General features: G+C 71.4%; 52 protein-coding genes and 2 pseudogenes (1 of these 54 running past the window's edge). 5 read left to right on the top strand and 49 right to left on the bottom strand.

All coding sequences use genetic code 11. From position 1 onward, the window contains the following. The 43 genes from metK to ACXJKA_RS07855 form a co-directional block, all read right to left on the bottom strand. Positions 1-773, bottom strand: partial view of a methionine adenosyltransferase gene (metK, locus tag ACXJKA_RS08065; RefSeq protein ID WP_456824672.1) — the 5' portion only. Its footprint begins 430 nt before the window's first position; only the first 773 of its 1,203 coding nucleotides appear in the window; it begins with the start codon at positions 771-773; its stop codon lies beyond the left edge, outside the window. Between the two features lie 43 nt (positions 774-816). Beyond that, positions 817-2,013 carry a bifunctional phosphopantothenoylcysteine decarboxylase/phosphopantothenate--cysteine ligase CoaBC gene (coaBC, locus tag ACXJKA_RS08060; RefSeq protein WP_456824671.1) on the bottom strand — a complete coding sequence of 399 codons (1,197 nt, stop codon included), beginning with the start codon at positions 2,011-2,013 and terminating at the stop codon, positions 817-819. A gap of 10 nt (positions 2,014-2,023) precedes the next feature. Continuing rightward, positions 2,024-2,287, bottom strand: a complete 264-nt coding sequence (gene rpoZ / locus ACXJKA_RS08055; RefSeq protein WP_028046344.1) for a DNA-directed RNA polymerase subunit omega — start codon at positions 2,285-2,287, stop codon at positions 2,024-2,026. Positions 2,288-2,328: 41 nt separating this feature from the next. Then, a complete protein-coding gene (gene gmk, locus ACXJKA_RS08050; protein ID WP_456824670.1) occupies positions 2,329-2,898 on the bottom strand; it encodes a guanylate kinase in 570 nt (189 codons plus the stop codon). 43 nt (positions 2,899-2,941) lie between these two features. After that, on the bottom strand, positions 2,942-3,253 hold the full coding sequence (gene mihF, locus ACXJKA_RS08045) for an integration host factor, actinobacterial type (RefSeq protein ID WP_370505526.1): 312 nt from the start codon (positions 3,251-3,253) through the stop codon (positions 2,942-2,944). Between the two features lie 145 nt (positions 3,254-3,398). Then, positions 3,399-4,259, bottom strand: a complete 861-nt coding sequence (gene pyrF / locus ACXJKA_RS08040) for an orotidine-5'-phosphate decarboxylase (protein ID WP_456824669.1) — start codon at positions 4,257-4,259, stop codon at positions 3,399-3,401. After that, positions 4,256-7,594 (bottom strand): carbamoyl-phosphate synthase large subunit, encoded by a 3,339-nt coding sequence (gene carB / locus ACXJKA_RS08035; protein ID WP_456824668.1) that lies wholly within the window; start codon positions 7,592-7,594, stop codon positions 4,256-4,258. Before carB ends, pyrF begins: the two co-directional genes overlap by 4 nt. After that, positions 7,594-8,766, bottom strand: coding sequence for a glutamine-hydrolyzing carbamoyl-phosphate synthase small subunit (gene carA / locus ACXJKA_RS08030; protein ID WP_456824667.1), 1,173 nt, complete (start codon positions 8,764-8,766; stop codon positions 7,594-7,596). The genes carB and carA overlap by 1 nt, the downstream gene beginning before the upstream one ends. Then, entirely contained in the window at positions 8,763-9,299 is a 537-nt protein-coding gene (locus tag ACXJKA_RS08025) for a PH-like domain-containing protein (protein WP_456824666.1), read from the bottom strand. The genes carA and ACXJKA_RS08025 overlap by 4 nt, the downstream gene beginning before the upstream one ends. After that, entirely contained in the window at positions 9,296-10,615 is a 1,320-nt protein-coding gene (locus tag ACXJKA_RS08020; RefSeq protein ID WP_456824665.1) for a dihydroorotase, read from the bottom strand. Before ACXJKA_RS08020 ends, ACXJKA_RS08025 begins: the two co-directional genes overlap by 4 nt. Continuing rightward, entirely contained in the window at positions 10,612-11,616 is a 1,005-nt protein-coding gene (locus ACXJKA_RS08015) for an aspartate carbamoyltransferase catalytic subunit (RefSeq protein ID WP_456824664.1), read from the bottom strand. Before ACXJKA_RS08015 ends, ACXJKA_RS08020 begins: the two co-directional genes overlap by 4 nt. Further along, on the bottom strand, positions 11,613-12,203 hold the full coding sequence (gene pyrR, locus ACXJKA_RS08010; protein ID WP_456824663.1) for a bifunctional pyr operon transcriptional regulator/uracil phosphoribosyltransferase PyrR: 591 nt from the start codon (positions 12,201-12,203) through the stop codon (positions 11,613-11,615). The genes ACXJKA_RS08015 and pyrR overlap by 4 nt, the downstream gene beginning before the upstream one ends. A 123-nt stretch (positions 12,204-12,326) precedes the next feature. Then, on the bottom strand, positions 12,327-13,733 hold the full coding sequence (locus ACXJKA_RS08005) for a pyridoxal phosphate-dependent decarboxylase family protein (protein ID WP_456824662.1): 1,407 nt from the start codon (positions 13,731-13,733) through the stop codon (positions 12,327-12,329). Then, complete coding sequence (locus tag ACXJKA_RS08000; RefSeq protein WP_456824661.1) at positions 13,730-15,121, bottom strand: MFS transporter; 1,392 nt, start codon at positions 15,119-15,121, stop codon at positions 13,730-13,732. The genes ACXJKA_RS08005 and ACXJKA_RS08000 overlap by 4 nt, the downstream gene beginning before the upstream one ends. Positions 15,122-15,215: 94 nt before the next feature. Continuing rightward, complete coding sequence (gene nusB / locus ACXJKA_RS07995) at positions 15,216-15,632, bottom strand: transcription antitermination factor NusB (protein WP_456824660.1); 417 nt, start codon at positions 15,630-15,632, stop codon at positions 15,216-15,218. Position 15,633: 1 nt separating this feature from the next. Continuing rightward, positions 15,634-16,197, bottom strand: coding sequence for an elongation factor P (gene efp, locus ACXJKA_RS07990; protein WP_456824659.1), 564 nt, complete (start codon positions 16,195-16,197; stop codon positions 15,634-15,636). 121 nt (positions 16,198-16,318) lie between these two features. Beyond that, entirely contained in the window at positions 16,319-16,759 is a 441-nt protein-coding gene (gene aroQ, locus ACXJKA_RS07985) for a type II 3-dehydroquinate dehydratase (RefSeq protein ID WP_456824658.1), read from the bottom strand. Between the two features lie 49 nt (positions 16,760-16,808). Beyond that, positions 16,809-17,933, bottom strand: a complete 1,125-nt coding sequence (gene aroB, locus ACXJKA_RS07980; RefSeq protein ID WP_456824657.1) for a 3-dehydroquinate synthase — start codon at positions 17,931-17,933, stop codon at positions 16,809-16,811. Beyond that, positions 17,930-18,496 (bottom strand): shikimate kinase, encoded by a 567-nt coding sequence (locus ACXJKA_RS07975; protein ID WP_456824656.1) that lies wholly within the window; start codon positions 18,494-18,496, stop codon positions 17,930-17,932. The genes aroB and ACXJKA_RS07975 overlap by 4 nt, the downstream gene beginning before the upstream one ends. Further along, positions 18,493-19,683 carry a chorismate synthase gene (gene aroC, locus ACXJKA_RS07970; protein ID WP_456824655.1) on the bottom strand — a complete coding sequence of 397 codons (1,191 nt, stop codon included), beginning with the start codon at positions 19,681-19,683 and terminating at the stop codon, positions 18,493-18,495. Before aroC ends, ACXJKA_RS07975 begins: the two co-directional genes overlap by 4 nt. A 76-nt stretch (positions 19,684-19,759) precedes the next feature. Continuing rightward, positions 19,760-20,563 carry a hypothetical protein gene (locus tag ACXJKA_RS07965; RefSeq protein WP_456824654.1) on the bottom strand — a complete coding sequence of 268 codons (804 nt, stop codon included), beginning with the start codon at positions 20,561-20,563 and terminating at the stop codon, positions 19,760-19,762. A 1-nt stretch (position 20,564) separates the two neighbouring features. Further along, entirely contained in the window at positions 20,565-21,263 is a 699-nt protein-coding gene (locus ACXJKA_RS07960; RefSeq protein ID WP_456824653.1) for a PilN domain-containing protein, read from the bottom strand. Next, the gene (gene pilM, locus ACXJKA_RS07955) at positions 21,260-22,324 is read right to left on the bottom strand and encodes a type IV pilus assembly protein PilM (protein WP_456824652.1); all 1,065 of its coding nucleotides are present in this window, start codon (positions 22,322-22,324) and stop codon (positions 21,260-21,262) included. The genes ACXJKA_RS07960 and pilM overlap by 4 nt, the downstream gene beginning before the upstream one ends. A 100-nt stretch (positions 22,325-22,424) precedes the next feature. Next, positions 22,425-23,225, bottom strand: a complete 801-nt coding sequence (locus ACXJKA_RS07950; protein WP_456824651.1) for a prepilin peptidase — start codon at positions 23,223-23,225, stop codon at positions 22,425-22,427. Positions 23,226-23,262: 37 nt separating this feature from the next. Then, on the bottom strand, positions 23,263-24,855 hold the full coding sequence (locus ACXJKA_RS07945; RefSeq protein WP_456824650.1) for a hypothetical protein: 1,593 nt from the start codon (positions 24,853-24,855) through the stop codon (positions 23,263-23,265). Continuing rightward, positions 24,852-25,511 (bottom strand): PilW family protein, encoded by a 660-nt coding sequence (locus ACXJKA_RS07940; protein WP_456824649.1) that lies wholly within the window; start codon positions 25,509-25,511, stop codon positions 24,852-24,854. The genes ACXJKA_RS07945 and ACXJKA_RS07940 overlap by 4 nt, the downstream gene beginning before the upstream one ends. Further along, positions 25,504-27,228, bottom strand: a complete 1,725-nt coding sequence (locus tag ACXJKA_RS07935; RefSeq protein WP_456824648.1) for a type IV pilus modification PilV family protein — start codon at positions 27,226-27,228, stop codon at positions 25,504-25,506. Before ACXJKA_RS07935 ends, ACXJKA_RS07940 begins: the two co-directional genes overlap by 8 nt. A gap of 256 nt (positions 27,229-27,484) precedes the next feature. Next, the gene (locus ACXJKA_RS07930; protein WP_456824647.1) at positions 27,485-29,356 is read right to left on the bottom strand and encodes a pilus assembly PilX family protein; all 1,872 of its coding nucleotides are present in this window, start codon (positions 29,354-29,356) and stop codon (positions 27,485-27,487) included. Positions 29,357-29,445: 89 nt separating this feature from the next. Beyond that, a complete protein-coding gene (locus ACXJKA_RS07925; protein ID WP_456824789.1) occupies positions 29,446-30,216 on the bottom strand; it encodes a PilW family protein in 771 nt (256 codons plus the stop codon). Next, positions 30,216-31,319, bottom strand: a complete 1,104-nt coding sequence (locus ACXJKA_RS07920) for a type IV pilus modification PilV family protein (RefSeq protein ID WP_456824646.1) — start codon at positions 31,317-31,319, stop codon at positions 30,216-30,218. Before ACXJKA_RS07920 ends, ACXJKA_RS07925 begins: the two co-directional genes overlap by 1 nt. A gap of 106 nt (positions 31,320-31,425) precedes the next feature. Further along, on the bottom strand, positions 31,426-31,905 hold the full coding sequence (locus ACXJKA_RS07915) for a type II secretion system protein (RefSeq protein ID WP_456824645.1): 480 nt from the start codon (positions 31,903-31,905) through the stop codon (positions 31,426-31,428). A gap of 314 nt (positions 31,906-32,219) precedes the next feature. Then, complete coding sequence (locus ACXJKA_RS07910; RefSeq protein WP_456824644.1) at positions 32,220-32,669, bottom strand: type II secretion system protein; 450 nt, start codon at positions 32,667-32,669, stop codon at positions 32,220-32,222. Between the two features lie 163 nt (positions 32,670-32,832). Next, the gene (locus ACXJKA_RS07905) at positions 32,833-34,065 is read right to left on the bottom strand and encodes a type II secretion system F family protein (RefSeq protein ID WP_456824643.1); all 1,233 of its coding nucleotides are present in this window, start codon (positions 34,063-34,065) and stop codon (positions 32,833-32,835) included. Continuing rightward, positions 34,065-35,666: a PilT/PilU family type 4a pilus ATPase gene (locus ACXJKA_RS07900; protein ID WP_456824642.1), complete on the bottom strand. Its 1,602-nt coding sequence runs from the start codon at positions 35,664-35,666 to the stop codon at positions 34,065-34,067. Before ACXJKA_RS07900 ends, ACXJKA_RS07905 begins: the two co-directional genes overlap by 1 nt. 116 nt (positions 35,667-35,782) lie before the next feature. Beyond that, positions 35,783-37,459: a GspE/PulE family protein gene (locus tag ACXJKA_RS07895; protein WP_456824641.1), complete on the bottom strand. Its 1,677-nt coding sequence runs from the start codon at positions 37,457-37,459 to the stop codon at positions 35,783-35,785. A 91-nt stretch (positions 37,460-37,550) separates the two neighbouring features. Then, the gene (locus tag ACXJKA_RS07890; protein WP_456824640.1) at positions 37,551-38,369 is read right to left on the bottom strand and encodes a shikimate dehydrogenase; all 819 of its coding nucleotides are present in this window, start codon (positions 38,367-38,369) and stop codon (positions 37,551-37,553) included. After that, complete coding sequence (gene mltG / locus ACXJKA_RS07885; protein WP_456824639.1) at positions 38,366-39,517, bottom strand: endolytic transglycosylase MltG; 1,152 nt, start codon at positions 39,515-39,517, stop codon at positions 38,366-38,368. Before mltG ends, ACXJKA_RS07890 begins: the two co-directional genes overlap by 4 nt. Positions 39,518-39,575: 58 nt before the next feature. Beyond that, a complete protein-coding gene (gene ruvX, locus ACXJKA_RS07880; protein ID WP_456824638.1) occupies positions 39,576-40,076 on the bottom strand; it encodes a Holliday junction resolvase RuvX in 501 nt (166 codons plus the stop codon). A 70-nt stretch (positions 40,077-40,146) separates the two neighbouring features. Then, positions 40,147-42,825, bottom strand: coding sequence for an alanine--tRNA ligase (gene alaS, locus ACXJKA_RS07875; RefSeq protein WP_456824637.1), 2,679 nt, complete (start codon positions 42,823-42,825; stop codon positions 40,147-40,149). Between the two features lie 35 nt (positions 42,826-42,860). After that, positions 42,861-43,223 carry a hypothetical protein gene (locus ACXJKA_RS07870; RefSeq protein ID WP_456824636.1) on the bottom strand — a complete coding sequence of 121 codons (363 nt, stop codon included), beginning with the start codon at positions 43,221-43,223 and terminating at the stop codon, positions 42,861-42,863. Beyond that, on the bottom strand, positions 43,223-43,591 hold the full coding sequence (locus ACXJKA_RS07865; protein WP_456824635.1) for a DUF948 domain-containing protein: 369 nt from the start codon (positions 43,589-43,591) through the stop codon (positions 43,223-43,225). Before ACXJKA_RS07865 ends, ACXJKA_RS07870 begins: the two co-directional genes overlap by 1 nt. 112 nt (positions 43,592-43,703) lie before the next feature. Further along, a complete protein-coding gene (gene rpsD / locus ACXJKA_RS07860; RefSeq protein WP_456824634.1) occupies positions 43,704-44,330 on the bottom strand; it encodes a 30S ribosomal protein S4 in 627 nt (208 codons plus the stop codon). Positions 44,331-44,529: 199 nt separating this feature from the next. Then, the gene (locus ACXJKA_RS07855; RefSeq protein WP_456824633.1) at positions 44,530-45,900 is read right to left on the bottom strand and encodes a replication-associated recombination protein A; all 1,371 of its coding nucleotides are present in this window, start codon (positions 45,898-45,900) and stop codon (positions 44,530-44,532) included. Positions 45,901-45,971: 71 nt separating this feature from the next. Here ACXJKA_RS07855 and ACXJKA_RS07850 point away from each other — a divergent pair, with 71 nt between their 5' ends. Both ACXJKA_RS07850 and ACXJKA_RS07845 read left to right on the top strand, forming a co-directional pair. Further along, complete coding sequence (locus ACXJKA_RS07850) at positions 45,972-48,215, top strand: MMPL family transporter (protein ID WP_456824632.1); 2,244 nt, start codon at positions 45,972-45,974, stop codon at positions 48,213-48,215. A gap of 88 nt (positions 48,216-48,303) precedes the next feature. Further along, positions 48,304-48,660: a hypothetical protein gene (locus ACXJKA_RS07845; RefSeq protein WP_456824631.1), complete on the top strand. Its 357-nt coding sequence runs from the start codon at positions 48,304-48,306 to the stop codon at positions 48,658-48,660. Between the two features lies 1 nt (position 48,661). On the opposite strand, the gene ACXJKA_RS07840 is transcribed toward ACXJKA_RS07845, so the two are convergent. Genes ACXJKA_RS07840 through ACXJKA_RS07825 form a run of 4 tightly spaced genes read right to left on the bottom strand, consistent with a single transcriptional unit; the run spans position 48,662 to position 52,994 of the window. Further along, entirely contained in the window at positions 48,662-49,417 is a 756-nt protein-coding gene (locus ACXJKA_RS07840; RefSeq protein WP_456824630.1) for a GNAT family N-acetyltransferase, read from the bottom strand. Further along, complete coding sequence (gene aspS / locus ACXJKA_RS07835) at positions 49,417-51,186, bottom strand: aspartate--tRNA ligase (protein WP_456824629.1); 1,770 nt, start codon at positions 51,184-51,186, stop codon at positions 49,417-49,419. The genes ACXJKA_RS07840 and aspS overlap by 1 nt, the downstream gene beginning before the upstream one ends. A gap of 53 nt (positions 51,187-51,239) precedes the next feature. Continuing rightward, positions 51,240-51,893, bottom strand: a complete 654-nt coding sequence (locus ACXJKA_RS07830) for a hypothetical protein (protein ID WP_456824628.1) — start codon at positions 51,891-51,893, stop codon at positions 51,240-51,242. A gap of 39 nt (positions 51,894-51,932) precedes the next feature. Continuing rightward, entirely contained in the window at positions 51,933-52,994 is a 1,062-nt protein-coding gene (locus tag ACXJKA_RS07825) for an Rv2578c family radical SAM protein (RefSeq protein ID WP_456824627.1), read from the bottom strand. Positions 52,995-53,008: 14 nt separating this feature from the next. On the opposite strand from ACXJKA_RS07825, the pseudogene ACXJKA_RS07820 reads away from it, so the two are divergent. Then, a pseudogene (locus ACXJKA_RS07820) lies at positions 53,009-53,601 on the top strand (TspO/MBR family protein). Here ACXJKA_RS07820 and hisS read toward each other — a convergent pair. Both hisS and ACXJKA_RS07810 read right to left on the bottom strand, forming a co-directional pair. Next, entirely contained in the window at positions 53,594-54,952 is a 1,359-nt protein-coding gene (gene hisS / locus ACXJKA_RS07815; protein WP_456824626.1) for a histidine--tRNA ligase, read from the bottom strand. The pseudogene ACXJKA_RS07820 and the gene hisS overlap by 8 nt on opposite strands. Before the next feature lie 42 nt (positions 54,953-54,994). Next, positions 54,995-55,699 (bottom strand): MBL fold metallo-hydrolase, encoded by a 705-nt coding sequence (locus tag ACXJKA_RS07810; protein WP_456824625.1) that lies wholly within the window; start codon positions 55,697-55,699, stop codon positions 54,995-54,997. A gap of 160 nt (positions 55,700-55,859) precedes the next feature. Here ACXJKA_RS07810 and ACXJKA_RS07805 point away from each other — a divergent pair, with 160 nt between their 5' ends. Further along, positions 55,860-56,642 (top strand): peptidylprolyl isomerase, encoded by a 783-nt coding sequence (locus ACXJKA_RS07805; protein ID WP_456824624.1) that lies wholly within the window; start codon positions 55,860-55,862, stop codon positions 56,640-56,642. After that, a pseudogene (locus tag ACXJKA_RS07800) lies at positions 56,639-57,671 on the top strand (DUF349 domain-containing protein); the annotation flags it as partial. The gene ACXJKA_RS07805 and the pseudogene ACXJKA_RS07800, both read left to right, overlap by 4 nt.

Raw genomic sequence — 57,671 nt, 5'->3', positions numbered from 1 at the left:
AGGCCCGCGTCGCCCTGGGGACCGCCGACGACGAAGGTGCCCGTCGGGTTGACCAGCAGGCGGTAGTCGGAGATGTCGAGGTCGAGCTGCGCGAGCACCGGTGCGACGACCAGCTCAGAGATCGCGGGCCGCAGGGTGGTCTCCAGCTGCACGTCCGGGTCGTGCTGCGTGGACAGGACGACCGTGTCGAGCCGCACGGCGCGGTCGCCGTCGTACCCGATGGTGACCTGGGTCTTCCCGTCGGGCCGCAGCCCCGGGACGACCTCCTCCTTGCGCACGAGCGTCAGGCGCTCGGCCAGCCGGTGCGCGAGCCAGATGGGCAGCGGGAGCAGCGTGGGGGTGTCGTCGCTGGCGTACCCGAACATCAGGCCCTGGTCGCCGGCGCCCTGCGCGTCGAGCGGGTCGAGGTCGGAGGTGTCCTCGCGGACCTCGATCGCCTTGTCCACGCCCGCCGCGATGTCCGGCGACTGCTGCCCGATCGACACGGAGATGCCGCACGAGTCGCCGTCGAAGCCGATGGCGGACGACGTGTAGCCGATGCCCTTGACCACCTGGCGGACGATCTGCGGGATCTCGACGTACGCGCTGGTGGTGACCTCGCCGGCGACGTGCACCAGGCCCGTGGTCACCATCGTCTCGACGGCCACGCGTGCCTGCGGGTCCTGCTCGAGGATCGCGTCGAGGATAGCGTCGGAGATCTGGTCACAGATCTTGTCCGGGTGCCCCTCGGTCACGGACTCGGACGTGAACAGGCGCAGGTCGGGCTGAGTCATGGCCGACAGCGTAATGGGCGCGCCCCGCGCCAGGTGCTCGATCTCAGCCGCGGGCCACGACGGCGTCCCAGACGGCGTCGGCGACCTGGTCCTTGCTGCCGCTGGCCTCGGCGACGACCGCACCGGTCCCGTCGAGGATCGTGACGTCGTTGGCGTCGCTGCCGAACCCCCGACCGCCACCGACGGCGTTCACCACGAGCAGGTCGGCGCCCTTGCGCAGCGCCTTGGCGCGGCCGTGCTCGAGCACGCTGCCGGTCTCGTCGCCCGTCTCGGCCGCGAAGCCGACCACCACCTGACCGACGCGCAACCGGTCGGCGGCGAGCTCGGCAAGGATGTCGACCGTCTCGACCAGCTCCAGCACCGTGGGTTCGCCGTCGTGCTGCTTCTTGATCTTGGCCTCCGCGCTCGTGCGCGGGCGGTAGTCGGCGACCGCGGCCGCCATGACGACGACGTCGGCGTCCTTGGCGGCGGCCCGGACGGCGTCGCGCAGCTCCGCGCCGGTCTCGGCGCGCACCACGTCGACCCCCACCGGGGCGGGGACGTCGATGTTCGCGGCGACGAGCGTGACCCGGGCGCCCCGGGCGTGCGCCGCGCGGGCCAGTGCCACACCCTGGCGGCCCGAGGACCGGTTGCCGAGGAAGCGGACCGGGTCGAGGGGCTCACGGGTGCCGCCGGCGGAGACCACGACGTGCCGGCCGGTCAGGTCGCGGGGCCGGTCCACCAGCAGGGCCAGGGCCGCGGCCGCGATGTCCTCGGGCTCGGGGAGCCGGCCCGGTCCGGTGTCCGAGCCGGTCAGGCGACCGGCCGCAGGGTCGAGCACGTGCGTTCCGCGAGCCCGCAGCGTCGCCACGTTCGCGACGGTGGCCGGGTGCTCCCACATCTCCGTGTGCATCGCCGGCGCGAGCAGGACGGGGCAGCGGGCGACGAGCAGCGTGGCGGTCAGCAGGTCGTCCGCCTGGCCGGCGGCGGCGCGCGCGAGCAGGTCGGCCGTCGCCGGGGCGACGATCACGAGCTCGGCCTGCTTGCCGACGGCGACGTGCGCCACCTGGTCGACGTCCTCGAACACGTCGGTGGTCACCGGCTGGCCCGAGAGTGCCTCCCACGTCGCACGGCCGACGAACTCGAGCGCCGCCCGCGTGGGCACGACGCGGACCTCGTGGCCCTGCTCACGCAGCAGCCGGAGCAGCAGCACAGCCTTGTAGGCGGCGATCCCGCCCGCGACCCCGAGGACGATGCGCATGGTGGGGCGGTCAGCCCTCCGTGGCCTCGGACGTCAGCAGGCCGGCGTCGATCTCGCGCATGGCGATCGAGAGCGGCTTCTCCTGCGGACGGGTGTCCACCAGCGGGCCGACGTACTCCAGCAGGCCCTCGTTGAGCTGCGAGTAGTAGGCGTTGATCTGACGCGCGCGCTTGGCCGAGTACAGGACGAGCGCGTACTTGGAGTCGGCGCGCTCGAGCAGACGGTCGATGGGCGGGTCGGTGATGCCGGTGGGGGCGGCGACGGTTCCGGACACGGTGATCTCCCGTACGTAAAAGGGGTTGGGCTAGGGCCATCCTACCTGGTCGAAATCCCCATCCCGCGGACCAGCTCGTCGGTCGCCCGGTGCACGTCGTCGTTCACGATGACCTGGTCGAACTCCGCCTCGGCCGCGAGCTCGACCCGGGCCGTCGAGAGGCGGCGCTCGCGCTCCTCGGCGTCCTCGGTCCCCCGCCCGACCAGACGCCGCTCCAGCTCGGCGAACGACGGCGGCGCGAGGAACACGAAGTGCGCGTCCGGCATGGACTCGCGCACCTGCCGAGCCCCCTGCAGGTCGATCTCGAGGAGCGCCGGCTTGCCGGCCGCGAGCTGCTCCTCGACCGGCTTACGGGGCGTGCCGTACCGGTTGCGGCCGTGCACGACGGCCCACTCGAGAAGGTCGCCGCGCTCGACCATGCGGTCGAACTCGTCGCCCGAGACGAACAGGTAGTGCACCCCGTCCACCTCGCCCGGACGCGGTGACCGCGTCGTCGCGGACACCGAGAGCCAGACCTCGGGGTAGCGGGAGCGGACGTCGGCGGACACCGTCCCCTTGCCGACGGCTGTCGGTCCGGCGAGCACGGTCAGCCGGGCAGGCGTCGTCGTCATGGGTGGTGCGGTACTCCTCGAGATGCGCGGCGCCGGCAGCCTGTCACCCGAAGCGGTCGACGAGGGCCTTCACCTGGTGCGGTCCGAGACCCCGGACGCGCCGGGTCTCGGAGATTCCGATCTCGGAGATGATCGCACGCGCCTTGACCTTGCCGACGCCAGGGAGCGACTCGAGCAGCGCCAGGACCTTGAGCTTGCCGATCGTCTCGTCCTGCTGCCCCTGCGCGATCACCTCGGAGAGCGTGCCCTGCGAGTACTTGAGGCGATTCTTGACCTCAGCGCGGGCCTGCCGGGCGGCCGCGGCCTTCTGGAGCGCTGCCGCTCGTTGTTCGGGAGTCAGCGGAGGGAGTGCCACGCGCGTCACCTTCTCGTCAGTGGGCCGGCGACCCACGTGGAAGTGCGCGGGATCGTGACAACGAAACTAGCGAGCGMCACCCTCATCGGCAATGCGAGCGGGCCCCCAGCGCGCCCGGACCTGCACCGACACGCCGCGCCCGAGCTCAGGACAGTGCCGCGGCAGCCTCGTCCGACGCCGTGCGGGCCGCCGCGCGCAGCGCGCTCACGGACGGGCCGGCGGCCAGGACGCCCCGGGACGACGACGCGAGGACGGCCCGGCGCGCGTCGCCGAAGACGTCGGCCAGCTCGGCCGCGCCGGCGCCCTGGGCGCCGACCCCCGGGGCGAGCAGAGGTCCGCGGACCGCGGCGAGGTCGACGCCCACCTGACGCGCGGCGTCGCCGATCGTCGCGCCGACGACGAGGCCGACTGACCCCAGCGCCGCGCCCGACGACGCGATCTCCGCCTCGTTGGCCGCCTGCGCCGCACGTGCGATGCTCGCCGCCACCGAGACCCCGTCGGCGCCGCGCGCGTGCTGCACGCTGGCGCCCTCCGGGTTCGACGTGAGCGCCAGGACGAAGAGCCCGCGGCCCGAGGCGGATGCGGCCTCGAGCGCCGGGGCGAGCGACCCGAAGCCGAGGAACGGCGACACGGTCAGCGCGTCGCCGGCCAGCGGGGAGCCGTCTCGCAGGAACGCGTCCGCGTAGGCGCCCATGGTGGAGCCGATGTCGCCGCGCTTGGCGTCCACGATCACGAGGGTGCCGGTGTCCCGGCCCGCCGCGACGATCTCCTCGAGCACCGCGACGCCGGCGGACCCGTGCCGTTCGAAGAACGCGGCCTGCGGCTTGACGGCCGCGACGTGCCCGGCGACCGCGTCGAGCACGGTCAGCGCGAAACGCCGCAGGCCCGAGGCGTCGTCGGGCAGCCCCCACGCCTCCAGCAGGCTCGTGTGGGGATCGATGCCCACGCACAGCGGCCCGTGGGCCTCCATGGCGGCCGCCAGGCGGGCGCCGAACGCCGCGGTCACGCGCGGGCCGCCGCGCGTGCCTCGCGGCGCACCAGGGCGGCCGCGTCGTGCTCCTGCAGGCTGGTCACCTTGAAGGGGCCGGCCAGCCGCGCCTCGATGGCCTGCACGGCGGCTCCCAGCTGCTGGACGGTGGTGACCATGGCCTTGTCGGCCGCGGTCGTGGCCGCGCGGATCTCGTAGCCGTCCGCGCGGGCGCCCTGGCCCGACGGCGTGTTCACCACCATGTCGACCGAGCCGTCGGTGATGAGGTCGACGATGGTCGGCTCCCCCGCCTCGCCGCGACCCGAGGAGTACTTGCGCACGACCGTCGATGCGATGCCGCTGCGGTGCAGGACGGCCGCGGTGCCCTCGGTCGCCAGGATCTCGAAGCCCAGCTCCGCCAGGCGCTTGACCGGGAAGATGATCGAGCGCTTGTCCCGGTCGGCCACCGAGATGAACGCCCGCCCACCGGTCGGCAGGCCGCCGAACGCCGCGTCCTGCGACTTGGCGAAGGCCGTCGGGAAGTCGACGTCGAAGCCCATGACCTCGCCCGTGGAGCGCATCTCCGGGCCGAGCACGGTGTCGACGACGACGCCCTCCTTGGTGCGGAACCGCTTGAAGGGCAGCACGGCCTCCTTGACCGCGATCGGCGAGTCGAGGTCGAGCACGCTCGCGTCGTCGACCGGGAGGATGCCCTGGTCACGCAGGTCGGCGATCGAGCGGCCCGCCATGACCAGCGCGGCGGCCTTGGCCAGCGAGACGCCGGTCGCCTTGGAGACGAACGGGACCGTGCGGGACGCCCGCGGGTTGGCCTCGAGCACGTAGAGCACGTCGGAGACCAGCGCGAACTGGATGTTGAGCAGCCCGTGCACCCCGACACCCCGCGCGATCGCCTCGGTGGACAGGCGGATGCGCTCGAGCTCGCTGGTCGAGAGCGTCACCGGCGGAAGCGTGCACGCCGAGTCGCCCGAGTGGATGCCGGCCTCCTCGATGTGCTCCATCACGCCGCCGAGGAACAGCTCGGTGCCGTCGAAGAGCGCGTCGACGTCGATCTCGATGGCGTCGTCGAGGAAGCGGTCGATGAGCAGGGGCGGCAGCGTGCCCGCGCGTCCCCCGTCGGCCGCGTTGTCTAGCGCGCGCTGGACGTACTCGTTGAGCTGCGGCTCGTCGTAGACGATCTCCATGCCGCGCCCGCCCAGCACGTAGCTCGGGCGCACGAGGACGGGGAAGCCGATCCGGCGGGCCGTGTCGCGGGCTCCCGCCTGCGTCGTCGCGGTGCCGAACGCGGGTGCGGGCAGGCCGGCGGCCTCGAGCACCTTGCCGAACTCGCCGCGGTCCTCGGCGGCGTCGATCGCGGCCGGCGAGGTGCCGAGGATCGGCAGGCCGGCGTCGAACAGGCGCTGGGCCAGGGACAGCGGCGTCTGGCCGCCGAGCGTGACGATGAGGCCCTCGACCGGTCCCGCGGCGAGCTCGGCCGTGTAGACCTCGAGCACGTCCTCGAACGTCAGGGGTTCGAAGTACAGCCGGTCGGACGTGTCGTAGTCCGTCGAGACGGTCTCCGGGTTGCAGTTGATCATCACGGTCTCGTACTCGCCCTTGAGCGCCAGCGCGGCGTGCACGCACGAGTAGTCGAACTCGATGCCCTGGCCGATGCGGTTGGGGCCGGAGCCGAGGATGAGGATCGCCGGGCGGGTGCGCGGGGCGACCTCCGACTCCTCGTCGTAGGACGAGTAGTGGTACGGCGTGCTGGCGGCGAACTCGGCGGCGCAGGTGTCGACGGTCTTGAACACCGGGCGAAGGCCGACCGCGTGGCGGGCGCCGCGGACGGCGTCCTCCGACGTGCGGCGCAGGGTCGCGATCTGGGCGTCCGACAGGCCGTGGCGCTTGGCGTGCAGCAGCACGTCGCGGGTCAGGGCGTCGGCCGTGCGGGTCTGCTCGGCGACCTCGTTGATGAGCTGGATCTGGTCGAGGAACCACGGGTCGATGCCGGTGAGCTCGTAGACCTTCTCGAGGCTGACGCCGGAGCGGAGGACCTGCTGGACGTCGACGAGGCGGTGCTCGGTGGGCCGGGAGATCGTCGCGACGAGCGCGTCGAGGGCGTCGCCGGACAGGGCGTCGCCGGCCCAGTGGAACACCGAGCCCTTCTTGTCGATCGACCGCATGGCCTTGCCGAGCGCCTCGGTGAAGTTGCGGCCGAGGGCCATCGCCTCGCCGACCGACTTCATGGTCGTGGTCAGCGTGTCGTCGGCGGCCGGGAACTTCTCGAACGCGAACCGCGGGACCTTGACGACGACGTAGTCGAGCGTGGGCTCGAACGACGCCGGGGTGGAGCCGCCCGTGATGTCGTTGGGGATCTCGTCCAGCGTGTAGCCGACCGCGAGCTTGGCCGCGATCTTGGCGATCGGGAACCCGGTCGCCTTGGAGGCCAGGGCGCTCGACCGCGACACGCGCGGGTTCATCTCGATGACGACGATGCGGCCGGTCGAGGGCTCGATGGCGAACTGGATGTTGCACCCGCCGGTGTCGACGCCGACCTCGCGGATGACCGCGATGCCGATGTCCCGCAGCCGCTGGTACTCGCGGTCCGTCAGGGTGAGCGCCGGGGCGACCGTGACGGAGTCGCCGGTGTGCACGCCGACCGGGTCGACGTTCTCGATCGAGCAGACGACCACGACGTTGTCGTGCTTGTCGCGCATGAGCTCGAGCTCGTACTCCTTCCAGCCGAGGATCGACTCCTCCAGGAGAACCTCGGTGGTCGGCGAGTAGTGCAGGCCCTGGCCGACGATGCGGCGCAGGTCGGTCTCGTCGTACGCGATGCCCGAGCCGAGGCCGCCCATGGTGAACGAGGGCCGCACGACGACGGGGTACTTGAGGTCGTCGACCGCGGCGAGCGCGTCGTCGATGGAGTGGACGATGGCGGATCGGGCGCTCTCGGCGCCGCAGACCTCCACGACCTCCTTGAACTGCTCGCGGTCCTCGCCCTTCTGGATCGAGGCGATGTTCGCGCCGATGAGCTCGACGCCGTACTTCTCGAGCACACCCGCCTCGTCCAGGGCGATCGCCGCGTTGAGGGCCGTCTGGCCGCCCAGCGTCGGCAGGATCGCGTCCGGGCGCTCTTTGGCGATGATCGTGGTGAGGATCTCGGTGGTGATCGGCTCGACGTACGTGGCGTCGGCGAACTCCGGGTCCGTCATGATCGTCGCCGGGTTCGAGTTGACCAGGATGACCCGCAGGCCCTCCTCCTTGAGCACGCGGCACGCCTGCGTCCCCGAGTAGTCGAACTCGCACGCCTGGCCGATGACGATCGGGCCGGACCCGATGACGAGGACGCTCTGGATGTCTGTGCGCCGGGGCATCAGGCGGCACCCTTCTTCTCGTTCATGAGGTCGACAAAGCGATCGAACAGGTAGGCCGCGTCGTGCGGGCCTGCCGCCGCCTCCGGGTGGTACTGCACCGAGAACGCCGGCAGGTCGAGCGCCTGCAGGCCCTCGACGACGTCGTCGTTGAGGTCGACGTGGCTGACGACGACCCGGCCGTAGCGGCCGCCGTCGTGCGGCGCGACGGACTCACCGTCGAGCGGGGCGTCGACCGCGAAGCCGTGGTTGTGGGCCGTGATCTCGACCTTGCCCGTGGCGCGGTCCATCACCGGCTGGTTCACGCCGCGGTGGCCGTAGCCCAGCTTGTAGGTGCCGTAGCCGAGCGCGCGGCCGAGCAGCTGGTTGCCGTAGCAGATGCCGAAGAACGGGATCTTGCGGTCCAGCACGTCGCGCAGGAGGTCGATCTCGTGCGTCGCGGCCGCCGGGTCCCCGGGGCCGTTGGAGAAGAAGACGCCGTCCGGCTGGGTGGCCAGGACGTCGTCGATCGTCGCCGTCGAGGGCAGCACGTGGACCCGCACGCCTCGCTCGGCGAGCCGCTGCGGCGTCATGGCCTTGATGCCGAGGTCCACCGCGGCGACCGTGGCGACGTGCTCCCCCACCGGCTCGACCACGTACGCCTCGTCCGTGGACACCTCGCCGGCCAGGTCGGCTCCCGCCATGCGGGGTGCGGCCAGCACGTCGTCCAGCAGCTCGTCGTCGGGCCGGCGCTCGCCGTCGCCGTCCAGGAGGGCGGCGCCCGAGAAGATGCCGGCGCGCATGACGCCGCGCTCGCGCAGGTGGCGGGTCAGGGCGCGGGTGTCGATCTCGCTGATCCCGACGATGCCCTGCGCCACGAGGTCGTCGTCGAGCGTCCGCTGGGAGCGCCAGTTCGACGCGCGCCGGGCGGGGTCGCGCACCACGTAGCCGGCCACCCAGATCTGCGCGGACTCGTCGTCCTCGTCGTTCACGCCGGTGTTCCCGATGTGCGGGGCCGTCATGACGACGATCTGCCGGTGGTACGACGGGTCGGTCAGCGTCTCCTGGTAGCCCGTCATGCCGGTGTTGAAGACGATCTCGCCCAGCGTGGAGCCTTCGGCGCCGTAGGGGCGGCCGGTGAAGGTCCGGCCGTCCTCGAGCATCAGCACCGCTTGCGGAACGGCAGTGTCGGTCATGAGTTCTCCTCCTGCGCGGGCGCCTCGCCCGTGGTGGTCAGCGTCGTGATCGCGTCGATGAGCCGCGCCTGGTCCGCGGCGTGCTTGGGTCGAAGGCCGGTGTCGAGGCCGCGGGGATCGGCGGGGTCGCCCTGCCAGGTGAGGACCACGAGGCCCTCTCCCCCGACGACCTTGCCGGCCATGCCCGGCGCTGACCCGGCGGACCGGACCGCGGCGGCGGGGACGAACAGGTCGGTCGAACCCTGGCGTGTGATCCGCACGCCGGCGTCGAACACGCCGACCTGCGCGGGGCTGCGGACGCCCAGCCCGTAGGCGGTGACCCGGTCGAGCCAGTCTCCCGCGCGGGTGGTCGACACGTAGACGGCGTCCACCGGCGCCAGCCGCTCCGCCCCGAGCCCCGCGGGCGGTACCGGCAGCGCCGGGAGCAGCGCGGCCGACCGTCGGGTGCGTGCCTGCCAGCCGGCGCGCATGCCGCGGTAGACGAGCAGCACGACCAGGACGAGGACGATCGTCGAGATCGCCTGGCGGCTCACGAGGAGACCACGACGCTCTCGTCGCACGCGGACCCGTCCATCACGGTGGCCCGGCCGCGCAGGAACGTCGCGATGACGCAGCCCGACAGCTCGCGGCCGCGGAACGGCGAGTTGACGCTGTGCGTCGCCTGCTCCTCGGGCACGACGACGCGGCGGATGCCGGGGTCKACCAGCGTGAGGTTGGCGGGCTCCCCGACGGCGATGGGCCGCCCGTGGTCGCCGACCCGGCCGATGCGGGCGGGTGCCGTGGACATGGCGCGGGCGACATCGGCCCAGGTCATCCGGCCGGTGTCGACCATGGTCTCCTGGACGACGGACAGCGCGGTCTCCAGCCCGGTCATGCCGAAGGCCGCCGCACCCCACTCGCAGTCCTTGTCCTCGCGCGTGTGCGGCGCGTGGTCCGTGGCGACGATGTCGATCGTGCCGTCGGCGAGGCCCTCGCGGACCGCCTCGACGTCGCGCTGCGTGCGCAGCGGCGGGTTGACCTTGAACACCGGGTCGTACCCGCGCGCCAGCTCGTCGGTGAGCATGAGGTGGTGCGGCGTGACCTCGGCCGTGACGTCGATCCCCCGCGACTTGGCCCAGCGGATGATCTCCACCGAGCCGGCCGTCGAGAGGTGGCAGACGTGCAGCCGCGAGCCGACGTGCTCGGCCAGCAGCACGTCGCGGGCGATGATCGCCTCCTCGGCGACCGCGGGCCAGCCGGCCAGACCCAGCTCCGCGGACACGACGCCCTCGTGCATCTGGGCGCCCTCGGTGAGGCGCGGCTCCTGCGCGTGCTGCGCGATGACCCCGTCGAACGCCTTGACGTACTCGAGCGCGCGCCGCATCACGACCGGGTCGTGCACGCACTTGCCGTCGTCGGAGAACACCCGGACCTGCGCCGCGGACTCGGCCATGGCGCCCAGCTCCGCCAGGCGCTCGCCCTCGAGGCCGACCGTGACGGCGCCGACCGGCCGCACGTCCGCCCAGCCGGCATCGCGGCCGAGGCGCCAGACCTGCTCGACCACTCCGGCCGTGTCCTGCGTCGGCGTCGTGTTGGCCATCGCGTGCACCGCGGTGAAGCCGCCCATCGCCGCGGCGCGGGTGCCGGAACGCACCGTCTCGGCGTCCTCGCGGCCGGGCTCGCGCAGGTGCGTGTGCAGGTCCACCAGGCCGGGCAGCAGGACGAGCCCGTGGCCGTTGATGACGACGGGGTTGTCGGCCTTCGCCTCGGCGTCCGGACCGATGGCCGCGATGATCCCGTCGGCCAGCAGGATGTCCGTGCTGCCGTCGCCCAGTGGGCTCACGTCCCGCAGCAGGTAGTTCCTCGTCACGCGTCAGTGCCCTTCTCGTCGGTGCTGGTGGTGGCTCGAGCGGGGGCATCGCCGCCCGCGAGCAGCAGGTACAGGACGGCCATGCGGACCGCGACGCCGTTGGCCACCTGCTCGACGATCACGGCGCGCGTGGAGTCGGCGGCGTCCGCCGAGATCTCCAGGCCGCGGTTCATCGGGCCGGGGTGCAGGACGATCGCGTGCTCGGGCAGCAGGCTGAGGCGCCGCGCGTCGAGGCCGTAGCGGCGCGTGTACTCGAGCGGGCTCGGGAAGAACCCGCCGCCCGCGCTCGACATCCGCTCACGCTGGACGCGCAGCATCATGATCGCGTCCGGCTTCTCGTCGGCGATGACCTCGTCGAGGTGGTACGACACGCGCGCCGGCCAGGCACCGACCCCCACCGGCAGCAGCGTGGGCGGCGCGACGAGCACCACCTCCGCGCCGAGGGTGTGCAGCAGCTGCACGTTCGAGCGCGCGACGCGGCTGTGCAGCACGTCGCCGACGATCGCGACCCGCAGCCCGGCCAGGTCGCGACCGGTGACGTCGCCCGGACCCACCAGGTGCCGGCGCAGCGTGTAGGCGTCGAGCAGCGCCTGCGTCGGGTGCTGGTGCATGCCGTCGCCCGCGTTGATCACGGCGCCGTGGGTCCAGCCGGCCGTCGCCAATGTGTGCGGCGCGCCCGAGGCGTGATGCCGGATCACCACCGCGTCGGCGCCCATGGCCTGCAGGGTCAGCGCGGTGTCCTTGAGGGACTCCCCCTTGGAGACGCTCGACCCCTTGGCGGAGAAGTTGATGACGTCCGCCGACAGCCGCTTGGCGGCCGTCTCGAACGAGATGCGGGTCCGCGTGGAGTCCTCGAAGAAGAGGTTGACCACCGTGCGGCCCCGGAGCGTGGGGAGCTTCTTGATCTCGCGGGCCTGCGTCGCGGCCATGGAGCCGGCCGTGTCGAGGATCCGGACCGCGTCGGCCAGATCGAGGTCGGCCGTGGACAGCAGGTGCTTCATCGCGCCCCTCCCTCGATGAGGACGGCATCGCGCCCGTCGCTCTCCTCGAGCAGGACGCGCACGCGCTCGCTCGTGGAGGTGGGCAGGTTCTTGCCGACGTAGTCGGCACGGATCGGCAGCTCGCGGTGGCCGCGGTCGACCAGCGCCGCGAGCTGGACCGCGCGCGGGCGACCGAGGTCGTTGATGGCGTCCAGCGCCGCGCGGATGGTCCGGCCCGAGTACAGGACGTCGTCCACCAGGACGACGACCTTGCCGTCCAGGCCCCCGCCGGGGATGTCGGTGGCGCCGATGGTCCGGGTGGGGTGCTGCGCGAGGTCGTCGCGGTACATGGTCACGTCGAGGCTGCCGACGAGGAGCTCGGGGTCCAGCCCCGGCTCGACCGCGACCAGGCGGTCCGCGAGGCGGCGGGCCAGCGGGAGGCCGCGCGTGGGGATGCCGAGCAGGACGACGTCGGCGCCGCCCTTGTTGCGTTCGAGGATCTCGTGCGCGATGCGCGTGAGGGCCCGGCTGATCTCCGGGGCGCCGAGGACCACGTTGCCGTCGTCGTCGACATCGTCCGTGGCGGGCGTGGGCGTGCCAGTGCTCATCAAGCAAACTCCTTCCCCGCCTCACGGGACGGGTCTTAAAGGAATGTCTCTCGAGCAGCCACCCTACCTCGCAGAACGGGCGCCCCTGACGTGGTGTTCGTCATGCGCCTTGCGCGGTGTCTATCACGCCCGCGACGGGTCGATCGCCCCCGCCAGCACCTGGATCAGCAGGGGGTGCACGATCTCGGCCGGCAGCGCCTCGAGCGTGGCCATGACCCCGGCCAGCTCGTCGGGGAGGCCCTCGGTCAGCACCCGGCCGGCGAGCGACGGGTCCGGGACAGCCGGCGGCTGGCCCCGCACCGCGTCCGCGGCGGCGACGAGCGCGGCGACGAGGTCCTCGACGATCCCCGCCGTCACCGCGGTGACCGTGAGATGGGCCGTCCGCGGCAGCGGCGCGCCGCCGGGCTGGTTCATCGCCGGCTGCGCCTGCAGCAGCCAGCCGCGCCGGCGCACCTCGTCGATGAACGTGAAGGGGTCCACCCACTCGTCCGCGGGCACGGACTCGTCCGTGGCGAGCGCGATGAGCGGCCCGGTCGGCGTGCCGACGACCCGCAGGCCCCGGATCCCCGCCGCGGCCTCGACCAGGCGGTCGGTGGCGCGCCGCGTCGCCGCGACGAGCTCCGCCAGCCCTTCCGTGCCGAGCACCTCGAGCACCGCCCACGCGGCGGCCATGGACCCCGCTCCCCGCGAGCCCAGCACGGTCGGGTTCACGACGGGGTACCCGGGCCACGCGGTCGTCGCGAAGTACTGCGCGCGGTGGCGCTCGCGGGCGCGGTAGAGCACGACGGACGCCCCCTTGGGGGCGTAGCCGAACTTGTGCAGGTCCGCCGAGATCGACGTGACGCCCGGCACCGCGAGGTCCCACGGCTCGTCGATCCCGCCCCACCAGGGCAGCACCCACCCACCGACGCAGGCGTCGACGTGGCAGGCCACCCCGCGCGCGGCGGCACCGGCCGCGACCTCGGCGACCGGGTCGATGGCGCCGAACGGGTAGCTGGGCGCGCTGACGACGACGAGAGCCGTCCGCTGGTCGACCCGCGCGAGGACGTCGGCGGCGCTCGGGACGCCCGTCGCGGGGTCGACCCCCACCGGCACGACGTCCAGGTCGAGGTAGTGCGCGGCCTTGTGGAATGCGGGATGCGCCGTCGTCGGCAGCACGAGGGTCGGTCGAGCGTGCGCGCGGGACGGGTCCGCCGCCCGCCACAGGTCGCGCGCCGACTTCACCGCGAGCATGCAGGACTCGGTGCCACCCGACGTGACGGAGCCGACCGTGTCGGCGTCGCCGTGGAGCACGTCGCGGGCGAAGGCGACCAGCCGGCCCTCCAGCGCGGCGACGGACGTGAACGTCGTCGGGTCCAGGCCGTTGACCGGCAGGAACAGGCGGACCGCCTCGGCCGCGACCGCGTCGAGCTCGGGGCGACCCGGGTCGTAGACGTACGACAGGACGCGTCCCCCGTGCGTGGGCGGGTCCGCCGCGCGCAGGCCGGCCAGGTCGGCGAGGACGTCGTCGGAGGTGCGGGGGGTGCTCACGGGCGGGACTCCTCGATCGAGCCGGCGGGGGCTTCGTCGACGACGGCCTCCGACAGGGGGTAGCGGGACAGCGGCAGGAGGCTGACGAAGGCGAGCACCGCGGGCAGCACGGAGAACGCGAGCGTGATCCCCGTCAGCGCGGACGCCGGCTGGGTGACCACCTCGTCGCCCGTCCGCGAGGTGAAGCCGGTCAGGGCGAGCATGCCGAGCACGAGCGTGGGGCCGAGGGCGAGGCCGGCGGTCTCCCCCGCCGTCCAGACGCCGCCGAGCACGCCGGCGCGGTCCTCGCCGCGCTCGCGGGCGTCGACGGCGACCACGTCGGGCAGCATCGCGAGCGGGTAGAGCTGCATCCCCGCGTACGCGACCCCGGCGAGGGCCACCGAGGCGTAGACCCAGCCGCCCGGCGCCCAGCGCATCGGCAGCAACGAGAGCGCCGCGACGGCGAACAGCGTGGACGCCCCGACCAGCGAGGTGCGCTTGCCGACCCGTCGGGCGAGCCTCGTCGCGAGCGGCATGACCAGCAGGGCCGGCGCGACGAGGGCGACGAAGAGGTACGTCACGGCGCCCTCGGACCCGAGCGTGTACGTCGCGACGTACTGCGCGCCGGCGAGCATCGCCCCGGTCGCCAGCGCCTGCAGCACGAACGTCGACAGGAGCAGGCGGAACGCGGGGATCTCGCGCAGCGCGGCCAGGCCGAGACGCAGCGCCTCGCCCTTGCGCTCCGGGCGGCGCTCGACGGGCTGCCCCGCCGCCACTGCGTCGCGGGGAGCGCCCCACCACGCGGTGAGCATGCCGAGCCCGATGACCAGACCACCGACAGCGCCCATCACCGCGTACCCCGTGCGCCCGCCGCCCGCGGCGTCGCGCACCAGCGGCCCGCCCGCGCCGAACGCGAGGATGGCGACGGCGAGGACCGCGATGCGCGGGGCGAGCAGCCGCGTCCGCGACCGGTAGTCGGGCGCGATCTCGGCCGGCAGCGCGATGTACGGCACCTGGAAGACGCTGAACGAGGTGGCCGCGGCGACGAAGGCGACGACCACCCACGCGGCCGCCGACCAGCCCGTGAGCGCGCCGGGCACCACGAAGAGGGCCGCGAAGAGCACCGGGATGGTCACCGCGCCCGCGAGCAGGAACCGTCGGCGGTTGCCGTGCCGGGCGGCGGACCGGTCCGACGCCGCGCCGATGAACGGGTCGATCACGACGTCCCACAGCTTGGGGACGGTCACGACCAGGCCCGCGAGGCCCGCGGCGACGCCGAGCGTGTCGGTCAGGTAGTACGCGAGCACCAGGCCGGGCAGGGTGCCGAAGCCGCCCGTGCCGACCGACCCGAGCGCGTAGGTGACGACCGTGCGGCGAGAGAGCGGCGCGGCGGCGAGCGGCGATGTCACGGCGTGAATGATGCCAGCCCGTGGGCCACCTGGATGCCACGCGATGCGAAGAAAGCCCGCACCCTCGTCGGGCGCGGGCTTCTTCACCTTGGGGTCACGCGAGCAGCGTCGGCTTGAGGTCGACGATCCGGCCCAGGAGGCCGTTGACGAACTGCGGTGAGTCGTCCGTCGACAGCGACCGCGCCAGCTCGACGGCCTCGTCGACCGCGACCGCGTCCGGGACGTCGTCGTTGAAGAGGATCTCCCACGTACCGATGCGCAGCAGCGCCCGGTCCACGGCCGGCATGCGGTCGATGGTCCACCCGTGCGCGTGCGTGGCCAGGAGCTCGTCGATGCGGTCCTGCCGCTCGATGACGCCCTCGACCAGGTCGACGGAGTACTGCGGCAGCGACGACTCGGTGCCCGGGTGGGCGATGCGGTCGGCGAGCAGCGTCACCGGGTCCAGGCCGCGCTGGTCGGCCTCGAACAGGACGTCGAGGGCCCGCTTGCGGGCCTTGGTGCGAGCACCCACCTCAGTCGTTCACACGGCCCAGGTAGGAACCGTCGCGGGTGTCCACCTTGACCTTCGTGTTGGACTCGAGGAACAGCGGCACCTGGATCTCGTAGCCGGTCTCCAGCGTCGCCGGCTTGGTCCCCGCCGACGAGCGGTCGCCCTGCAGGCCCGGCTCCGTGTACGTGACCTCGAGGATCACCGACGGCGGCAGCTCGACATACAGCGGCACGCCCTCGTTCGTCGCGACCATCGCGTTCTGGTTCTCCAGGAGGAAGTTCGCGACGTCGCCGACCGTGACCTCGGAGATGTGGATCTGGTCGTAGTTGTCCGTGTCCATGAACACGAAGTCCGTGCCGTCCTTGTACAGGTACTGCATGTCGCGCTTGTCGACGTTCGCCGTCTCGACCTTCAGGCCAGCGTTGAACGTGCGGTCGACGACCTTGCCGGACAGGACGTTCTTCAGCTTGGTGCGGACGAACGCGCCACCCTTGCCGGGCTTGACGTGCTGGAACTCGATGACGGTCCACAGCTGGCCGTCGATCTTGAGCACGGTGCCGTTCTTGAGGTCGTTGGTGGTCGCCACGATCGTCGCTTCCTGTCGAGTGAGAGTTCTGTGCGGTCCGCCGGAGGCGCTCCTGAGGGTGTGCGCGGCTGTCGACGGCCGCAGACCGCCGACCATCGTACCGTGCAGGCAACGTGCCGCCTCACAGGCGTGAGGCGATCGCCTCCAGCGCGAACCGATAGCCCTCGACGCCGAAGCCCGCGATGGTCCCGGTGGCGATCGGGCCGATGACCGAGACATGCCGGAACGTCTCACGCGCGTAGGGGTTGGACAGGTGCACCTCGACCAGCACGAGACCCGCGTGCGTGACCTGCGCTGCCGCATCGCGCAGCGCGTAGGAGTAGTGCGTGAACGCTGCCGGGTTGAGGGCGACGTGCGCGCGCGCGTCGACGGCCTCGTGCAGCCAGCCGACCAGCACCGACTCGTCGTCGGTCTGCCTCACCTCGGCGTCAAGCCCCAGGTCGGCCGCCCACTTCTCGACCGCCGTCGAGAGCTCCTCGTGGGTGGTCGAGCCGTAGACCTCGGGCTCACGGACTCCGAGGCGCCCGAGGTTCGGGCCGTTGAGCACCAGCACTCGCGTCATGATGACGAGCCTAGGACGGCCCGCGCCTCCGCAGAGCGAGCCGCGCGGGTCACAGTGAGATCGCCCGGGACGGGGCCGGTGCGCCCTCGCTCAGCTCGGCGTACGCCGCGGCCAAGAGCGTTGGGTCCGGGCCCTCGAGGCGCACGGGCTTGCCGATGTCCTCGAGGACGACGAACCGCAGGAGGTCGCCCCGCGTCTTCTTGTCGCGACGCATCGCCGCGAGGAGCCGGTCCCACCGGTCGCCGCGGTACGTGACGGGCAGCCCGAGCGACGTGAGGATCGAGCGGTGCCGGTMGACGACCTCGTCGGAGAGCCGCCCCGCGAGGCGCGCGAGCTCCGCGACGTAGACCATGCCCACCGAGACGGCCGCACCGTGCCGCCACTGGAAGCGCTCGACGTGCTCGATGGCGTGCGCGAACGTGTGGCCGTAGTTGAGGATCTCCCGCAGCCCGCCCTCGCGCAGGTCCTCCGCCACCACCCGGGCCTTCACAGCCACGGCGCGCTCGATGAGCTCGAGCAGGACGGGCGACGACGCCGCCGCCACGGGATCGGTGAGCACGTCCGTGTTCGCCTCGACCAGCTCGAGGATGCGCGGGTCGGCGATGAACCCGCACTTCACCACCTCCGCGAGTCCCGCGACGAAGTCGTGCTTCGCCATCGACTCCAGCGCCGCGAGGTCGCAGAGCACCCCCGCCGGCGGATGGAACGCGCCGACGAGATTCTTTCCCTCCGCGGTGTTGATGCCGGTCTTCCCGCCGACCGCGGCGTCGACCATGGCGAGCAGCGTCGTCGGCACCTGGACCACGCGGATGCCGCGGAGCCAGGTGGCGGCGACGAACCCGCCGAGGTCCGTCGTCGCGCCTCCCCCGACCGCCACGATTGCGTCTGACCGCGTGAAGTCCGCCTGGCCGAGCACCTGCCAGAGGAACGCGGCGACCTGGGCGGTCTTGGCCTCCTCGGCGTCGGGCACCTCGGCGATGAACGCCTCGTAGCCGTGGGCGCGCAGGTCCTCGCGGACGGCGTCCGCCGTCGTCGCCAGCGCGGCCGGGTGCACGACGAGGACGCGGCGGACACTGTCACCCAGGAGGTCGGGCAGCGCGCCGAGCAGGTGGCGCCCGATGACGACGTCGTAGGGCCGCTCGCCCTCGACCCGGACGGTCCGTGCGTCGGTCATGACCCGCTCCCCTCGCCGCGGCGCAGGACCGCGAGCTCCTGTTCGATCAGCTCGGCGACGTCGGCCGGTCGGTGTCCGTCGGTCAGCACCCGGACGGTCGCCAGCGCCTCGTACACCGGCCGGCGGGCTTCCATCAGCGCCTGCCACTGCGCCCGCGGGTTCCCGAGCAGCAACGGGCGCGACTGGTTGAAGCCGACCCGCGGCGCGGCATGGGCGAGCGTGACGTCGAGGAACACGATGACTCCGCCGCCCGCCGCGTAGGCCACCAGGGCCTCCTGCGACGACGGGTCGAGCACCGCTCCCCCGCCGAGCGCGAGGACGCCATCGTGCTCGGCGAGCGCCACACGCACGGCATTGCGCTCGAGCGCGCGGAAGACCGGCTCCCCGTCCTGAACGAAGATCTCGGCGATGGCCTTGCCGGCCGTGCCCTCGACGTCCTGGTCGGTGTCGCGGACTGCGAGCTGCCAGCGCTCGCCCAGCGCGAGGGCGACGGTCGACTTGCCCGAGCCGGGCGGCCCCACGAGCACGATCGCCGGGCCGCYGGAGGGGAACTCGGGCGTCACGCGAGCAGGTCCGGGATCGACGCGACGTACGCCTCGAGGTTGCGACGGACCTCGGCCACCGAGTCGCCACCGGTCTTCGCGAGCAGGGCGTCGGCCAGCACCAGGGCGACCATGGCCTCGGCCACGACGGCCGCGGGAGGCACCGCACAGACGTCGGAGCGCTGGTGCTGCGCCTTCGCGGCCTCGCCGGTCGCGGTGTCCACCGTGTCGAGCGCGCGCGGCACCGTGGAGATCGGCTTCATCGCGGCGCGGACCCGCAGGATCTCGCCGTTCGTCATCCCACCCTCGAGCCCGCCGGCGCGGTTGGTGCGCCGCACGATCCGTCCCGACGCGTCGCGCTCGATCTCGTCGTGCGCCTGCGAGCCGCGGCGGGCGGCCGTGCGGAACCCGTCGCCCACCTCGACGCCCTTGATCGCCTGGATGCCCATGAGCGCGGCGGCCAACAGGCCGTCGAGCCGGCGGTCGGAGTGCACGTACGAGCCCAGCCCGGACGGCAGGCCGTAGGCGAGGACCTCGACGACGCCACCGAGCGTGTCGCCGTCCTTGTGGCACTCGTCGATCTCGGCGACCATCGCCGCGGACGTCGCGGCGTCGAAGCAGCGCACCGGGTCGGCGTCGAGGGCGACTGTGTCGTCCGGCGTCGGAACGGCTGCGTCGTCGGGCGCTGCGACGGGCCCGATGCTGACGACGTGCGACACCAGCCGCACGCCCGCGGCCTGCTCGAGGAACCGAGCCGCGACCGTGCCGAGCGCGACGCGCGTGGCGGTCTCCCGGGCGCTCGCGCGCTCGAGGACCGGCCGGGCGTCGTCGAAGCCGTACTTGCGCATGCCCACGAGGTCGGCGTGCCCGGGACGCGGCCGCGTGAGCGGGGCGTTGCGGGCTCGCAGCAGCACGTCGGGGTCCTCGACCGGGTCGGACGACATCACGTCCACCCACTTGGGCCACTCGGTGTTGCCGATCTCGATGGCGATCGGGCCGCCCTGCGTGCGCCCGTGCCGCACGCCTCCGAGGAGCCGGACCTCGTCCTGCTCGAACTTCATGCGGGCGCCGCGGCCGTACCCGAGCCGGCGACGCGCGAGCGCCGCCTGGATGTCCTCGGAACGGACCTCGACGTCCGCCGGGAGCCCCTCGAGGATGCCGACGAGCGCCGGGCCGTGGGACTCACCGGAGGTCAACCAACGCAGCATGTGACGGATCCTCCCATGACGCGGTCCACCCTCCGGGCGAGCGCCCGGAGGGTGGACCGTGTGGGTCGCGAGTCGGTCAGTGACCGTCGACCGGGACGAGCGGGTTCTTACCCGGAACCGCGCCGGGCAGGGCCGGCGGGGTGGCGTTCGGGTCGACCGGCGCCGGGACACCGAGGGCATCCGGCAGGACGTAGGTGAAGCCCGTGATCGCCAGCTCCTGGTCGCCGACGTGCGTCTCGGGCTTGCCGCCCGATGCTGCGGCGTCGTCCTGCGACGTACCGGTGAATCCGGTGACGAGGAACAGGCGTGCCGTCGCGTTCTGCAGGTCGTAGAGGAACGCGTTCGTGTTGTCGTAGGTGCCGACGACGGTCAGCGCGAACGGGATCGCCGTGAAGCCGGCGGGTGCGCCGCCAGTGGGCGGCGCCACAACCTCGGTGCCGTCGGCCGGGGGTGTCTCCGTCGACGACGAGCCCTCTGCGGGCGCGGTCTCCGCGGGTGCGGGTGCCACCGCGACGGGTGCCGCCGCGACGACGACCGCTTGGGGAGTTGCCGGCGTGATCGTCGTGATCGTCACCTCGTGGGCGATCGCGATCTGGTCGAGCTGCCGGAGATAGTCCGAGAGCATCGCGCTCGTCGGCACCTGCTGCTGCAGGACCGCGAGCTGCGCCTGGTACTCCGGCAGCTTCTCGAAGTCCGCCTTGAGCTTGGCGACCTTCATCTCGAGGAGCTCGTTCTGCTCACGCGTCTGCTCGGCCTGGTCCCTCAGGTCCGCCGCCGCCGACATCGTCGGCGAGATAGCGAGGAACCACGCCGCGGCGGCGATGACGAGGCCGACAAAGACCGTGCCGCCGACCCAGGTGCTCTTCTTCGCGCCGGCCATGTCAGCCCTCCCCGTCGGTGGCGTCGAACCGGCGCGAGTACGCCGCGTCCGTCACCTGGACCGTCGATGCGACGGTGTAGTAGATACCGGTCTCGTCCTCGCTGACCGTGGCCGACGACACCCACGCGTCGCGCAGGCCGGGGACCGAGTTGAGCGCGTCGATCCAGGCAGAGGTGTCCGGGATCGCGGACGACCTCGCGGTGAACTGGATCTGCCCGACGCTCGGCAGCTGGAGCGGGTCGGCAGGCGCCGGCGCCGCGCTCATCGGGGTCGCGACCGTGACCGTGGTCGAGTCGAAGCTCACGTTGGCGGGAAGCACTGCCGCGATGGCGTCCACGTACGACTTCCACTGGACGTCCGTCGACATGCCGATCGCGCGGGCATTCGTCGCTGCCGCCAGGGCGTCGAGCACGACCGGGACCTCGGCGTACTGCGCCTGGGCCTGCTGGAGGCGAGTCGTCTCGGCCTGGGCCTCGGCGAGCTCCGTCGCGGCCTGAGCACCGGAGATCAGCGCGAGGCCGAACGCCCCGATGCAGCCGACGACCGTGACGACCAATCCGAGTGCGAGCCAGCGCTTGGTCGTGCGCAGCCCACGGGCCGCACGGACCTCGGGCGGGAGGAGGTTGACCTGCGGAAGCGTCCCGCTCAGCGCGGTGCCGGCGCTCGGCCGACCCTTCGGTCGTTCCAGAAGCGTGGTCATGCGGCAACTCCGTAGGCCAGTCCGACGGGGAGGGCGATGAACGACTCGTGCCCGTTCAGCGCGTTGCGCTGCACGGTCTTGGCCGACCGCAGGCCGGCAAGCGGGTCACCCAGGGTGACCGGCAGCCGGCTCGCGCTCGACAGGTACTGCCCGAGCCCGGGAAGGTGGGAACCTCCGCCGGTGAGCACGCAGACGTCGATGCCGGCGCCCGGGTTGTTGCTCGAGTAGTAGACGAAGGTGTTCCGCACCGACTCGACCAGCGCTCGCACCACGGTGCTGATCGCCTCGGCGGCATCCGCCCGCTCGGGGCCGACGGCATAGCCGATGCCAACCTCCCGCTTGACCACCTCGGCCTCCTGTGCGGCGATGCCGAGCGCGCTCGCGACGGCGGCCGTGACGTTCTGGCCCCCGGTGGGGAGCGACCGAACGAGGCGGGGTGATCCCTGCGCGGAGATGACGACGGTGGTGATCGTCGCGCCGATGTCCACGAACGCTGCCGTGGACTGGGCGAGCTCGCCGCGCGCCAGCGCGCGGTGCAGGGCGAACGCGTTGAGGTCGACCATCCGGGGCCGCAGGCCGGCGCCCTCGACCGCGATGACGTTCGCGTTCACGGTGTCCCGCTGTGCTGCGACGAGCATGCCGTGGACCGTGCGGCCCTGCGGGCCGTCGTACTCGGCCGTCGGGAAGTAGTCGAGCAGGGCGTCGTCGGTCGACATCGGCAGCAGCTCGCTCACCTGGAACGGCAAGGAAGCCTTGAGCTGGGCGAGTGGCATCCACGGCAGGTCGAGCTCGCGGACGATGACCCGCTGGTTGCCGACGCCGATGACGACGTCCTTGGACTCGAACTTTGCCTGCGCCCAGAGCTGCCGCAGGGCGCTCGAGACAGTCTCTGGCTGGACGACCTCGCCGTCACGGACGGCGCCGAGCGGGAGTGCGACCTGGCCGAAGCGCACGAGCGTCGGCGGCGTCTTGCCCAGAGGGCCGCCGTTCCCGAACTCGAGCTCCGCAGCCCGGACGCACGACGAGCCGATGTCCAGCCCGATGACGCGAGTGGTACCCACGAGAGTCCTTCCCCCGGACGATTGAGTTCATTCGTCCTATCGGGTGGCGCGCCGCCTGACTTGAGGCCGGAGCAGCAATCCCTGGGGCGGAAGTTCGACGTCAGAGGACGCCGAGGTACCAGTCCCACAGCGGCTGGCCTGCGACGATGCCGACGGCGGCGCCGAGCAGCATCCACGGGCCGAACGGGATGCCGGACTTGCGGCCCGCCCGCCCGAGGACGAGCAGGCCGACGGCGAACAGACCGCCCAGGAGGAAGGCCGAGAACCACCCGACGAAGAGCGCGCCCCAGCCGTACCAGCCGAGGTAGAGGCCGAGGACCCCCGCCAGCTTGACGTCGCCGAAGCCCATCCCCGCCGGGTAGACCAGGACGGTCACGAAGTAGACGACGTAGAGGATCACCGCGCCGATGACCGCGCGCAGCAGGGCCGCCCAGTCGGGCTCCCCGCCCGGGTTCCAGCTGGCGAGCGTGAGCAGCGCGAGCGCGACCGGGTACGCCGGCAGGACGATCGCGTTCGGCAGCCGCTTCGTGTCGATGTCGATGAGCGCGAGGGCGACCGAGATGGCTGCCAGGTACAGCAGGGCCGGCAGGACCCACGTCGGGCCGGCGAACCAGGCCGTCAGCGCGAAGAGCACACCGGTGCCCAGCTCGACGAGCGGGTATCGGGGCGAGATCGGTGCTCCGCAGTCTCGACAGCGTCCCCGCAGCAGGAGCCAGGACACCACCGGCACGTTGTCGCGCGACCGGATGGCGTGGCCGCACCGCGGGCACGCGCTCGGCGGGTGCACGACGGACTCGCCGCGCGGCACCCGCCAGACGACCACGTTGAGGAACGAGCCGATCAGCAGCCCGATCACCCCGACCGCCAGGATCAGCAGCACTCCCACGAGCGCGTCGGACATCGCCGTCACCGGTCCGTCGCCCTCCTGCCTGCCGAGGTCACGCGGACTCGCGCGTGTAGAGGATGTCGATGGAGTAGGAGTCGATCGTGGCCTGCGACGCGATCCCACCCCAGATGGGCAGTGACACGTACGCCATGTCCAGCTGGTTGTCGATAGAGACGGTGGACCCCGAGTAGACCTGGCCGACGAGCGTCGACTGGTTGGCCTTCCGGATCGCGCACGGCGAGTAGAGCAGGGTGTTGACCGTGCCGTCCACCGTGACCTGGTTGTCGAGGGAGAGGCCCTCCCCCGAGCAGGTCGTCGTCGTGGTGTAGAACTTGGCCGGCTGGATCAGGTAGAGAAGGTTCGGGTCGCTCGCCGTTCCGGTGCCGGCCACCGAGCTGATCTGCGAGTTGCCGCTGAACTGCACGCCGCCGCGCGCGACCAGGAGCAGGTTGTCGTTCAGCGTGACGCCGATGCCTTGCAGGATCACCTTGTTCGACGGGCAGTCGGCCACGACGATCGTCGGTCCGGTCAGCTTGTACGCGTTCGCGAACAGCCAGGCGCCGACCCCGTTCGCCTTGCCGTTGAGGTTCGCGCCGTGACCGTCGGCACCCACCAGGTCCGGCGTGCCGTTCGGCGGGTTGTACCAGTCGCAGGTGAAGTTGCCGGACGGCAGCGTGACCGTCGTCGTGTACTGGTGCGCTGCCCACTGCGCCTGCGTCGCGGCGTCCCAGACCCACTGGGGGAAGCTCGACGACGGCGGTGCGTCGACGGCGACGTTCGAGAAGCACTTGCCGGGCGTCCCGCACACGTCGCCGGAGACCGATCCCGCCGCGCGGGCCTGCTGGCCGAGGGCCGCCTTGTCCAGGCTCACCTTGTCCGACGACGACAGCACGCGACCACCCACGGAGGCCGACGGGTTGGTGATCTTCACCTCTCCCTTGGCCCACACGTCGACCGACACCGTGCACTGCGACTCGAGGGAGATGCGGCCCTGGGCGTAGATCGACCCGTGGAACTCCTCGTTGTTCCGGCAGGAGAAGTCGCCGTTGGTGTAGATGTCGGCGTCCGGCGTCCCCGACGCGCTCGTGAGGACGGTCTTGTTGGACATCGTCAGCGTGGAGTTGGAGAAGATGGCCTTGTCCAGGTCGTTGCCATACGCCGGGGTCAGCCGGACGAGGCTCTCGACGGACCGCTTCGCCGACGAGGTGTGTGCCAGGGCGTCGGACGTGGCGGTGCTGCGGATCTTGGCGTAGCCGACCTGGGTTGTCGGGATGGACGCGCAGGGCACCTGCGTGACGCCGTCCGGCTTGTAGTACGTGACGGTCGAGGTGACGCCGAAGTCGTCGCTCGCGACGTCGGCCGAGCTCGTCAAGGTTCCGCAAAAGGTCGGGAGGGCCGACGGAGCAGCTGCCTGCACCTGCGCCATGATCGTGTCCACCTGGGACTCCGCGGTCGAGACCGCCGACGATCGCTGCCGGTCACGTCCAGTAGCCGTGGACTCCGAGATCGCGATGCCGACGGTCACCACCATGAGGATCCCGACGAGCATCACGACGGCCATGGCAGCGACCAGCGCGATGCCGTCGTCGTCGCGCCGCGGGAGGAGCCTGCGCATCATCGTCTTCACGCCTTCCGTCTGGATCATGCCGGCGGTACCGGCGTGCACTGGCTGCCGGTGTACCCGTAGCTGGTGTTGCGGCCCGAGATCGACGCATCGATTGCGACGTCGCGGCCGGAGTCAGCGTTCTTCGCCACGAGGTGCACCTTGAGCAGGCGCTCGCCGTAGATGTTTCCCGCGCCCACATCGAGCTCGAACGGTGCCGCAGCCATGGTCAGGCCACGCGCGACGACGCCCCACGGGGTCACGGTGCCGCCGGTCTGCCACGTGGTCTCCCAGCTCCGCATCTGGAGCCGGTAGGTGCCCGAGCCGTCGGCCTTCATCTGCCATTGCACACACTTCTCGTTCCCGTTCGACTGGGTGAAGATGCGCATGCATGATCCCTTGTTGGTTCCCATGTCCTGGCAGGTGGAGACGAACGCGACCTCGTCTGCCGGGCTGAACAGCACGTTCCCGGACCGCACCTGGCGGTCGATCGTCGCGAGCGCCTGGCGCGTGGAGAACACCGCGTCCGAGGCACCCTGCGCCTCCTTGGTGACGCCCATGACCGCGATCACGGCGGTCATGATCATGGCCATCGCGACCGAGAAGACGATCATCGACACGAGCAGCTCGGCGAGGGTCATCCCGGCGTCGCCCCGACCCGCACGGGCTGCCTGCCACCGGCGTCGGCACTCACGCATTTGCTGCCGCCTTGTAGGTCGCGTCGGCGGTGACGCCGCCAAGGTCGCTCACCACGGCGAACTTGGTCAGCACGGTCGCACCGCTGCGGATCGTCACCATCACCTGCGACGTCACGGAACCGGACCCGTCGACCGAGGTCTCGCAGGCCTCGGTCTTGCAGACCGTCGCCAGTGGGCCGGTCCGAACGAGGGGCGTCCGCGTCACCTTGGGGCGCCGGACCGTGACGGTGCCTTCGTAGTCGACCGTGATTCCTGCGTAACCCACCGTCGTGAGCGGGATCGTGAGCGTGTCGGACGCCGGGACGCTACCGGCGGCGGGCGTCTGGTACCCGGCCAGGTTCACGGTCGTGTACCCGGTGCCGTTCCAGACGTCGAGCGAACCGTCGCGGGTGAACGTCGGCGTCCCCGCGCCGTAGCCCTCCTCCGAGAGGACGGACTCCTGCAGCCCCGTCACCGACCACAGGCCCTTGCTCTGCGTGAACCCGGCCGGAGCAGATGCGAACGAACTGGCACCAAGGGCAGCGGACCCGAGCTGACGCGTCGCCGCTCCGTGCGCGCAGTCCACATTGCCGCCTGCCGCGCAGGCGCCGGTGTTCGTCGCTCCCAAGATGGCGGCCACGGCACGCGACGGAGCGGCGCTCGTGCCGAACGTGGCGACGTTCAGCACGGTCCCGTTCGGCGCCTTGTACGTCAGCGTGGCCGGCGACCCGGCGGTCTGGAGCGTCGACGAGGCGCACGGCCGGAGCATCGAGGCCGGGCCAGTTGTCAGCGCGGTACCCGACGCGCCGACGCAGGTCGCGGTGTCGGCGAAGATGGCGGCGCGTGCGGATCCCGAGTCGGCCGTGGACGGTCGGAGCGAGAGCTCCCCACCGGAGCCGGACGCCTTCAGCGTGTTCGCGGAATGTGACGGCGTGTTCAGCGCGAGCGACTGGTCGGGCACCGACGACGGGTCGGAGTCGACTGCGACACCGGCCGACTCGCCGCCCGTATCGTTCGTGCCGCCCGCGACCTTCGACGCCCCCGAGGTCGCCGCGCCGGCCGTGCCGTTGGCGGTCTGCTCGACGAGGAAGTTCGTCGAGGTGCTCGCGAAGTCGAGCTGGAGCTTGGAGGCGTCGAGGCCCACCATCAACGAGGACGAGTCGACGGGGTCTGTCACGGTCACCCCGCTGAGCGCCTCGCCCGCACGGACCGTGAAGTACGCCTGGCAGGGTGCCGCGAACGGGCTCGTCGCAGTCGACAGGCATCCCGCCGGGGAGAACGTCGTGGAGCGCAGCACGGTCTCGCGCCCTGCGGGCACGACGGAGCTCTTCCATCTCACCACCGCGTTGAGGTTGAACGCCTGCGACCCCGACGCGGTGGGGGCCGCCTTCGTGACGTACGTCTGCACCCGGTACGTGACGCCGTTGATCGTCTCGTCGGTCCACTGGCCGGAGACCGTGTTGACCACCAGCGGCTCGACGACGCCCGGAAGGAGCGCTGCCGACGGCGTGAAGGTCGTCCCGCTCACCGTCGAGACGTACTGAATACCGGACTTGACGCCCATCGCCGCGTTCGGCTGCGTCACCGTGTCGTACGGGAGCGCGCGAAGACGTTCGAGCTGCTGGGTGGCGAGGGCCGTAGCTGTCTGCCGCTGTCGGGCCTGCTGGATCGTCTTCAGGCTGGAGACGACGGAGTACGTCAGCGAGAGCATGACGAGAACGGTCACGAACATGGCCACGATGACCTCGATCAGCGTGAAACCGCCGGCCCCCTGGGACTCAGCCGTCCGTCTGCGTAGCCGTTCCCCCACTGTGACCTGCCCTTCCGCCAACCTCGTGGTCGAACACCGACGGTGCGGGAGGCTCTCCGCGACCTTGTGCTCTTTCGGGTGAACGGCACGCGCGCACTCCGACTTGAGGGCTACAGACGAGAAATTGAGTGCGGAACCCGCTCGTGTCCCACAGCCCGGACAGCTGCGGCTCGCGCTACCCCCGTCACGTCTTCAGGCCGGCCGGCGTGACCACCTCACCGCTGTAGCGGAGCGTGTATTTCGCGTTCGCCCACTTCGGGAAGTAGGGCGGCGTCGAGTACTGGAGGCGTGGGTCGTACTTGTACAGCTTCAGATAGCCGTTGAAGTTGCCACTCACGGTCTGGCCGACGATGCCGCGCCAGCGCTGGGCGATCGACCCGACGACCAGGAGCGTGCCGGCGTCGCCGCCCACGTTGTACTTCTGGACCAGGAAAGAGTGCTGCAGGGTCTGGATCGAGCCCGCAATCTGCAGCCCGTCCGCCGGCGTGTATCCCGAGGCGCCGGGCTCCTTGTACCGGTGGGGCCAACCCGAGTAGTCGCCGTCGTTGACCACCTCGTTGGTCCACTCGAACGTTGACGTGCTGCGCGTCTTGCAGGACCCGTCGGGGTTCGTCTTGGTGCACACGCCGATCGACTTCACCTGGCCGACGCGCGGGTGGAAGACCTCGACGGCGTTGGTCGCCACGAGACCGAGTATGTCGGGGCTGCCGCTGCCGGTCCCGCCTGCGAGGACGAGGTCGCCCGTGGCGATGATCGACTGCGCCGCGGCCAACGTGACGCGACCCTTCAGCACCCCCTCGGCATAGAGGTTGCCCTGCCCGCAGTACTTGGTCACCTCGAGCATGTTGGCGTCGGCGTTGTACGTGCTGCTGGCGGAGCCCGGGGCAGCGCCRGTGTAGCTGCCCAACGGCAGCCGGTCGGAGGACGATGTCCCGCCGCCGAGCTCCTGGGCGTGGCACTGACGCTGCGTCGCCGGGTCGGTCGACGCGGCGACGTAGATGACCTTCTCGTTCGGGACCGGGACCGTCGCTCCCTCGTCCTTGTTCAGCGAGACGACGTCGCCGCAGTCCGGAGCGACTCCGCCCAGCACGGGGATCGCCAGAGGTCCCTGTCCGCCGTTGACCGACGTTTTGTTCCAGACCGTCATCTTGCCGTCGGCCGTGAACTTGATCCGGGTGGACCCGAAGTAGTGGCAACCCGGAACCGTGGCGAACCCGGCCGACGAGTCCTCGAGGTACAGCGGGTCGTGGTACTTCGGCTGGACGTCGTTGAAGTTCGCCACGCTGCCGTCGCGCAGGCAGGCGTCCTCCCACGTCGTCGAGTCGGCCGTCGCCGTCTTGCACTTCGGGTCGGCCGTCCAGACCTGCTTCTTGAACAGGGCCTTCTTCGAGGCGCGAAGGTTCGCCAGGATCGTGTCGTTCGTCATGACCTCGCCGTCGAGCTCGTCGCCTCCGACGAACTGAATCTCGACGCAGTTCTGACCGTCGCGCTTGGGCTTGCCGTCGGTCGCGGCGGACGAGTGCCAGTACGACGCCTTCTCCGAGCCGTCCTTGCCGCAGACCACCTTGGTGGCCCCGCTCGGGTCGTAGGCCTGCACGTTGGCCGGATCCGCCGACTCGAAGTCGGTGTAGTAGACGTAGTCCGTCGACCCACCCTTGCCAACCGTCACGTCGACCGTCCGGTAGCGACCGTTCACCCGTCCCGTGACGTACAACTGGTAGATCCCGACGCCTTGCTTGCTCGAGTCCACCACGTAGTGGAACGCGGCGGCCTTGGGGCCCGTCTGGCCGGCTTCGACCACCTGCCAGCCCGCCGTCGTCGAGGGCGTCCACGAGCAGTCGTTGCTCGTCGCGAGCATCGGACCCTTCCACGCCGGGTTGTTGCAGTCCGGCTTGTACCCGTAGACATCCTCTCGGTTCATCCGGCTGATGAAGTCCTCGACACCGGCTTGCGCCGCCGCCATGGAGCCCGTGTAGTCCTGGTCGAACCGGGCGAACTTGCTCCCGGACAGGGAGAACGCCAGCGCGGTCATGGCGAGCATGGCGAGGACGAGCATGGAACCGACAACGAGGATGATCGCCGATCCCTCATCAGAACGGCGCAAGCGGCGCCAGAGAGACGGGCGGGGAACCGAGGGCGTGACGGTCATGGTGTGGACTCATCTCCCGGACGTAGGACCGCCTGCGAGTTGGGTAGCAGGATGCGCTGGATGTACGTGGTCGGCTGCACGGACGGCTTCGAGGCGAGCTGGACCTTGACGTTCAGCTCGATCGACAGCACCTTGCCGATCTGCGCGTTGGTCAGCGCCGCACCCGGCGCGACGACCATCGGCTGGCCCAGCTCGTCGAAGTACGAGAACAGCGGAGCGGTCGGCGTCGTCACCACGCCGGTCGCCACTCGAGTCACCTTGAGGTTCGCCTTGCACGCCGCGGGCGCACCCGTCACCTCGGCGTTGCAGTACGTGTACCCGGTTGAGGTCAGGATCGGCTTGCCGAACGAGTCGTGGTCGGGGATCTGGACCTTCTCGACGAGGACGCCGACGTCCGGCGCCGTCGTCCCGACCGAGTACGTGACCCGGCTGGCCCCGATGGTGTTCCCGCCGTTGTTGAGGTTGGCGTAGAACTGCATCCCCGTCCCCGAGGCGGCGATGAATGCCGTGAGGTCGTCGCACGCCGACGTCACGCACTCGACGAGCTGGCTCGGCTTGACTGCCGTGCGGACGACCTTGCTCAGCCGCTCGCTCGCGGCGCGCGCGACGTCGATCTGGTTCTGGCGGCCGATGCTCTGTGCGTTGGTCCGCTGGAACCCGATGGTCAGCGTCGCCGTCGCCGCGATGACGACGGAGAGGATCATCATGGTCACCAGCAGCTCGGCGAGCGAGGTGCCCCGCTCGTCCCGGCGGTCTCGGCGACGCATCACGGCGTCACCGTCGGCAGCTTGACGTCGATCGTGCCGGTACCGCCTGGGGAGATCACTGCGGGGCTGTTCGGAACGCCGGTGGGTGAGCTGCCCCAGAAGGCCGTGTACTGAGTGGGCCACAGGCCGGTGAGCACCATCGTGGTGCCTGTGACAGGGATGAGCTTCGTACCGCTGGCACCCGAGTACACCGCGGCCGTCACGGAGACCTGCCCGGCGACGAGGTCGGCAGGATCCGCCGGAGCCCCCGTCGCCGTGACGAACCTCAGCGTCAAGGTCGCCGCGGCGGCGACGGTGAAGGTGGTCGTGTTGTTGAACTGGCCGCGCGCCACGATCCCGACGAGCTTCGTCGGCCCCGTGGAGCTGGCCATGTCCACGTAGCTCGCGTCGGTGACCTGGGCCGAGTACGAGCTGCCCGCGACCGCGGGGTTCACCTGGACCACGGCGCAACCGGACGTGTCCGTGACGCCGGTCCGCGTCTCGGCTGCGGAGTAGACACGCACCGTCCGTCCGACGCTCGCAGCCCCTGTGGAGTCGGAGACCCGCACAGCGACATAGCCATTGAAGCCGAGGACCTTGTCGTCCTTGCGCGGTGCGATCGACGACCGCGACACGACCGGTTGTGTGTTGCCCATCCCCGGCCACGTCACGGAGACGGTCACCCTGAGAGTCGGGTACTTGACCGCCACTCCCCCGGAGCACGCCGACGCGCCCTCGCCCGTGATGTTCCAGGCGACCTGACGCTCGACGGTGTACGCCTTCCCGTCTACCCGGAGCGGCTGCCCGGCGACGCCGCTGGCGAGCGGGTGCGGGTTGGTGACGGTGCCCTGGTTGGCGATGTTCATTGGTGCGTCAGCCGACCGCGAGAACTCCTCGCGGAGGATGTCCACCTCGCGGGCCGCCAGGTTCGCGGCCGCCACCCGGGACCTGTTGGTCACACCGAGGGCCTGCGTGTTCATGATCACGCCGATGATCGCGACCGCCATCGTGCCGAGGATGACCATGGCGATCACGACCTCGAGCAGCGAGAAGCCGCCATCCGACTGCGCGCCCGCCGTTCCATTATGCGCCGCATACATGCTGTGCCCTTCCACCGCAGACATGACCACCGAGGATGCACTGACGCAGCGCTGACGCCGCCCTACAACCACTTCGGTGGGGTGGGAGGCAGCGCCTCCCACCCCACCGAAGCGAGCTTGCGAAGGACAATCAGCAGGTGCCGGCCTCGAGGCCTGCAACGGCCGAGTACTTGAAGCCGGTAACCGCCTTGTCGCCCGACGCGTCCGTCACGTCGACGCACCAGCCCTGGTCCTTGGAAAGAGCCGGAGTGGTCGTGGGGTACTCGACACCGTCGCCGAGCAGGACCTTCTTGGAGGCGTTGCCGATGTCGGCAGCGGTGCCGGTGCCGGCTGCGAGCGCGTACTTCCCGCCACCCGTGGTGGTAACTCCGGGCTGCGTGAGAGTCGGACCGTTGGTGCCGTCCCAGTCGACGAAGAACGTCGCAATCTCCTTGCCGAGGGTCGACACGTCGGCCTTGGCGGCCGTGTCCTCGGCCTTCTTGCGCTGGTTGAGGAACACGGGGATCGCGATGGCCGCGAGGATCCCGATGATGATCATGACGACGAGGAGCTCGATAAGGGTGAAGCCCTTGTCCTTCTCCTCCATGGACTTGCGAATGCGAGCGATCATGTTCTGCTCCCCTAAAAGAGACACTGCGAGATGATGGTCGTTGTCAGCTCATCCCGGCCGGAGCCGGTTCATTCATGCATTGCGTATTTCGGGTGGGACCGGCCACACCTTGAGCGCGGGCTCCCCGCACCTTTGCGATTCACCCGACTGGCGGATCTCGCGTCGCCATATCGTGCGAACGAATTCCGCGCGCCTTGCTTGCCGGGAACGTCGTGGCGCCCCGGGGCGCCGCCGCCACCGGATCTCTGAGGCGTTGCACAAATGCACGTGGGGCGCGAGCTTGTGCTCGCGCCCCACGTGGTGAACTGCATGGATCAGGGGCAGGCGCCCTCTTCGAGGCCGCCAGCCGCCGAGTACCGGTAGCCCACAACGGCCTTGTCACCATTCGCGTTCGTGGCGGAGACGCACCACGTGGTGTCGTTGGTGAACGTCTGCTTGGCCAGGACGACGTTCGTCGACACCTTGCCCAGGTCCGAGGTGGCAGTCAGATCGCCGCCGCTCATCTGGTAGTGGGCCGGAGTTCCCGCCGCAACCACCTTGAGGCCGGTCACGCTCGTGTTGTCCACGAAGTAGGTCGCGACCTCTTTGCCGATGGTCGAGATGTCCGACTTCGTGGCGGCGTCCTGTGCCTTCTTGCGCTGGTTCAGGAACACCGGGATGGCGATCGCGGCGAGGATGCCGATGATGATCATGACGACGAGGAGCTCGATGAGGGTGAAGCCCTTGTCCTTCTCCTCGATGGACTTGCGAATGCGAGCAATCATGATGCTCTCCCCTTGAACGTGAGCGGGCGGTCGATGTCAATGTCAGTCCGGCTCGGCCGGTTCGGTCCTACACCCGGTTAATCGTCCGCGCCTGATCAGACCTTGAGGAGAAAGTTCCCGCGGCGCTCGATTCACCCTTTCGGAGCACGGCGCCTTGGCGTGCTCACGAAATGAGGTTGAACACGCCGAAGATCGGCATGTACATCGCAATGACCATGGCACCGACGATCGCGCCGATGACGACGATCATCAGCGGCTCGATGAGGCTGGTGAGCTGCTCCGTGGTCGACTCGACCTCGTCGTCGTAGAAGTCCGCGACCTTGGCGAGCATCGTGTCGAGCGCGCCCGTGTCCTCGCCAACGGCCATCATCTGCACGACCATCGGGGGAAACACCGGGTGCTGGGACAAGGGGCCGGCTAGCGACTCACCGCGGCGGACGGACTCCTGGACCGCCTTCGCGGCGCGCTCGATCACGAGGTTTCCGCTGGTTTCGCCGACGATGTCGAGCGCCTGTAACAGCGGGACACCGGCGTGGATCATGGTGCCGAAGTTGCGCGTGAACCGTGACACGGCGATCTTGCGGAACAGTTGCCCGAAGACGGGAACCTTGAGCTTCCACGGGTCCACGCGCTCCCGGATCCCCCGGTCGTTCTTGTGCTTTCCCCACCACACGGAGAAGACGACGAGCGCGACGATGATCGGGATGATGAGGATCTTGAGCGCCTGCGACATCCACATCAGGATCTGCGTCGGGAGCGGCAGAGTCCCGCCGAGGCTAGAGAACATCCCGGCGAACACGGGCACGATGAAAAGCAGCATGCCCGTCGTCGCCAAGATGGCGATCACGAAGACGACGACCGGGTAGGTCATGGCGGACTTGATCTTCCCGCGCAGCTTGACCTCGGCCTCGAAGTTGTTGGCGACGGAAATGAGCGTCTGGTCGAGGAAGCCGCCGACCTCGCCGGCCTTGACCATGTTGATCATCAGAGGCGGGAAGACATCGGCGTGCTTGGCGAGCGCGGTCGAGAACGCCGTGCCGATCTCGACGTCGTTGCGCACCTGCGCGACGACCTTGGCAAGCGGCTTCGACTCCGTCTGCTCGGCGAGGATCGTCAGGGCGCGCAGCAGCGAGAGGCCGGCGTCGATCATCGTCGACAGCTGGCGCGACATGATCGCCAGGTCCTTGAGCGTGATCTTGTTCCCGCCGAAGCCGGGGATGCTGATCTCGGCGTTGAGCCCGCCGGTGCTGACCTCGGAGATCGAGACGGCCGCGAGGCCCATCTCGCGCAGCCGGTTGGCCACCGCCGCCTGGTTGGCCGCCTCGACGCGGCCCTTGACGATCTTGCCGCCCTTGTCGCGGACGGCGTACTCGAACGTCTTCGTTGCCCCAGCCATCAGTGCGCCTGGCTTCCGAAGGCGGAGCCGCCCATGCTCGCCTGGTCACCCAGGCCGGCGGCGCCCTGCGAACCGCCGGAGAACCGGCCGGTCAGTCGGTTGAAGTCCTCCACGTGGTGGCACTTCTCCAGTCCGGTCTCGTAGCTGATCTTGCCGGTCTTGACCAGCTCGGAGAGGTGCTGGTCCATGGTGTGCATGCCTTGCTTGGCACCGGCCTGCATCGCGGAGTAGATCTGGTGGGTCTTGCCCTCGCGGATGAGGTTGCGGATGGCGGGGGTGGCGACGAGCACCTCGGTCGCGACCGCGCGGCCCGGTGCGTCGGAGCGCTTGGCGAGCGTCTGGCAGACGACGCCCTGGATGGCACCTGCCAGCTGGGTGCGCACCTGAGCCTGCTGGTGCGCGGGGAACACGTCGATGACGCGGTCGATTGTCTGCGCGGCGTCCTGCGTGTGCAGGGTGGCGAAGACGAGGTGGCCGGTCTCGGCCGCGGTCAGCGCGACGGAGATCGTCTCCAGGTCACGCRTCTCGCCGACGAGGATGATGTCGGGGTCCTGCCGCAGCACGTGCTTGAGCGCGTTCTGGAACGAGTGGGTGTCCTGGCCGACCTCACGCTGGTTCACCACGCACTTCTTGTGGCGGTGGAGGAACTCGATCGGGTCCTCGACGGTCATGATGTGGTCCTCGCGCGTCCGGTTGGCGAGGTCGACGATCGAGGCCAGCGTCGTCGACTTGCCCGAGCCGGTGGGGCCGGTGACCAGGACGAGACCGCGCGGCAGGCCGGCAAACGTGCCGACGACCGCGGGTACACCCAGCGCCTCGAGCGGCTTGATCTCGTACGGGATCACGCGGAACGCCGCGCCGATGGACTCGCGCTGCTGGTACACGTTCACGCGGAAGCGGGCCAGGCCGCGCACCGAGTACGAGAGGTCGAGCTCGAGGTTCGTCTCGAACTTCTCGCGCTGCTTCTGGGTGAGGAACGCATAGAGCGTGCGGCGCAGACCCTCGGGCTTCACCTGGCCGAAGCCCTCGAGCGCCTTGAGCGAGCCGTTGATGCGCACCATCGGCGTGGTGCCCGTGGTCAGGTGCACGTCGGAGGCGCCGACCCGGACCATCTCCGTGAGGATCTCGTCGATCGGGAGGTCATCCTCCTGCGTCTCCTGGCCCATGCCTCGGCGCGGTCCGCGGTCGCGGGCCGGAGCCGCCGCGGGCTTCTCGGCCTCCGGGGCCGACTGCGCGGGCACGTGGCCGGGAGCTCCTGCCGCCGGCACCGCGGCGGGCATGAAGACCTTCGTCGCGCCCATGGCCGACGTCTCGGGACCCTGCGGCGAGAACGTCGCCCCGGGCGCGTACACCGGAGGCCCGGCGGGCGCCTGGTAACTGGCGGCGGGCGCCGGCGGGTACGCCGTGCCCGGCGACTGCTGGTAGGCGGCCGGTGTCGGTGACGCGGCCGGGACCGTGCTCTGCGACGGGATCGGCGAGAACATCGCCGTCGCCCCAGGCCCGGAGGGTGCGGGCGGCGGACCCGCCTGCGGGCCGACGGGACGGTAGGGCGGCAAGGGCCGCGAAGGCTCCCCCGTGGGTGCCTGGTAGGACTCGCTCACGTCATTCCCTCCACGTGGTCGCCTGGTTCGACCGACACGGACGTGGCGGTACCGGGCCTTGGTTCTGGTCGGTTCATCGGCGGGACGGGTGCCCGACTTGAGGCGAAGGTGACTGCCTACGTGACGACGACGCGAAGGATCTCCTCGATCGAGGTCTGACCGAGCGCGACCTTGTGCCAGCCGTCGTAGCGCAGCGGGATCATGCCCTGCTTGATCGCCGTCGCGGCGATGTCGGCGGACGACGAGTGCGCGACGGCGTGGCGCTCGATCTCCTCGGTCACGCGCATAACCTCGTGCAGCGCCAGGCGTCCCCGGTACCCGGTCTTCGAGCAGGTCACGCAGCCGACCGCACGCATGAGCTCGGGCAGCGGCTCCCCGTCGACCCAGGGGAACTTCGCTGCGAGCAACTCCTCCGGGCTGGGGGTGTACGGCGCCTTGCACTTGTCGCACAGCCTGCGCGCCAAGCGCTGGGCGACGACCGCGTCGAGCGCGGAACCCACGAGGAACGGCTCGATCCCCATCTCCGTGAGCCGGGTGATGGCCGACGGCGCGTCGTTGGTGTGGAGCGTGGAGAGCACGAGGTGGCCGGTGAGGGCTGCCTCGATGGCGATCTGCGCGGTCTCGTGGTCGCGGATCTCGCCGAGCAGCACGACGTCGGGGTCGGAGCGCAGGATGGAGCGCAGCGCGCCGGCGAAGGTGAGGCCCGCCTTGACGTTGACCTGGACCTGGTTGATGCCGGCGAGGCGGTACTCCACCGGGTCCTCGACGGTGATGACGTTGATCTCCGGCTTCGACACGGCGTTGAGCGTCGCGTAGAGCGTCGTGGACTTGCCCGACCCCGTCGGGCCGGTGACCAGGATCATCCCGTAGGGCTTGGTGTAGGCCTCGCGATACGTCGCGTAGTTGTCGTCGAGGAACGACAGGTCACGCAGGTCCAGGCTGGCGGTGGAGTTGTCGAGGATTCGCATGACGATCTTCTCGCCCCACACCGTGGGCAGCGTGGCCACGCGGAGGTCGATCTTGCGCCCGTTGTGGACCACCGACATGCGGCCGTCCTGCGGCTTGCGGCGCTCGGCGATGTCGATGTCACTCATGATCTTCACGCGGCTGATCACGCCGTGCGAGATCTGCTTGGGCGCCCGCTGCGTCTCGTGCAGCACGCCGTCGATCCGGTACCTGACCCGCAGGTCGTGCTCCGCCGGCTCGATGTGGATGTCGGACGCGCGGTCGGTGATCGCCTGGGTGACCAGGAGGTTGACGAACCGGACGATCGGAGCGTCCTCGTCGCCGATGTCGCCCATCTTCGACAGGTCGGCCTCGGTCTCGTCGACGTGGTCCTCGAACGCCTGCGAGAGGTCTTCCATCTCGTCGTCGGCGCGGCAGAACCGGTCGATCGCGCGCAGCAGGTTGTCGTGGGTGGCGATGACGGGAATGACGGGCATGCCGGAGACGGAGCGGACGTCGTCGACGGCCATGACGTTGCCGGGGTCGGAGGTCGCGAGCACGATCGACCCGCCCTCGAGCGCGACCGGGAGCACTGAGTACTTGCGGCAGAGCGCACCGGGCACCATGCTCACGGCGGTGCGATCGACCGGGTAGTCGTCGAGGTCGACGAAGTCCATGCCGACCTGGTTGGCGAGCGCCTTGACCAGCTGGCCTTCGGTGAGCACACCGAGCTCCACAAGCGTGCGGCCCAGTGACGAGCCGCGGGCCATGGTCTCGTCGAGCGCAGCGAGCAGCTGCGCCTCCGTGACGAGGCCGTCGTCGAGCAGGATCTCCCCGAGCTGCTTCACCGCGCGTCCCTCCGTCGAGCCGGCGGCCTGTCATGGCCGCACGGGTGTCTCCAGAGTTCAATCGGCAGGAAGGGCGACGTGCGTGAGCGAGTCAGGCGGTGAGTTTGCGGTCGAGCGCCTCGGACATGGCAGCGAGCGGTGCGGGGTGACCCGTCATCAGGCGGACCTGCTCGGCGGCCTGGTGCAGGAGCATCTGCTCGCCCCCGACCACCGCGCCCCCGAGCGCCGCCCAGGCGACCGACAACGCGGTCGGGCGCGGGTCGTACGCGACGTCCAGCAGCACGCCGTCAGCGGAAGACAGCAGGGCGGCGAGCGAGTCGGCCGCGTGCGGCGGGAGGGTCGAGACGACGACGTCGGCCCGGCCAATCTCGGACGGCGCCACATCCAGCGTGCGGTACACCGGCGTCACCCCCATCCGGTGCGCCGCGCGCATGAGCCCACCGGCCCGCGCGACCGAGCGCACGTAGACCACGGGCGACGCGCAGCCCAGCTGGGCGAGCGCTGCCAGCGTGGACGAAGCCGTCGCGCCGGCGCCGAGCACCGCAGCAGAACCAACCGACGCCAGACCCAGCGCCGCGACGATCCCGTAGACGTCGGTGTTCGCGCCGATCAGCGAGCGCCCCTGCACCAGCACGGTGTTGACGGCCCCGACCACCTCGGCCAGCGGCTCGACGTGGTCGAGCAGCGGGATGACCGTCTGCTTGAGCGGCATGGTGAGGCTGAGGCCTGCCCACGTGGAGTCGAGCCCGCGGATGAACCCCGCAAGGTCCTCCGAGGTCACGTCGACCGCGTCGTAGCTCCAGGCGGTCAGCCCGAGAGCCTCGTAGGCGGCGCGGTGCAGCGTCGGTGACAGCGAGTGCGCCACCGGGTGCCCCAGCACCGCCGCCCGTCGGGCGGCGGGGTCCGTCACTTCCCGTTCGCCGCCTGCCACTCGCGGAGCTTCTCCACGTTGGCCTGGTGGTCGGCCAGGTTGTTGGCGAAGAGCGTCTCGCCCGTGTCAAGGTCGACGGTGACCCAGAAGAGCCAGTCACCCTCGGCCGGAGACAGGACCGCCTCGATGGACGCGAGCCCGGGAGACGCGATCGGCGTGGGCGGCAGGCCCAGGTTCTTGTACGTGTTGTACGGGTTGCTCGCGTCCTGCGTGTCCGCGGTGGTCACGCCCGTGCCCGGCTTGTTCAGCCCGTAGGCCACGGACGAGTCGATGTCGAGCGGCATCTCCTTCTCGAGCCGGTTCTCGATCGCGCGGGCGACCTTCGGCCGGTCCTCGGGCAGGCGCGCCTCGCGCTCGACCAGCGACGCCTTGTTGAGCACCGTCTCCCACTGGTCCTGCGGGATGCCCTTCTGCGTCAGCACCGCGACGGTCTGCGCGGTCATCTGGGAGAGGACGCTCGCGGCGGTCGCGCCGGGCTCGACGTCGTAGGTCGCCGGGAAGAGCCAGCCCTCGATGTTGCCGTTCGCCTCGGCCGGCAGGCCGATGGCTGCCGGGTCCGCCAGCGCGGCGTTGAGGTCCTCGACCGGGATGAGGGTCTTCTCGTTGATCTTCGCGACGATCTGGTCGCGCGTCAGGCCCTCGGGGACCGTGACCTTGAACGAGACGCGGCTCGACGGGTTGAGCAGCGCGGTGACCGCGTCCGAGGCCTTCATCTCGAGCAGCATCCGGTACGTGCCGGGCTGGATCGAGCTCGCCTGGGGGTTGGCGGCGAAGGCTGTGTTGAACGCCTTGGTGCTGGCGACGACGCCCGCGTCGACCATCGCGGTCGCCATCTGGGCGCCGGTGTCGCCGGGCTTGATGACGACGTCGACGCTGCCGTGCCCGACGCCGGAGTAGTCCTCGACGTTCCCGTCGGCGCTCGTGCCGCCACCGCCGAACAGGCCGCCCATGAGCTCGACGACGACGTAGCCGGCGCCGATGACCATGAGGACAGCGACGACGAGCACCCAGATCGAGCGGCGCCGCCGACGCTTGCGCTCGCGCTGCTCCTTGGCCCGGCCACGGGCTCGCGAGGACCGGTGATCGACAGGGGCGACGCGAGTGTCGCCACCGAACAGGTCGCTCACCTCGTCACTCCGTTCTACAGGGGCCCAGCGGTCAGTCTGGCTGTTGGTCACGTGCGCGTCACTCCACCGTCGTCCGTGCGTCGCCCGCAGCCCCCCCGCGCGCCACCGGACCGTGCTTCGCTGGGTCCGCCACGACCCGCTCTCCGGGACGTCGCCCCGACGCACGCTCCGCGTCCAGCGCGGACTGCAAGATCACCACCGCGGCCGCCTGGTCGACGACCTGACGGTGGCTGCGTCCGGATCGGCCGGACGCATGCAGCGCGTGATGGGCGGACACCGTGCTCATCCGCTCGTCGACCAACCGCACCTCGACCGGTGCGATGGCCTGCGCCAGTTGGACAGCGTACGCGCGCGCGGCCTCCGATGCTGAGCCTTCGGTCCCCGACAGGTGTACGGGAAGCCCGACGTACACAACACCCACACCTCGCTGGTGCGCCTCGCGCACCACCTCGACGAGGTCGGCGGGGAGCCGCCCCTTCTTGGCCGTGGCGCGCGCCAGGGTGGCCACCGGGGTGGCGATCAAGCCGTCCGGGTCGCTGGTCGCGAGCCCGACGCGCACCGAGCCGACGTCGATCCCGAGGCGCCGGCCGCGGACGACGGCGTCGCCGGGAGCGATGTCGTCGAGCACGTCAGCCGTTCGCCGCCGCGCTGACGGCGGACAGCGCCTCCGCCAGGCGTGCGGGGTCCGTGCCGCCGCCCTGTGCGAGGTCGTCCTTCCCGCCGCCGCCGCCGCCGAGGATGGTCGAGGCCGTGCGCACGAGCGCTCCGGCCCGGATCCCGCGCTCGCGCGCGCTGGCGTTCGTCGCGACGACGACGACCGGACGACCCTTGCTGACACCGCCGATGGCGACGACCGCGGGCGCCGACTCACCGAGCCGCGACCGCACGTCGAGCACCAGCGTGCGCAGCTCGTCGCCGCCCACCTCGCCCGCGTCGTGCGTGACCACGCGGGTCTCCCCCACGGTCGCCGCGCCGGCGGCGAGCGAGCCCGCCTGCGCGAGCAGGGTCGCCTGCCGCAGCGTGGCCAGCTCCTTCTCGGACTCCTTGAGGCGGGTCAGCAGCCCCGACACGCGCTCGGACAGCTCGTCGGGCCGCGCGCCGAGCAGGCCGGAGAGCTGCCCGACGAGCGCGCGCTCCTTCGCCTGGTAGCCGTACGCCCCCGCACCGACCAGGGCGTCGACGCGACGCACACCCGAACCGATCGCCGACTCGGACAGGAGGGTGACGAGCCCGAGCTCGCCCGACCGCTTGACGTGCGTGCCCGCGCACAGCTCCAGCGACCAGCCGTCGCCGATGTCGACGACGCGGACCTCGTTGCCGTACTTCTCGCCGAACAGGGCCATTGCGCCCCGCCCACGGGCCTCGTCGATGTTCATGACGGAGTCGGTGATCTCGAGGTCGTCCTGGAGCCGGTCGTTGACGCGCGCCTCGATCTCCGCGACGACCTCCGACGGGGTGGCCGACGGCGAGCGGAAGTCGAAACGCAGCCGGCTCGGCGCGTTGAGCGAACCCGCCTGCGTCGCGCCCTCGCCGATCGACTCGTGCAGCGCCTTGTGCACCAGGTGCGTCGCCGTGTGGGCGCGTGCGATCGCGCGACGGCGGTCGACGTCGATGGTCGCCGTGCCCGACTCACCGAAGGTGACCGTGCCGTCGACCAGGCGCCCGTGGTGCACGGACAGGCCCTTGACCGGCGCCTGCACGTCGTCGACCTCGATGCGCGCGCCGCCGTCGAGCACGATCACGCCCGTGTCGGCCAGCTGGCCACCCGACTCCGCGTAGAACGGCGTCACGTCGAGCACGACCTCGACGTCCGCCGGCGCGGTCGCGGCCGGAGCCGGGACACCGTCGACCAGCAGGCCGACGACGCGCGACCGGGCGGTCGCGTCGGTGTAGCCGACGAAATTCACCGGCTTCGCCGTCTCGGTGCTCAGCGTGCTGTGCAAGTCCTGGTACGCCGCGTTGTCCGCGCGGCCGGCGCGCTTGGCGAGCGCGTCCGCCCGCGCGCGGTCGCGCTGCTCCTTCATCAGGCTGCGGAACGCCGTCTCGTCGACCGCGACGCCCTGCTCGGCCGCCATCTCGAGCGTGAGGTCGATCGGGAAGCCGTAGGTGTCGTGCAGCTGGAACGCCTGCGCGCCGGAGAGCGCGGCGCTCGCCTGCTTCTTGATGGTCTGCACCGCGGTGTCCAGGATGGTCGTCCCCGCTGCGAGCGTGCGTCGGAACGTGTCCTCCTCCGCGTACGCGACCTGGCTGAGCCGCTCGAAGTTCGTCGCGAGCTCCGGGTAGGACGGGCTCATCGCGTCCTTGCTCAGCGGGAGCAGCGTGGGCAGCGCGAGGTCCTCGACCCCCAGCAGGCGCATCGCGCGGATGGACCGGCGCAGGAGCCGGCGCAGCACGTAGCCGCGGCCCTCGTTGGAGGGCGTGACGCCGTCGCCCATGAGCATGAGGGCGCTGCGCACGTGGTCCGCGACGACTCGCATGCGGACGTCGTCGTCGTGGGACGCGCCGTACCGCTTGCCGGACAGCTCCTGCGCTCCTCCGATGACCGGGAAGACCTCGTCGATCTCGTACAGGTTGTCGACGCCCTGCAGCAGGTACGCGACGCGCTCGAGCCCCATGCCGGTGTCGATGTTCTTCTGCTTGAGGTCGCCGAGGATCGGGAAGTTCTCCTTGCCGCCCCCGTCACCCCGCTCGTACTGCATGAAGACGAGGTTCCAGATCTCGAGGTAGCGGTCCTCGTCGACGACCGGACCGCCCTCGGCGCCGAACTCCGGCCCGCGGTCGACGTAGATCTCGGAGCACGGACCCGACGGCCCGCGCGCACCGGTGGACCAGAAGTTGTCCTTCCAGCCGCGGCGTTGGATGCGCTCGTCGGGCAGGCCCGCGATCTGCTTCCAGAGCGCCGCCGCCTCGTCGTCGTCGTGGAAGACCGTGACCCAGATGGTGTCGGGGTCGAAGCCGAAGCCGCCCGTCTCCCGCGAGCCAGTGACCAGCTCCCAGGCGTAGGTGATCGCGCCTTCCTTGAAGTAGTCCCCGAACGAGAAGTTGCCGTTCATCTGGAAGAACGTGCCGTGCCGGGTGGTCTTGCCGACCTCCTCGATGTCGAGGGTGCGCACGCACTTCTGCACGCTGGTCGCGCGCGGCCACGGCGGCGTCTGCTCGCCCAGCATGTACGGGATGAACGGGACCATGCCGGCGATGACGAACAGGGTCGACGGGTCCGGCGAGATCAGCGAGGCCGAGGGCACGACGGCGTGGCCGTTGCCCTCGAAGTAGTCGAGCCAGCGCTGGCGGATCTCGGCGGTACGCATCGTGTCCTCGTCGTCAATCGGTGTAGGGGTCGTGCCTAGAAGAAGGTGTAGCCGTCGTCGTCGTCCGGGTCCTCGGTCGGACCGGTCCAGTCGGCGTCGCGGTGGCGGGCGGTGGACCACGCTCGCTTCAGGTTCTCGGTCCGCTCGGGGCGCTCGGCCTTCAACGCCTCGACGTCGACGTCGCCCACCAGGTCGTGCCGCAGCTGCTGCTCGCGCTCGGCCATCCCGGCCAGGAACTCGCTCTTGAGCGTGGCCACGGCGTGCGAGACGCGCTGCACCCCGTCGAGCGTCTCGCCCGTGCCGGCGGGCAGGTAGGTCTCGACGATCGTGCGCCCCTTGCGGATCACGATCACGGTGACGACGACGCCCACCGCGAGCCAGGTCAGGCGGCGCGCCATCATCGGCTCCGGCGGGAGCTCGCCGCGAGGCCGGACAGTGCCCGGCGCACCCCGTACGAGAACGCGGCGACCTTGATCATCGGCGAGCCGACCGTCGCGGCGAACAGCGACGTGAGGGCCGAGACGTTCTCCGACACCTGCGCGGCGGCGGTCGTGACCGTGTCGATGTTCACGAGCTGGGTGTTCGAGGACGCGACCAGCGTGGCGGTCTCGTCGAGCACCGGCACGGTGTGGTCCGTGATCTCCTTGACCGACGTCCGCGTCTCGTCCAGCACCCGCCCCAGCTTGATGAGCGGCACCGCCAAGAAGCCCACGAGCAGCACGAACGCGATCGCGGCGATCAGCCCCGCGACGTCACCCACCGACATGTCCAGCCTCCTGGTCCTGGGGTCCTCGACCCCGCGGAAACCCTACCCGTCCCCGGACGCACGGACGCCCCGCAGCGCAGGTGCGCGGCGGGGCGTCCGTGAGGAGATCAGATCAGCGGGCGTAGTACTCGACGACCAGCTGGACCTCGCACGTCACGGGGATCTCGGCGCGCTTCGGGTGGCGGACCAGGACGGAGCTGAGCTTCTCGAGCTGCACGTCGAGGTAGCCCGGGACGGCCGGGAGGACGTCGCGGTGGGCACCGGCGGCGGCGACCTGGAACGGCACGGTGGCCTGGCTCTTCGGCTTGACCTGGAGGGTCTGGCCCGGCTTCACGCGGAAGGAGGGACGGTCCACGATCTTGCCGTCGACGAGCACGTGACGGTGCACGACGACCTGGCGGGCCTGCAGGATGGTGCGGGCGAAGCCCGAGCGCAGGACGAGGGCGTCCAGGCGGGTCTCGAGGTTCTCGACGAGCGCCTCACCGGTCAGGCCCGGGGCCTTGCGGGCGTCCTCGTACGCACGAGCCATCTGCTTCTCGCGCAGGGCGTACTGGGCGCGGAGACGCTGCTTCTCACGGAGACGGACCGCGTAGTCCGACTCGGTGCGACGACGCGCACGGCCGTGCTCGCCGGGGGGGTACGGCCGCTTCTCGAAGTGCTTGACGGCCTTGGGCGTCAGCGCGAGGCCGAGGGCGCGGGAAAGGCGCACCTGGCGACGCGAGCGGGTCACGCTGCTCACAGAGTTACTTCCTGTCGTTGTAGACGTCACACCCGGAGACGGAGATGTTCCGCCGGGCGTGGGGCCGACCGTGGATGCGTCGCGTCTGTTCTCGACGCTGGCTAAGGCCCCAGGTGGTCGTCCGGTCGGGGGGCACACGAGCACACCCGTCCCGCGGACGACGCCGTCACTCTACCCTGCGGCGGCCTGATCCGGAGAATCAGCCCTGGTCGTCGAGGATCGCGCGGATCCGGTCGAGGCGTTCGGTGACCTGGCGCTCGTACCCGCGGTCGCTCGGCTCGTAGTACCGGGTGCCCTGCAGCTCGTCGGGCAGGTACTGCTGCGCCGCCACTGCGTGCGGCTGGTCGTGCGCGTACACGTACGACGTCCCGTGGCCCAGCACCTTGGCTCCCGCGTAGTGCGCGTCGCGCAGGTGCGCCGGGACGGAGCCGATGCGGCCCGCGCGGACGTCGGCCAGCGCGCGGTCGATCCCGAGGTAGGCGGCGTTCGACTTCGGCGCCGTCGCCAGGTGGACCACGGCCTCGGCCAGGATGATCCGGGCCTCCGGCATGCCGATGAGGGCGACGGCCTGCGCGGCCGCGACCGCCGTCTGCAGGGCGCTCGGGTCCGCCATGCCGACGTCCTCCGCCGCGGAGATGACGATCCGACGGGCGATGAACCGGGGGTCCTCCCCCGCGGCGATCATCCGTGCGAGGTAGTGCAGGGACGCGTCGACGTCGGAGCCGCGCACCGACTTGATGAACGCGCTGATCACGTCGTAGTGCTGGTCGCCGTCGCGGTCGTAGCGCACCGCGGCGACGTCGATCGCCCGCTCCATGGTGGCCAGGTCGACCAGGACGGGCGGTGCCGCGCCCTCCTCCGAGAGCGCGGACCCGGCGGCGGCCTCGAGGATGGTGAGCGCCTTGCGCGCGTCCCCGCCGGCCAGGCGCAGCAGGTGGTCCTCGGCGTCCTCGGACAGCGTGATCGCCCCGCCGAGGCCTCGCTCGTCCTCGACCGCCCGGCGGACCAGGCGCCGCACGTCGTCCGTGTCGAGCGGCTGCAGCGTGAGCAGCAGGGAACGGGACAGCAGCGGCGAGTTGACCGAGAACGACGGGTTCTCCGTCGTCGCGGCCACGAGGGTGACCCAGCGGTTCTCGACGCTGGGCAGCAGGGCGTCCTGCTGCGCCTTGGTGAAGCGGTGCACCTCGTCGATGAACAGCACCGTCTCGGTGCCGTCGCTGGCCAGGCGGCGGCGGGCGTCCTCGATGACCGCGCGCACGTCCTTGACCCCCGCGGTCACCGCGGAGAGCTCGACGAACCGGCGGCCGGACGTCGCGGCGATGAGGTACGCCAGGGTGGTCTTGCCCGTTCCCGGCGGGCCCCAGAGCACCACCGAGGTGGGCGCGGCCCGGCGGGCGGCCTCGTTCGCCGGCTCCACCAGACGGCGCAGCGGCGAGCCGGCGACGAGCAGGTGCTCCTGCCCGGCGACCTCGCCCAGCTCCCGCGGCCGCATGCGGACGGCGAGCGGCGCACCGGCCCCGACGGCGGGCAGACCCGTGGCCGTCGACGTGACCGCATCGAACAGGTCCATGCGGGCAGGGTACGCACGCGGACCCACATCCGAGAGCCACCGTGTGCGCGACGGCCGTTCCACCTGCGACGATGGCCCGCGTGTTCGCCCGAGTCGGTCGCGCCGTCGCCCACCACCCACGCCTCACCGTCGTCGCGTGGCTGGTCCTCGCCGTGCTCGGGTACGGGCTGGCCGTGCTCGGGGTCCACGGCGAGAACCTCTTCGACCGGCTGAGCACGGGCGCGCCGGGGGTCCCCGGCTCCGAGAGCGCCGAAGGGCGGCAGATCCTCGACGACGCGGACGAGAGCGGGCCGTCGCTCACGCTGGTCCTCGAGGGCGTCGATCCCGCCGACCCCGACGTGGCCACGGCGCTCGCCCCGGCCCGCGAGGAGCTCGCGGCGATCGACGGCGTCGTCTCCGTGATCGACCCCCTCGGGCTGCCGGACGGCGCCGCGAACCCCGCCGCCGCCCCTCTGGTCGCGCAGGACGGCGACGGCTTCCTCGTGGTGGTCGAACTCGAACCCGACCTGTCCGCGGAGGACCAGCAGGCCGCGCTCGACGACGTCGAGCAACGCCTGCAGGAGATCCCCACCGACCTCGAGGTCGTCGCCCCGGGCGTCACCGGGATCGTCGGCGGGACCACGCTCATCGTCGAGGCGATCACCGAGCAGGTGGAGACCGACCTACGCACCGGCGAGGCCATCGCGCTGCCCATCGCCCTGCTGGTCATGATCCTGGTGTTCGGGGGGTTCCTCGCCGCCTCCATGCCGATGGCCGGAGCGATCGCGTCGATCGCGGGCGGGCTCGCGGCGCTGCTGGCCTTCTCGTACGTCCTCGACCTCGACTCGTCCGTCGTCAACATCGTCACCGTGCTCGGCCTGGGGCTGTCGATCGACTGGGGCCTGCTCATGGTGTCGCGGTTCCGCGAGGAGCTGCACCACCTGGTCGACGACGACGACGGCCAGGCGAGCCGACGACGGCGGGGCGACGGCGCGGTGCTCACCGCGATCGAGCGGACGACGGCCACGGCGGGCCGGACGGTCGCCTTCTCGGCGCTCATCGTCGCCATCTCGATCGCCGGCCTCCTGGTGTTCCAGCCGCCCATCCTGCGGGCGTTCGGCGCGGCCGGGGTCGCGGTGATCGTGGTCGCTGCCGCCACGGCGCTGACCCTCGTCCCCGCGCTCCTCGTCCTCGCCGGGCGGCGCCTCATCCGGCCCAGCATCCTGGCGCGCATCCCCGGGCTGCGGGGGCTCCTCGCGCGGACCGCCGACGTGCAGACCGAGGAGGGCGTCTTCTCCCGACTCACCGCGCGCGTCCAGCGCCATCCGTGGTTCGTCCTCGTCGGCTGCCTCGTCGTGCTCGGCATCCTCGCGCTCCCCCTGGCGCACCTCGAGCTCCGCAACTCGACCACGGAGCTGCTCCCGGCGGGCAGCACGCAGCGCGAGTTCGTCGACACCCTCGCCCGCGACTACCCGGCCGCCTCCGCGCCGGCGATCACGGTGGTCGCCCAGACCTCCCTGGACGAGGCGACCGCGTGGGCCGCCACGCTCGACGACATCGACGGTGTCGCGTCGGTCGACGCGCCGTCGCCGACCGGGTCGTACGTCGTCATCGGCGTCCGGCCCGACACGGACGACCCCGGCGACGCCGTCGCGCGCGGCGTGGTCCAGGACATCCGCGACCTCGATGCCCCGTTCCCCACGTGGGTCACCGGGCAGGCCGCGTCCCAGATCGACTTCACCGCGGCGGTCGTGGACCGCGCACCATGGGCGATCGCGATCGTCGCGCTCACCAGCCTGGTCCTGCTCTTCCTCATGACCGGCTCGGTCGTCGTCCCCGTCAAGGCGCTGCTCACCAACGCGATCTCGCTGGCCGCGTCCCTCGGCGTGCTGGTCTGGGTGTTCCAGGACGGTCACCTGTCCGGGTTGCTGAACTTCACGCCGACGGGGGGCATCGAGACGTACGTCATCGCGCTCGTCATCGCGTTCGCGTTCGGGCTGGCCATGGACTACGAGGTCTTCCTGCTGTCCCGGATCAAGGAGCTCGTCGACGCCGGGCTGCCCAACGACCAGGCCGTCCGGCTGGGCCTGCAGCGGTCGGGCCGGATCATCACGTCCGCCGCGCTCATCGTCATCGTCGTGTTCGCCGGCTTCGTGGCGGGCCAGCTTCTCGTGATCAAGGAGGTCGGCTTCTCGCTGGCCGTCGCCGTGCTCATCGACGCGACGCTGGTCCGCATGCTGCTCGTGCCGGCCACGATGACGCTGCTGGGCCGCGCCAACTGGTGGGCCCCGCCGTTCCTGCGACGGCTCTACGACCGGCTCTCGGTCACCCACTGAGTCGTACCGGCGGACGGGTGAAGCCTCCCCCAGGACACCTCCGTGGTTGCTAGCGTGCGCATCCTGCGACGACGCCCGAGGAGCACCGATGACCTGGCAGGACGTGCTCGGGGTCCGGTGGCGCTGGCGTCCGCGGCGTGCGGTCCGGGTTGTCGTCGCGACCGCGGTGACGGTCGCGGTCGTCACTCCCTTGCTTCTCGTGCTCGTCCTCGCCTGCCTGGGGATCGGCGTGCTGTGGACGGCTGTTCTCGTCGCGACCGCGTTGCTGTTCCTCTGGATAGCCGAGAAGTGGTGGATCGTCGTCGACCCGGACAACCTCCTGCTCTGGCTGAAGCTCCTGCCGAGCACGTGGTCCTGGGCGCACGAGGAGGACGAGGCGCCCGACGCCGAGGCCCGCAGCAACCCGTCGATCTCGCAGGAGCACTGGCCGACGCGGCAGTGGTGACTCAGTCCGGAGGCGTTGCCGCGCCGGCCGGCGAGAAGGACGTCAGCTCGGCCTCCGTGCGGTAGCCGAGGCGGTGATAGATCCGGCGGGCGTCATCGTTGTCCGCGTACATGCCGAGAGACACCCACGACGCGCCCTCGGCCAGGCCGGCCCGGGTCACCGCCGCCGTGAGCGCGCTGCCCAGGCCCGTGCCGCGCTGCACCGGCAGGACCCCGAGCCCGTGCACGTGCCAGGACCGACCGTCGCCCGGACCACTGCGCTCGGACGCGCCGACCACGCCGACCAGCTCGCCGTCGCCGACGCCCCACCAGCCCAGCTCGTCGGGACCGGTCGGATCCGCCGACGTCCCGGGGTTCGCCACCCGCAGGCAGGCGCGGATCGCCTCCGCGTCGCCGACCGGGTCCAGCCGGCGGACCTCGCGCTCCCCCGGCGCGGCGGGCGGAGACGCGTCGCTCGTCATCCAGTCCCACTGCGAGAACGGGACGAGCGCGAGGCGCGCGAGCGTGCCGGCGGTCGGCGCGGAGCCGCGGGGCAGGCTCATCCAGCGGACCGCACCGCGGTCGAGGCCGGCGACGAGCCCGTCGACGACGGTCGCGTCGCCGCGACCGAGAAGCGTCGGGCGCTCGGGACCGCCCAGCACCAGCAGGAGGCCGTCGTCGTCGCCGTGCACCTCGACGGCGTCCCACCGGGACCGGTCGCCGACGATCATCCGGTCCTCCCGCCAGCGCGGCGGGAGGAGCTCGAGCAGGTCCGCCATCAGGCCTCGGTCGCGACCTTCGCCTTGGCGTCCACGCCGGCCTCGCGGCGCTGCTGCGGCGTGATCGGCGCCGGCGCGGCCGTCAGCGGGTCGAAGCCGCCGCCCGACTTCGGGAACGCGATGACGTCGCGGATCGACTCCGAGCCCGTCAGCAGCGCGAGGATGCGGTCCCAGCCGAAGGCGATCCCGCCGTGCGGCGGCGCGCCGAACTGGAACGCCTTGAGCAGGAAGCCGAACTTCTCCTGCGCCTCGTCCGGCCCGATGCCCATGACGTCGAACACGCGCTCCTGCACGTCACGCCGGTGGATACGGATCGAGCCGCCGCCGATCTCGTTGCCGTTGCACACGATGTCGTACGCGTAGGCCAGGGCGGCACCCGGGTCCTGCTCGAACGTGTCGATCCAGTCGGGGGTCGGCGACGTGAACGCGTGGTGCACGGCCGTCCAGGCGCCCTCACCGACCGCGACGTCGTCGTCCTCACCCGTCGGCTTGAACAGCGGGGCGTCGACCACCCACACGAACTTCCACTCGTTCTCGTCGATCAGCCCGCCGCGACGGCCGATCTCGAGCCGCGCCGCGCCGAGCAGGGCGCGGGCGTCGTTGATCGGCCCCGCCGCGAAGAAGACCGCGTCGCCGGGGCTGGCGCCCACGGCGGCCACGAGACCCGCACGCTCGGCCTCGGAGATGTTCTTGGCCACCGGGCCGCCGAGCTCGCCGTCCTCGCCGACCGTGACGTACGCGAGGCCCTTGGCGCCGCGCTGCTTGGCCCACTCCTGCCACGCGTCGAACCCGCGGCGCGGCGTGGAGCCGCCGCCGGGCTGGACGACGGCGCCGACGTACGGGGCCTGGAACACACGGAACGGCGTGTCGGCGAAGAACGACGTCAGCTCGACCAGCTCGAGCCCGAACCGGAGGTCGGGCTTGTCGTTGCCGTAGCGCGCCATCGACTCCGCGAACGTGATGCGCGGGATCGGCGTCGGGATGCTCACCCCGATGAGGTCCCACAGCGCGACGAGGATCTGCTCGCCGAGGGCGATCACGTCATCCTGCTCGACGAAGCTCATCTCGACGTCGAGCTGCGTGAACTCCGGCTGGCGGTCCGCGCGGAAGTCCTCGTCGCGGTAGCAGCGGGCGATCTGGTAGTACCGCTCGAGCCCGCCGACCATGAGCAGCTGCTTGAACAGCTGCGGCGACTGCGGCAGGGCGTACCAGGACCCGGGCGCCAGCCGCGCCGGCACCAGGAAGTCGCGGGCACCCTCGGGCGTCGAGCGCGTCAGCGTCGGGGTCTCGACCTCGACGAAGTCCTGCGCGTCGAGCACGCGGCGGGCGGCCTGGTTGGCCTTGGCGCGCAGGCGCATCGCGCGGGCGGGGGCCGGCCGGCGCAGGTCGAGGTAGCGGTACTTGAGGCGAGCCTCCTCGCCGACGACCTCGTCGAGGGACGATGAGACCTGGAACGGCAGCGGCTCGGACTCGTTGAGCACCACGACGTCGGTGGCGACGAGCTCGACCTCACCGGTCGCGAGGTTGGGGTTCTCGTTGCCCGCGGGCCGACGGCCGACCTCGCCCGTCACCTGCAGCACGTACTCGGCGCGCAACCCGTGCGCCACGGCCTCGTCGCGGACGACAACCTGGGCGATGCCCGAGGCGTCCCGCAGGTCCACGAACGCGACCCCACCGTGATCGCGCCGCCGGTCCACCCAGCCCGTGAGGGTGACGGTGGTACCGATGTGCTCGGCTCGCAGCGAGCCGGCCGTGTGGGTGCGGAGCACGGAGGGTCCTTCGGGGTCGAGGGTGGGAGCGCCCGTCGGACGCCCGCACGATCTTAGTGCCCGTGCGGTGAGCGGTCCGCCGTCAGTTCGATGGTCGTGCGCACGCGGGTCACGCTCGGCGCCGCCGGGACCGAGGAGAACCCGAAACGCACCGCCGGCACGACGGGCGCCAGTGCGCCGAGGTCTGCCGAGCCCCAGAGCGCCCGCACCGCGGTGATCGCGTGCTGGTCGGTTGCCGTGTACCACTCGCGATACCCCCGACCCGTGGTGCCACGGGTGCGGACACCGTCCAGGAGCGCCTGGGCGAAGGGGTCGGCCGCGGCGGCGACGAGTGGGGCGACCGCCGGGTGCCGCGGGACGACGACGAGCATGCGGCCGATACCGGTGCGCGGCCCGATGCCGATGTCCGCGGTCAGGGGCCCGGCGCGCAGCCGCCACCGGCGTCGGCCCTCGTCGGCGCGCAGCCCGACCGGCACGACGTGGACGGCGTCGAACTCGTACGCCGACGCCACCAGCTCCCCCACGTCGTCCCGTGGGGCCAGGAGCAGGCGAGTGCCGTCCGCGCGCTCGACCATGACGTCGACGAACGGACCGAGCGGCGAGCCGAGCCAGCGCCCGACCACCACGCGGGTCCCCTCCGCGGTGCCGAACCCCGCGATGTGGCCGTCGAACGCGAGCCGGGTCACGCCGGAGGCCGATGTCGTCACCGCGCCACGCTAGGCGCGGTCGGCGCTCTGCGCCCGTCGTCAGAACAAGACGGGCTGCGCCGTCGCGACCGCCGGCTCGTGCACGGGCAGCCCGGCGTCGGCGATGCTGCCCGTCGGGTACGAGCCCTCCCCCGGCGCCCGGTGGCCGCCGCCGCGTCCGGCGAAGCCGTACCGGACCAGCAGGGGCCGGATGCGCTCGTCGAGCCACGCCGCGTACTCGCGCGGGGCGTACGCACCCTTCCCGTACAGCTCCTGGTACCTGGGCAGCAGCGCGGGAGCGTGCTCGGCCAGCCACGTGAAGAACAGCGGCTTGACCGGACCCCGCAGGTGCAGCGGCAGCACGGTGACACCCGTCGCACCAACACGCGCCAGCTCCCGCAGCAGAGCGTCGAGCTGCCCGCGGTCGTCCGTGAGCCAGGGCAGCACCGGCGCGACCATGACACCGCACGGCAACCCGGCGTCCCGGATGGCCTGAATGAGGTCCAGGCGTGCCCGGGGTGTCGGCGTCCCCGGCTCCATCGCCTGCTGCAGCGACTCGTCCCCGATGGCCAGGGAGACCCCTATCCCGACCGGCACCGACCGTGACACCTCCGCGAGGAGCGGAAGGTCGCGGCGCAGCAGCGTGCCCTTCGTGAGGATCGAGAGCGGCGTCCCGCTCGCGGCCAGGGCCTCGATGATCCCCGGCATGAACCTGTACCGGCCCTCCACCCGCTGGTAGGGGTCCGTGTTCGTGCCGAGCGCCACGTGCTCGCGCTTCCAGCTCGGCCGCGCGAGCTCGGCCCGCAGCACGTCGACGACGTTCGTCTTGACGACGATCTGCGTCTCGAAGTCGCGTCCGGCGTTCATGTCGAGGTACTCGTGCGTCGGCCTCGCGAAGCAGTAGGAGCATCCGTGAAGGCAGCCCCTCGTCGGGTTGACCGTCCAGCGGAACGGCATCCGCGACGCCTCGGGCACCTTGTTCAACGCGCTCTTGCACGCCACCTCGTGGAACGTGACCCCGGCGAACTCCGGCGTCCGCACGCTGCGCTGGAGCCCAGCCAGGGCGAGACCGGGCAGCGCGGTCGCCTCGGCGGTGCCCAGCTTCTGCCCGTCCCATCGCATGAACCCATGCGAACATGTGTTCGATCCGGTGTCAAGCAGGCGCTCCGGTTGCCGTGCCGCAGCGCCGCCCGCACGCTCGGTCGATGGGAACCGCGCAGGTCGACGCCCCCGATGCCCGCACGGAGCACCCGCAGCGGGGCGTCGGCAGCGCGCTCGTGCTCGTGCTGCTCGTCGCCGTGAACTTCGTCGTCGGCGGCCTCGGCGGGCTGTCCACGGCCTCCGGTGTCGACGGCTGGTACGCGGACGCCGAGAAGGTGCCGTGGAACCCGCCGAACTGGGTCTTCGCCCCCGCCTGGGCGTGCTCTACGTGCTCATGGGCGTCGCGGCGTGGCTTGTCTGGCGCCGCGGTGGCTGGGCGCCGGCACGCCGGGCGCTCACGCTCTACATCGTCCAGCTGGCCCTCAACGCCGCATGGACGCCCATCTTCTTCAGCGGCCGGCTCGTCTGGGTCGCCCTCGGCATCATCGTCGCGCTCGAGGTCGTGCTCATCGCCACGGCCGTCGCGTTCTGGCAGCACTCGCACGTGGCGTCGTGGCTCCTCGGCCCCTACCTGACGTGGGTCGCCTTCGCGACGACGCTCAACCTCGGCATCGCCGTCCTCAACTGACCGCCGGCACCACCCGAGGCCAGAGGTCTGCGTTCGTGGGCGCCCACGAGGCGGCGTCGGCGTCCACCTGCTCGCCGGACCGGATGTCCTTGACCTGGTCGGGAGAGCCCGCGTCGTCGGCCACGAACCACACGAACGGGATCCCCCGGCGGTCGGCGTGCCGGATCTGCTTGCCGAACTTGGCCGCGGACGGCGCCACCTCGACGGGGATGCCGCGAGCCCGCAGCGCGGCGGCGACGGCGTCGGACCGGTCGCGGTCGTCCTCGTTGGTGACGGCCACCAGGACCGCGCTCGGCACCGAACGCGTCGCCGCGACGAGCCCGCTGCCGATCAGTCGGGACACCAGCCGTGACACCCCGATCGACAGGCCGACGCCCGGGTAGGTCGTGGCGCCGTCGGAGGCGAGCGTGTCGTAGCGACCGCCCGAGCAGATCGAGCCCAGCTGCTCGTGACCGACCAGCACCGTCTCGTAGACGGACCCGGTGTAGTAGTCGAGACCGCGCGCGATCTTGAGGTCGGCGACGACGACGCCGGGCGCGCGCACTGCGGCCGCGCGGATGAGGGCGCCGAGCTCGGCCAGGCCCTCGTCGAGGAGCTCGTTCGTCTCGCCCGCGAGCTCCCGCACCCGGTCGACGACCGACTCGTCGGACCCGCTGATGGCCGCGAGCTCGAGGCACTTGCGGGCCTGGTCCTCGTCGGCGCCGGCCTCGGCGACGAGGAGCGCCGCGACCTTCTCMGGCCCGATCTTGTCGAGCTTGTCGATGTTGCGCAGCACAGCCTCGACGTCCGTCAGCCCGAGACCCCGGTAGAAGCCCTCGGCGACCTTGCGGTTGTTCACCAGGATGCGCACCGGCGGCACGCCGATCTCCCGCAGGGCGCCCAGCGCCTCCGCCATCACCAGGGGCAGCTCGACCTCGTAGTGGTACGGCAGGGCGCCCGCCCCGACGACGTCGATGTCGGCCTGGACGAACTCGCGGAAGCGGCCGTCCTGGGGCCGCTCGCCACGCCAGACCTTCTGGATCTGGTAGCGCCGGAACGGGAACGCGAGGTGTCCCGCGTTCTCCAGCACGTACCGGGCGAACGGGACGGTGAGGTCGAAGTGCAGGCCCAGCGTCCCGGCACGGTCCGGCTCGGCACCGGCCTCCTCCTGGAGCCGGCGCAGCACGTAGACCTCCTTGGAGGTCTCACCCTTGCGCAGCAGCTGGTCGAGCGGCTCGACCGCGCGCGTCTCGATGCCTGCGAACCCGTGCAGCTCGAACGTCCGGCGCAGGACGTCGAGCACGTGCTGCTCGACGAGGCGCCCCTCGGGGAGCCACTCGGGGAATCCGGACAGGGGGGTCGGTCGCGCCATGGGGCCCGATCCTTCCAGACGCTCGCGGGTGTCCGGGACCGGCTATCGGCTCCGCAGGTACGGGTTGTCGGCGAGCTCCGTGGCGATGTCGCTGGTCGGGCCGTGCCCGGGCACGACGACGGTCTCCGTCGGCAGGGTCGCGACGACCTCCCGCAGCGTCCGGGCCATCGTCGCGCCGTCACCGCCGGGCAGGTCGGTCCGGCCGATCGTCCCCGCGAACAGGACGTCGCCGGTGAACGCGATCGAGTCGACCAGGTACAGCGTCGAGCCCTCCGTGTGCCCCGGAGCGTGCCGCGCCGTCACCCGCAGGGCCCCGAACGTGAGGACGACGTCGGCCGACCGTTCGTCGTCGACGGACCCGAAAGTCTCGACCCGAACCGGTGCGGCGTACCCGGCCGGGTCCACGCCGACGGCGGCCAGCGCCTGCGCGAGCGGACCGGACGGGTCGTGCGTGGGCTCCCCCAGCCCGAGCGTCCCGAACGGGTCCTGCAGGCGGTAGGCGTCGGCGGCGTGCAGCACCATCGGCACGCCGAGCGCCTCCGAGAGCCGGCCGGCGTCCCACGTGTGGTCGACGTGGCCGTGCGTCGCCAGGACCGCGGCGGGCCGCAGGCCTCGCGCGGCGACCAGCCTGAGGACCTCGTCGGCGACACCGGCGCCGGCGTCGATGACGACGCACGTCCCGTCGTCGTGGACCAGCACGCTGCAGCGTGCGCCGAACACCGCGGAGACGACCGTGACGACCTGCATGACAGGCACGGTAGCCGCACGACGTGGCCGGACTGTGATGTCACGCGGTGGCGCCGCTGGTCGCCGGAAGCCGAGGCTTGCCTAGACTGTCCCGGGATCCCTTCATGCAGTGCGGCAGGTGGACGACCTGCCGCACCGCACGACGACGCGAGGAGTGTGCGTGTCCAGCAAGCGCGAGCGTGAGTACGAGCGCCGCCGGTACGAGAAGTGGCAGGAGCGTCAGGCCAAGGCGCGTGCAGCGAAGCACCGCCAGCGGGTCATCGCCGGCAGCATCGTCGGCGCGCTCGTGCTCAGCACCGGCGTGGTCGCGGCGTTCGCGCTGACCCGCGACGACACTCCCGCCGCCTCGCCGAGCCCCTCGGTCACGTCCACCGCTCCCCCGGCGAACGCCGCCGAGGTCCCGGACCCGTCGCTCGCGCAGAACCGCACCTGGACCGGCGACATCAAGCTCGCGCAGGGCGACCTCGGCATCGAGCTCGACGGCGCCGCCGCGCCGCAGGCCGTCGCCAACTTCGTGACGCTCGCCGGCTCGGGCTTCTTCGACACGACGAAGTGCCACCGCCTCACCGGCGAGCAGGAGGGTCTCTACGTCCTGCAGTGCGGCGACCCGACCGCCCTCGGCACCGCCGACCCCACCACCGGCGGCACCGGCGGTCCGGGCTACACCTGGGGCCCGATCGAGAACGCACCCGCCGACGGCGTCTACCCCGCCGGCACGATCGCGATGGCACGGACCCAGAACGACGGCAGCTCCATGGGCAGCCAGTTCTTCCTGGTCTACAAGGACTCACCGATTCCCGCAGACAGTGCGGGTGGCTACACCGTGTTCGGCCACATCACGTCCGGGATGGACGTGTTGCAGGCCATCGCCGACGCGGGCACCGTCGAAGGGACCTCGGTCCCGGTGTCCGACGTCATCATCGAGGGAGTGAACATCCAGTGACTCAGACCCCGACGTCCCGACCCGAATCCGACGACTCCGTCCCGGCCACCGAGGCCGAGCAGCCCGAGACGGCTGCGGTGACCGACGAGGTCGACGCTGCGGCTCCCGACACGGCTGGTGAGGACGCTCCCGACGAGATTGCTCTCGACGAAGCCCCGGTCGACGAGGCCGCCGCCGAAGAGGCTCCTGTCGAGGAGGCTCCCGCCGAGGTCGCTCCCGTCGAGGCCGCTCCGGTCGACGAGGCCACTGACGAGGAGGCTCCTGCCGAGGTCGCTCCCGTCGAGGCCGCTCCGGTCGACGAGGCCACTGACGAGGGGACTCCTGTCGAAGAGGCTCCCGTCGAGGACACGCCGGTTGACGAGGCTCCCGTCGACGAGGCTCCTGCGGCTGAGGCACCTGCTGACGATCCCGTCGGCGACGTGATCGCCGATGCCGGGACGGCTGATGTCGTCACCGACGACGAGGCCGTCGAGGCCCCGGCCGACGAGACGCCCGTCGAGGTCGAGGCGGCGGCCGCAGCTCCCGCGGCCAGCGCCCCCGCGCCGGCGCCGAGCCCGTCGTCGATCCGCCCGACACCCCGCCCGCGACCGGTCCCGCACCCGCCGGCCCACCCGACGCCCGCCACGGTCGCCGCCACGCCGGCCGCACCCGTCGCACCGCCGCAGGACGCCGCCGAGGCGGCCCACGCCGCGACCTTCGGGAGCGTCGACGCCGAGGGCAACGTCTCGGTCCGCGAGGCCGCGGGCGAGCGCGTGGTGGGCCAGTACCCCGGCGCCACGGAGGAGGAGGCGCTCGCGCTCTACGTGCGGCGCTTCCTCGACCTGCAGGCGAAGGTCACGCTCTTCGAGGCCCGGCTCGGCGCCACCGACCTCTCCGTCAAGGAGATCGACCAGACGCTCGCGCGGCTCACCGACGAGGTCGCCGAGCCGGCGGCCGTCGGCGACCTCGACGGGCTCCGTGCCCGCCTCGAGGCGCTCCAGGCGACCGCGGCCGAGCGCCGCGCCGCCGCCGAGGTCGAGCGTGCGGCGG

The organism is Cellulomonas sp. P5_E12 (assembly GCF_054049315.1).
Note: the sequence above shows the minus strand (reverse complement) of the source record. Positions and strands in the feature narration are given on the sequence as shown.

What these genes read in the sequence shown, in the direction of transcription:
- ACXJKA_RS07825 (WP_456824627.1), bottom strand. Translation starts at nt 52,994, where the DNA reads ATGCGATGGGACGGGCAGAAGCTGGGCACCGCCGAGGCGACCGCGCTG.
- ACXJKA_RS07925 (WP_456824789.1), bottom strand. Translation starts at nt 30,216, where the DNA reads ATGCGTCGCCGAGACCGCCGGGACGAGCGGGGCACCTCGCTCGCCGAG.
- carA (WP_456824667.1), bottom strand. Translation starts at nt 8,766, where the DNA reads ATGACCGACACTGCCGTTCCGCAAGCGGTGCTGATGCTCGAGGACGGC.
- ACXJKA_RS07915 (WP_456824645.1), bottom strand. Translation starts at nt 31,905, where the DNA reads ATGATCGCTCGCATTCGCAAGTCCATGGAGGAGAAGGACAAGGGCTTC.
- ACXJKA_RS07905 (WP_456824643.1), bottom strand. Translation starts at nt 34,065, where the DNA reads ATGGCTGGGGCAACGAAGACGTTCGAGTACGCCGTCCGCGACAAGGGC.
- ACXJKA_RS07870 (WP_456824636.1), bottom strand. Translation starts at nt 43,223, where the DNA reads ATGGCGCGCCGCCTGACCTGGCTCGCGGTGGGCGTCGTCGTCACCGTG.
- alaS (WP_456824637.1), bottom strand. Translation starts at nt 42,825, where the DNA reads ATGCGTACCGCCGAGATCCGCCAGCGCTGGCTCGACTACTTCGAGGGC.
- ACXJKA_RS07865 (WP_456824635.1), bottom strand. Translation starts at nt 43,591, where the DNA reads ATGTCGGTGGGTGACGTCGCGGGGCTGATCGCCGCGATCGCGTTCGTG.
- coaBC (WP_456824671.1), bottom strand. Translation starts at nt 2,013, where the DNA reads ATGCGCATCGTCCTCGGGGTCGCGGGCGGGATCGCCGCCTACAAGGCT.
- ACXJKA_RS07910 (WP_456824644.1), bottom strand. Translation starts at nt 32,669, where the DNA reads ATGATTGCTCGCATTCGCAAGTCCATCGAGGAGAAGGACAAGGGCTTC.
- ACXJKA_RS08015 (WP_456824664.1), bottom strand. Translation starts at nt 11,616, where the DNA reads ATGAAGCACCTGCTGTCCACGGCCGACCTCGATCTGGCCGACGCGGTC.
- ACXJKA_RS07855 (WP_456824633.1), bottom strand. Translation starts at nt 45,900, where the DNA reads ATGGACCTGTTCGATGCGGTCACGTCGACGGCCACGGGTCTGCCCGCC.
- aroC (WP_456824655.1), bottom strand. Translation starts at nt 19,683, where the DNA reads ATGCTGCGTTGGTTGACCTCCGGTGAGTCCCACGGCCCGGCGCTCGTC.
- pyrR (WP_456824663.1), bottom strand. Translation starts at nt 12,203, where the DNA reads ATGAGCACTGGCACGCCCACGCCCGCCACGGACGATGTCGACGACGAC.
- ACXJKA_RS07810 (WP_456824625.1), bottom strand. Translation starts at nt 55,699, where the DNA reads ATGCAGGTCGTCACGGTCGTCTCCGCGGTGTTCGGCGCACGCTGCAGC.
- ACXJKA_RS07940 (WP_456824649.1), bottom strand. Translation starts at nt 25,511, where the DNA reads ATGCGTGAGTGCCGACGCCGGTGGCAGGCAGCCCGTGCGGGTCGGGGC.
- ACXJKA_RS07945 (WP_456824650.1), bottom strand. Translation starts at nt 24,855, where the DNA reads ATGATCCAGACGGAAGGCGTGAAGACGATGATGCGCAGGCTCCTCCCG.
- ACXJKA_RS07840 (WP_456824630.1), bottom strand. Translation starts at nt 49,417, where the DNA reads ATGGCGGACCTGCTCGAGCTCCTCCCGCCGCGCTGGCGGGAGGACCGG.
- gmk (WP_456824670.1), bottom strand. Translation starts at nt 2,898, where the DNA reads ATGACGACGACGCCTGCCCGGCTGACCGTGCTCGCCGGACCGACAGCC.
- ACXJKA_RS07850 (WP_456824632.1), top strand. Translation starts at nt 45,972, where the DNA reads ATGGCCCGCGTGTTCGCCCGAGTCGGTCGCGCCGTCGCCCACCACCCA.
- ACXJKA_RS07845 (WP_456824631.1), top strand. Translation starts at nt 48,304, where the DNA reads ATGACCTGGCAGGACGTGCTCGGGGTCCGGTGGCGCTGGCGTCCGCGG.
- ACXJKA_RS07965 (WP_456824654.1), bottom strand. Translation starts at nt 20,563, where the DNA reads ATGGCCGGCGCGAAGAAGAGCACCTGGGTCGGCGGCACGGTCTTTGTC.
- ACXJKA_RS07950 (WP_456824651.1), bottom strand. Translation starts at nt 23,225, where the DNA reads ATGTCCGACGCGCTCGTGGGAGTGCTGCTGATCCTGGCGGTCGGGGTG.
- ACXJKA_RS07960 (WP_456824653.1), bottom strand. Translation starts at nt 21,263, where the DNA reads ATGACCACGCTTCTGGAACGACCGAAGGGTCGGCCGAGCGCCGGCACC.
- aroQ (WP_456824658.1), bottom strand. Translation starts at nt 16,759, where the DNA reads ATGACGCGAGTGCTGGTGCTCAACGGCCCGAACCTCGGGCGCCTCGGA.
- carB (WP_456824668.1), bottom strand. Translation starts at nt 7,594, where the DNA reads ATGCCCCGGCGCACAGACATCCAGAGCGTCCTCGTCATCGGGTCCGGC.
- ACXJKA_RS07920 (WP_456824646.1), bottom strand. Translation starts at nt 31,319, where the DNA reads ATGTCTGCGGTGGAAGGGCACAGCATGTATGCGGCGCATAATGGAACG.